The organism is Hungatella effluvii, assembly GCF_003201875.1.
GTDB classification, from domain to species: Bacteria; Bacillota; Clostridia; order Lachnospirales; family Lachnospiraceae; genus Hungatella; species Hungatella effluvii.
The window spans coordinates 1-46,820 of sequence record NZ_QJKD01000030.1; the positions used below are offsets into that span (position 1 = coordinate 1).

A 46,820-nucleotide genomic window follows, 5' to 3' on the forward strand; every position below is an offset into this window, starting at 1 on the left:
GAGCAGGACCCGGAGGAAACCGGAGGGCTGTACGCGTTTACGGCACACGCGGGAAGCCGCTATGTGATGGTGTATAACCGGGCGTACCGGGTATACTTTATCAACAACGTGGCGCTGCCGCTTGAGAACCGTTACCGGTATTACTTCAAGGTTCGCCGCGGCGAGTCTCCGGAGGACGAGTACTATCACAGTGAGTACGGCCAGGTGGCGGAACAGCTGGAATACTTTGTGAATCCGGACGGTGCAGAGTTCCGTTATGAGGGCTGGAGCTACAGCCAGGACCGCTATAAGGAGTTTAACCCGTCGGCGGCGATATACAGAAAGACTTATCTATATGCGTATTATAAAGACAACGTAAAAGAAGTGGACGATGCCAGAAAGAAGCTGGAGGATGCGATTAAAGAAGCGATCCGTGTCAGCGATGATTACTTCCTGAAACAGGAGGAAAGCGGAGAGCTTAAGGAAGCGGTGGAGGAAGCCCTGGAAGTGCTGGACCGTGAGAATCCCAGGGCGACAGCGGGCCAGCTGGAAGAGGCGCTTGAAAAGCTGAAGGAGAAGACTGAGCCGTATGAAGAGATCCTTGATGACCGCTACAACCATTACGACGATATCCAGGATAATGGGAATAAAGGCGGAAACAAAGGCGGCGGCGGAAGCGGAAGCGGGTCAAAGCAGAATCCGTTTAACACAAAGCGTCCGGAAAGCTACACATTAGGAACCAACGGAAACTGGGTGGAGATCAGCGCGCCGGTAGGCGGAGAGCGCCAGATGGCCTTCGTGCTGAACGGCGGAATGAGGCTCAGCGGAATGTGGGCGTGGATCAAGTATCCGGCGGACGGAAACGGAAATATCTCAGACCGCACCGGCTGGTATCACTTTAATGACAAAGGAATCATGGAAACCGGATGGATCCGTGACGAGAGCGGAAACTGGTACTACTGCAATACGGAAAAGGAAGGCCGCTTCGGAAAGATGCAGACCGGATGGCGCCATGACGGAGCGGATGAAAACTGGTACTATCTGATTCCGGAGGGCGGCGCGATGGCTACAGGCTGGAGAAAGATCGGAGAGAAGTGGTACTATTTTGAAACCGCAGGAGCGGGCGTCTATGCCTATGATCCGGTAGAGGAAAGATGGAATTACGGTGGAGGAAGCGGAAAGCCGCTGGGCTCCATGTACAAAAATGAAATGACACCGGACGGATATGCTGTTGATAGTGACGGAGTGTGGATTCCATAAAAACAGGCAAAATACCTGCGGCGGCCGATACTGCGGCCACCGCAGGCGATTGAAGAAAACAGAAGATTATCGAGTATCGATGCGGTGAAAAAAGATGAGTGAGTATGAAACAATTATAGAGGGAATGCATTTGGGCGTCAGTAAGCATTTAATGGATAAGCATTACACCATCCTATGGGCGAATGGAAATGCGTATGAACTGACCGGCTACACGAAAAATGAATTCAGCAGCAGATATCAAAACAAGGTAGATGAATATTATAAAGAAGACAGAGAGACGTTTAACCGGGTAACGAGAGTAATAGAAGAATCCTATTATAAACAGAAAAAAGTTTATAGCTTTGAATGTCCCATGAGGTCAAAGCGCGGGACGGTGACATGGATTCAGATGAATGGTATCTTCTCAAAGGAAACCTATAGAGGCGTTCCGATTATCTGGAATGTATTTTTTGATATTACGGACACCTTTGATGCAAAGAAAGAACTGGAAACGGCAAGAAAAGATTTAGATTACGAACTGCAAAAAATGGATAAAATGAAAGCATGGATGGAAGCATTTCTAATAGAATTAAATTATGATATCTGTTCTCTGTCCAATATCATTACCGGAATGACAGATGTAGCAGAAATATATTTTAGTGATCAAAAGACATGCGAAAGATGTTTAAAAATGATCCGTGAATCCAGCAGAAAGCTGAAAAAAAGAATCCATAAAGCCCGCAGTATTTTTCAAGAGGAGGCTGGGTAAGCTGATGGGATATAACCGTATGGAGGCATCCAAACGAATCAGAGCCAGAAGAAAAGAACTTGGTCTGACAGGCGCGGAGGTCGCAGAAAGAATAGGAAAAGCAGAGCACTATTATGGTGATATTGAAAGGGGAACCTGTGGGATGTCCATTGATACCCTGGTACAACTGGCTGATACCCTGGATATATCAGTTGATTACATTTTATTTGGAAACGAGGAGGGAAATGAATATTCTGTAATTGCACGAACGTCCCGAATCCTAAGACATTACAATATGCGAAAACAGCAGTGTGCATTGGAATTGATGAAGTATTACCTTGGTTTGGATGAAGCATAAAATATAAATAATCAGTATTCATGGAACTGAATACATGATCTTTAAAACCTGTCCATTAGTCTGGTATCAGCAAGCCTTTTTCAGAAAGCTTTCCGATGCCAGACTATTCAGTTTCCAAGATGCGGTATAGGGCTGTCCGTCAGCCCATGTTCTCGGACTGGCTGTTGTGATACCTCCTACATCTCCGCCGACATACTTTCCAGCATGGAATAAACGTCGTAATACACCTGTCCGCGCTCTTCCTCAATCAGTGCAGCCAGTTCTTTCTTAAGATTGCGGGAATTGCTGATAAAATCCACCAGTACATCGGAATAATAGCTGCCCGCGTTAGCCTGTAGTTCAGCAAGAACCTGTTCAAAAGATTTAGCTGTGGTGTAATTGCGCCCCAGGGTATCGGTGGCAGCATCCAGGCTGTCACAGATCGTAATCAAATCAATAAATATTTTAATGGGGCTTTTCGTATTATCAAAATCCATTGGATATCCTGTTTTCCCGTCAAAGCTTCTATGATGGCCGGCCGCGATATCGTGAAATTCCTTCAGCTGGGGGATCATGGACAGAAGAGCCCCTCCTGTACCGGGATGAAATTTGATTGTCTGAAATTCGATGTCAGTGATCTTTCGGTACTGCATATTAATAACTGCGGAACAGAACAGCTTTCCAATATCGTGCAGAAGCGCGGCCAAGTAGGAAAAATGGATAATTGTTTCTTTCTGGTTCCTTACCTCATCCCTGTTTTTGGTCCCCAGCTGACCTGCCAGAAGCTCCGGCTGCTCATCGATTAAATGGGTGGTTATCAGTACCGCACATTTTCCTACCATAAGAGTATGAAATGCCGTCTGCATCTGCCGGAATACGGTCATCCCCAGAAGTGACTGTACGATCTCAGCTCTGTCATCTAAGTATTTTAAATTCGGACAGATTGAATGGTAAACATCGTTGCAGAGGACGTATTCACTGAACGTGCGGTGCGGCACGGTAACAACGCGGCGGATCGCTGATTTTAGCACCTTTTTTAAATCTGTGATCATGAAAGGATTGCGCTCTGCCAGGTGGCGCATAGACAGAATGATCACCTGATCCGCCTCCAGGAGAATGCTGTCACACTGCCGTTCGCCTTCACTTTTCGGTTCAGGAAATAGCTGTTCCAGTTCCATAATCCGGTTTCGGACAGTTTCATCATCTGCCGAGCCAATCATACGCCCGGCCATGAGATACGTTATCTCGTTGACAGCCACACTGCCAATCTCATCGGTCTGTTCTTCCAGCATTTTTTCATACATCGTCTTTGCAGTCTCATATAAAAAGTGCAGAAGTTCGTCTGTAAAAACGTCTGCTGGCAGACGGACGGCCAGGGAGGCCAGGCGGGATTGGAAAAGCATGCGGATGTCCGGCAGGGAACTGTGCAGTTTCTCTGTCAGATCTACGGAGTCGATTACCCTGTCGATCATTTCCATACTCTTATGATAGGTGGGAAGATATTCTGAAACCAGCGCGTTTTTGGTAATATCCCCCTTATTCGCCATCTCTGTGAGCTGATCCGCCTCGAAATCATAGATGGAAATTCCCATACTGCGCTCTTCCTCATTCAGCAGATCAAATTTTTTTTCGTAGAGTGCCGCCGCTTTCCGGCTGTATGCTAAAATCTCCTTCGTCCAGTTAACCGTGTCCAGAGTGGCATAGCCCACCATTTTTACCATATAGCACTTCATAAGCGCAACTTCATCCTGTTTCTCCTCATAATAGGGAATCAGAGAATCCACTGCGCCCATACACATCTCGGAGTCATCTATTTGTATACAATTACGGAAAAGGTAAGAGAGCAGTGAGCCCGCCGTCACTTTATCCCAATGCTCAGGAGACCGGGTAAAATATCTCATGTGCTGATCCAAAAGGGCTTCTATCTGTCCATAAACCTTTCTGATATATTGTGACCGTTTGCGGTATTCCTTTACCCACTGCTCCTTCGGGATATCAAGCTGCGGCGACAGAATATGATCCTGTGATATGCCTGAGATCAGACTCATATACTCATTAAAAAATTCTTCCCACTCCTGCCTTGTACGAAATCCATGTCCCCCCTGACACTTCATCATAACCGCCCTCCTGCTCTCTAATAAAAATCCGGCAGTTGATAGGTGTTACTGCCGGCATACTGTTGTCCTAACAGTATCAGTATATCAAATAAACGCATAAAGCGCAATTAAACTCTTCCTTTCCGTGCCTGCTAAAACCACTTGTAGTCAAAGTAGGAAAGATGTATAATTACAAAAGAGATTCAAAACCATGACCACTCTGGATAGTTATTAACGCACGGAAGCAGAATAAAAAGAAGAAGCTCTCCCTGCCAGGTCACTGAGGAGGAAGAAATATGGAACTATTAAATGAGGCGCTTAAGCGGACAGGCTACGAATATGATACTCTGATGAATCTGCTGCAGGTCAGCGTCAGCAAGCATATATTGGATGAGTATTATACCCTGGTATGGTGCAATGACTACTATTATGAACTGATCGGATATGCCAGGGAAGAGTACGAGGCACTGTTCCACAACAGACCGGCCCATTACTATGTGAATGACGATCTGGACATCCATGATGAAAAACTGTGGCTGCAGCTGAGCGCCAAGGTAATGGAGACACTGGAATCAGGGGAAAAGTCCTATAGCCTGGTTACCCGGATGCGGAGGAAGCATAACGGAAACCATCATGATTATATTTGGGTGCGGCTGAATGCATATCTCACGGATGAATATGTGGATGGCTACCAGGTCAGCTATTCGGTTATGACGGATATTACCGATGTGATGGATATGAGGCTGGAGCAGTCGGTGACCTACGACAACCTGCCGGGGTTTGTCTCCAAATTCAGAGTCAGCCGGAATCTGGATTTTAAGCTGCTGGAGGCAAATGACCGTTTTTTTTCCTTCTTTGGGAAGGACAGCATGGACGGTATGGACAATGCACTTTACCGCGAAAATATGGAACGCAACATGCAGGTGTTTCTGGAACATAAGAGTGCCATTACCAATGGCAATCCGATCCATTTTACGGTACAGATGAAGGACCAGTCGGGCAATGATGCCTGGCTGCAGATTAACGCCTCCTGTATCGGGTATCAGGAAGGCGATCCGGTGTATCTGGCCATTTATATCGATATCACCAATGAAACGGAGCTTCGGCAAATGCAGCAGAAATTAGAGGCGCAGGCGGAGCAGATGCGTTCCGCTCTGAAGGCAGCGGAGGAGGCGAACCGTGCAAAATCGGATTTCCTTTCCAGGATGAGCCATGATATACGCACGCCACTGAATGCGGTGCTCGGTATGAAGGATATTGCGGATGCCCATCTGGACGACCCCGCAAAGGTAAAGGACTGCTTAAGGAAGATTGGCCTGTCAGGGCAGCATCTGCTTGGTCTCATTAACGATGTACTGGATATGTCTAAAATTGAGAGCGGAGAGATGGTTCTCAGGGAAGATTCCATGTCTTTGCCGGAGGTGCTGGAGAATGTGGTGGCCATTATGCAGCCTCAGTTCAGTGAGAAGGCGCAGCATTTTTCCATTCGCCTGCGGTCCGTGGTCCACGAACAGTTTTCCAGTGATGCTCTGCGTATGAGGCAGATTTTCATCAATATTTTATCCAACGCATACAAGTTCACCCCTGTAAATGGAACTGTTTCCATGGAGGTCTGTGAGAAGGAAGCTGTGGAGGGAACAGCCCGCTTTAGTTTTACCATAACTGACACGGGAATTGGTATGAAGCCGGAATACCTGTCCCATATTTTTACAGCGTTCAGCAGGGAAAAGGACAGCCGTGTGGATAAAACGGAAGGAACCGGTCTTGGTATGGCGATTACACAAAAATTCGTGGATATGATGGATGGGACAATCGAGGTCAGCAGCGAACTGGGAAAAGGAACCTGCTTCAAAGTGGAACTTCCCCTGAAGATAGAAGAGAGTCCGTTTGTAAAAGGGGAATTTTCCGGGTTGAGAATCCTTGTCACAGATGATGACGCTGCTATGTGCGAGTATATGGCTGAGATGCTTGGGCAATTGGGGATCCATACGGATTGGGTTGACAGCGGTGTCCAGACTGTGGAAAGGATAAAGACCGCAAAACAGAACGGGGAAATGTATGATGCGGTGCTTCTTGACTGGAAAATGCCGGATCTGGACGGATTTGAAACAACCCGCCGGATTCGGGAACTGTGCGGGAACCGGCTTCCGGTTCTGATTATCTCAGCCTACGACTGGAGCGACGTTGAAAAAGATGCAAAAAAAGCCGGTGTCACAGGCTTTTTGCAGAAACCGATCTTTGTCTCGACCTTGATTCATGGGCTGCAGAGATATGTACTTGGGGGGCAGGAGGCCCGGGAAGCGCAGGGGGCAGATACCAGAGCCGGGTTTGCGGGCAGGCGTTTCCTGCTCATAGAAGACAATACATTCAATCAGGAGATTGCCAGGGAACTCCTGAGCGACATGGGCGCTGTAGTGGATACTGCCGGTGACGGAGCCGAGGGGGTGGAGAAGTTTGGGCAGTCCCCGGACGGTTTCTATGACGTGATTTTAATGGATGTCCAGATGCCGGTGATGAACGGGTATGAGGCCACGAAAGCCATCCGTGCCCTGGACCGTGACGGGGCGAAGACAGTTCCCATCCTTGCTATGACGGCAGATGCATTTGCGGAGGATATCCAGGCCGCGAAAGATGCCGGAATGAACGGCCATATGGCAAAACCCCTGGACAAATCAATCCTGTGGAGGGAAATAGGAAAATACTTAAACAATGACCCTTCTGCAGAGCGGAGGACACCTGAATGGAAATCAACCTGAGTTACAAGCAGCTCAATGCTGAATACAGTATGCTGATGAGTGTTTTAGGCGCAAGCGTCAGCAAGCATCTGGTGGATGAGCATTTTACCTGTATCTGGGCGAATGATTACTACTATGAGTTAATTCGTTATCCGAAGCCCCAGTACGAACATCTGTTTCACAATCACTGCGATGAATATTTTTATAACAATCCCCAGGGCTGGACCAGGCTGACTGACCAGGTCCATTCAGCGCTGGAACAGGGGAAAAGTGGCTATTCCCTTTATCTGCCCATGGTATATCCGGAGGGAGGGACCTTCTGGGTCAGGATGCAGGCGGTGTTTACCGAGGAATTTATCAATGGTTACCGTGTGTCCTATACAACGATGGTCGATGTGACTGATATGATGCAGGCGCGGATGGAACAAAAGGAAACCAGGCAGGATTTTGATAAAATGATGCAGGAACAGGCAATGATTATGAGTGCGCTGAATATAAGCGTCAGTAAACATTTGATTGATGAACATTATACCTGCGTCCTGGCCAATGAGTATTATTATAAACTGATCGGCTATTCAAAAGCGAGATACGAGGAGCTGTTCCACAATCATCCGGATGAGTTTTACGCAAACAACCCGGAGGGCTGGGAACTGCTGACAGGCAAGGTTGAAGCCGTTCTGGAGAATAACGGTGATGGGTATGAAGCAATTGTTCCCATGAAATATGAGGACGGTTCCAGCTACTGGGTCAAGCTGGTGAGCTTTTTCACGGATGAATACATAGATGGATTCCGCATTTCTTATACGGTAATGACAGATGTTACGGAATTAGTGAGAACAAAGAACGAGCAGGAAATGCTTATGAGTGCAATGGCAGTCAGTGTCAGCAGGCATCTGTTGGATGAGCATTTTACCGTTGTCTGGGCCAATGAATTCTACTACCGTCTGATCGGGTACTCGAAAGAAGATTATGAGGCCAGATTCCATAACCACTGCGATGCGTATTTCCGTGACAATGAAACCGGCCTGCGGATTATTAATGAGAAACTCCAGGATATGATCCATTCGAATAAGAAAAGTTATGAGGCTTATCTGCCTTTGAAGATGCCGGGCGGTTCCATACACTGGGCCAAAATAGTAGGATTTCTGACAGATGAATACATGGATGGGAAACAGATTGCCTACACCACAATGATTGATGTCACGGATTTGATGCAGACCCAGAAGGAACGGAGCATAGCTTATGAGAATATTCCGGGATTCATCGTCAGGCACCGTATCCTTCCGCATGGGATTGTGATGCTTGACGCCAGCGAACGGATTAAGGATATTTTCGACGTGAGTATGGAGGATATCACCGCCATTAATCCGCTTGAGGTATTATCCGAGGAGAGCCAGGAGCTGATAAGGAGCCATTTCCCGGGGTTGAGGAGAGGGGAACCCCTTGAGGCCACCGTGCGTATCAAGGATAAAGACAGCCGCGACCGGTGGTTCCATATCAAAAGTACCTGTATAGATACAATTTCAGCCGATCCGGTGTACCTGTCCATATTTATAGATGTTACGGATATTACCGAATTACGGGAACTTCAGCGCAAACTGGAAGAACGTACCCACATGCTTAACAGTGCCTTGGAAGCGGCAAAATATGCGAATGCGGCGAAGTCTGATTTTCTTTCCCGTATGAGCCATGATATCCGTACGCCTATGAACGTTATCACCGGAATGGCTGAAATTGCAGACGCCCATATTGAGAATCAGGATCGTGTGAAAGATTGCCTTGAGAAAATACGCCTGTCCAGCCATCACCTTCTGGGGCTGATTAACGATGTGCTCGATATGTCCAAAATTGAAAACGGTAATTTTTCGATTAGCATGGCCCCCGTGTGCCTGCCGGACGAGGTGCAGGAGATTGTCACGATTGTGCTGCCGGGTATCCGTAAAATGAATCAGAGATTTGAAGTATACCTGGAAGGACAGGGCTTGGAGAACTTCAATAGCGATGCGCTCCGCCTTCGCCAGATTCTTTTAAACCTCCTTTCCAATGCTTCAAAATTTACTCCCGAAGGCGGAAGGATTGTTTTGAAAATAAAGGTACAGGAAACAAAAAATGCCCAAAAAGCCATGGTCTGCTTTCACGTATCTGACAACGGAATTGGTATGAGTCCGGAATATCTGGAGCAGATTTTTGAACCGTTTACCCGTGAAAAGGACAGCCGTATAGACCAAATCGAGGGAAGCGGGCTGGGAATGGCAATTACGAAGCGTCTGACTGACCTGCTGGGAGGAGCCATAACAGTTAAAAGCCAGCTGGGGAAGGGAACCGTGTTCGATGTTATGCTGCCCATGGAGATCCTGGCTGATACCGTGGAGGAACCGAAAGATTTTAGTGGATTAAAGGTCCTGCTGATAGAAGATGACCCCATGCAGCAGGAGTGTGCAGGCAATCTGCTCCATTCAATCGGACTGGAGGCAGAGTGCATGGATTTTGAGGAGGCGGGGAAATACTTCCCGACACGTTGGCGGGCAGAGGATTATGATTTTATCATTCTGGGTTTAAGTCTGGCGGAAGCGGAACTTATGAAAAAGACAGAAGCTGTCTGCCGGGAGATTCAGGGCCGGACAACGCTGATTGTATCTGCCTATGATGTAAGCGGAGTTAAAGAAAAAGCAGCGGCATGGGGCGTATGCGAATTTATGGAGAAACCGTTATGGCGGTCCAGGGTACTTGACTGTATGAGCCGGTGCCGGTTGGGGGAGGAAGTGAAACAGCCGGAAAAGAAAACGGGACAGCGGGAGACGGAACCATTCGATTTCACCGGAAGCCGGGTCCTTCTCGTTGAGGATAATGAGCTTAACCGTGAGATTGCCCTGGAACTGCTCGGTGGTTTAGGCATGAAACTGGAAGCTGCTGTCAACGGAAGGGAAGCACTTAAACGTTTTGAGGAGAGTCAGCCAGGATATTATTCTTTGATTCTTATGGATATTCAGATGCCCGTGATGAACGGATATGAAGCGGCCCGAGCCATCCGTCTGCTTTCAAGAGAGGACGCGAAGACGGTTCCTATCCTGGCGATGACCGCAGACGCTTTTGTCGAGGATATGGAAAACACAAAGGCCGCCGGTATGAACGGACATTTGGCAAAGCCTTTGGATTTTAAACTGCTGATGCGTGAGATGGAGCAGTATCTGCGCGGATAGCAGCTATGCGGGAAGACTTACCTATTATGAAAACGAGTAAAGAGGAGTACGACATGGCTGAATTTATTGAGGAACTGGATGGAATGAATGAGCTCATATATATGTCGGATATAGATACCTATGAGCTTTTGTATATGAATACCTGCGGACTAAAGCAGTTTGGCCTCAAAAGCAGGCAGGAAATCTCGGGCCGGAAATGCTATGAAGTGCTGCAGGGGTTTGATTCCCCTTGCTCTTTCTGTACCAACAGCAGGCTGAACAGAACGGAATTCTATGAATGGCAGACTCAGAACCCGATTACCCGGCATCAGTACCTGCTGAAGGACAAGCTGATTACTTACGAGGGCAGGGACGTGCGAATGGAAATTGCCATGGATATATCAAAGTTTCTGTCGCAGGAGCATCAAATCAAGGTTTTGTTCGAAAATGAACAAATAGCCATGGAATGCGCCCGTGCCTTACAGGATACACGGGATGACAGACATGCAATTGAGCAGGCTCTGGAGATTCTTGGTAAAAAGCTGAGGGGGGACCGTACCTACATTTTTGAAATACATGATATGCTGATGGATAATATTTACGAATGGTGTGCACCGGCAATTAAAGCACAAAAGGAGCAGCTGCAGGGGATTCCGCAGGAAATCTGCCATCACTGGATTGAGGCTTTTAAGCAGAGGAAACCGTATATTATCAGCAACCTGGAAGAGCACGCCGATATAGAATCTGCCGAGTATGAGCGTCTTAAACCTCAAGGCATACATTCTTTGATTACAGTACCGCTGTTTGACCAGGATCAACTGATTGGTTATATGGGGATTGATAACCCACCATATGAAAACGGCAGTAACATCACTGAGATTCTTCAGATACTTGCATATTTTATCCAGGCAGTATTAATCCGTATGCGCAGCAATGAAAAACTTCGCAAAAAAACTTATATGGACGAACTGACGGGGGCTAGAAATCAGAATGCCTATCTGCATGAAGTGGAAAGGCTGAATGCCCAGATTCAACTTGATAAAGAGGTTGAGGAAAACCTTGGGTTGGGAGCTGTGTTTGTGGACGCAAATGGTCTGAAGGAGATAAATGATACGGTCGGCCATGAAGCGGGAGATAAACTGCTTATCTATATTGCACAAAAAATCATACAGGTTTTTCCAGCGAAGTATGTGTACCGCATTGGCGGTGATGAATTTGTTGTTCTGTCCAATCATGTTGAGGAGAATGCGTTCCTTGAGAAGGCGGCTAAGTTACGGGACAGCTTGCGTGAGCACGAGGCTGGGCAGGGCGATAAAGCCGCTGTGGGTGCCTGCTGGTCCCGTGATGCCGTATATGTAGAAGAAATCGTAAACAAGGCTGAATCAGAAATGTATGAGTCAAAAAAGCAGTATTATAAAAAAAGGCGCCGGAAGGTCCGCTCCTTTTCTGGAAGCTCTGATATGCTGGATACCTACACCACCCTGTTGTTTAAAGACTCAGATGTGGTATTGGAAGCGAAAAAGCTACTGCATTTGATTGTTGAGCAGTGGAATGAGGAACAACTCAGACTGATGCTGGATGATGATTTTATCTTGTTTGAGGAAGAATATCAAAAGGTATTCCGAGGCAGGGAGGCAATCACATTTTTAAAGAAACAGCAGGAAGAAAATGATGGACAGAAATTACGTGACATGCAGTTTTTCCGTAAACGTATTGTCAGGGGAGTCAGCATTTTGAGCTGTTACGGACAGTTGGATTGTAAAAATAAAGAAGGGAAAGCCAGCAGTATGCCGGTGGATGCCACTCTGATGCTGGTACAGAAAAATGGGCGTATTAAATGCCTGTATATGCACAGCACAAAGATTGGTCTGCATAAAGCATATGAGGAAGATATCCAGCAAAACGTCAATACGGCGTGTTTAAATATGATGACCAGGTTTGCTGCCGGGACTTATCCGCCAATGAACCCAGACGATGCTTTGATTTCATGCAGCCTCCTGACGAATGCCTTTGAACTGCTGCTGCAAAAATATAGTAATGTATACTTTGTCAACATAAATGCGGATTTTTATATAACACTCAGATCGGAGAATAAGTTCCATACACTGGTTGGTTCGTCAGGCAGCTTCACCTGCATTAATGTAAACTATGCGGAACAGTATATGGACGAAATAAATAAAATCAAATACCATAACTTTACAAGCAGAAAAAATCTCCTGGACAATTTGGAAGAGGGACACAGGTTCATTTCCATGACTTTCTTTGTAGATAAGGATAACGATAAAAAAGGCAGGGAGGTTGAGGTGGATATCTGGCTGGGGGATCTGTCAGGGGAGGCTGCCTGCATTTTCGCTTTTAAAAATCTTACTGAAAACCCAAAGCCTGCTGCGATTATCGAAACGGATAATTTAACCGGTTTAGCAAGCTATGAAAAATTCCGCCGGAGCGGACAGAGTCTGATTGACCTGAATGAAGAAAAATATGCAGTTATTTCCATTGACTTCCAGAATTTTAAGTATATTAATGAGGTTACAGGTTACAAAACAGGTGATAAAATCCTGAAAAATTTTGCTGCTAATTTGATGAATATACAAGGGATGCATACGAGGGTGACAGCAGACCATTTTCTGACAATGCTTGCTTATGACCAGGACTCAAATTACGTGATTGAAAATGTACGCCGAAACATAGCGCAGTTTACGATGTCTCAAAACGCTCAGATTGAGGATATTAAGGTGGTTCTGCGCATGGGTATCTATTTTTTGGAAGACAGCTGCACGAACATTGATACTGCGATTGACTATGCCAACATTACCCGGCAGTCCATAGGACAGACTGTCAGTAATGAGATCGCAGTTTACAATGAGGCGTTTGTCAGACAGAAGAGCCTTCAGAGCAAAATCCTCGCCAGGATGGAACCATCGCTGGAGAGTGGAGATTTTCAAATATGGATGCAGCCTAAGATAGATCTTAAAACGGGAAAACTCTGTGGTGCGGAAGCATTAAGCCGTTGGATGAACAATGGAACTGTTTGTTTCTATCCTGATGAGTTTATTCCTATTTTCGAGAATAACGGTTTCATCACCAGCCTTGATCTCTATGTTCTGGAGACTGTATGTAAGAATATAGCCCTATGGGAAAACATGGGGTGGAATGACATGGTCAGAATCAGTATCAATCTGTCTGTCATGGATATTATGCGGGACGGCGTGGTCGATTCCATAAAAAGAATCGTCAATCGTTATCAGGTGGACTACAGGCTGCTGGAATTTGAATTGACTGAGACGGGGTATTTCCAAAATTTCAATATGGCGGCATATGTAATGAAGGAACTTCAGGATTCTGGATTTTTTACCTCTGTGGACGATTTTGGAAGCGGATACAGTGTAATGAATATGCTGGTTAATCTGTCTGCCAATACGATCAAAATTGACCGGGCATTTATGCTCAATTCTATTAAGACAAAAGCTGGCTGCACGCTCCTTGAACGCATGATTGGTATTGTGCATGAATTAGGGTACAGTGTATTGTGTGAGGGAATTGAGACGCAGGAGCAACTCGAATTGCTGCGGAATATGGGCTGTGACGAAGGACAAGGCTATCTTTTTGCAAAGCCGATGCCAATAAATGAGTATTTCGATACATATAGTAAATAGGGAAGACCTTCTCATACAAATGGCGCTATGCAGCCTGCAAAGGGCATAGCGCCATGAAAGGCTGTATTTATTTATCAGGAAAACAGCAAAGAAGAAAAGTGGGATTAATGGGGTATTTTGAAAATACCCCGCAAACATTTTGATAGACCAACGAAAATGCATTACGAAAAGCATCCGGCAATGCATCACTGCGTTGGTCTTTTAATGCTGCGACAACAGCGTCCATTGCGGGAGCCATATTGCTGAAATCCGGATAAAACGACTTGTCAATTGCCTGCATATAGTGTCCCCATATCAGCAGATCGTCTAACTGCCGAAAAATATTTTTCAGTGAATGGTACGGCAGAAGCTGGATGAAAGCATTTATAAGAAGCTGAAAAGACAATGGGCACATTCTGCTATCCGATGCTGTGCGAAGCCTTTTTTCCATAGAACTTCCCAGGTTATCCGGAATAAAAGTAATCGAAGAGGCACAGCTGTGTGCAGTGAGAGCCACAATTTGAAGGGCATCAAGGAATAATGATAATCGTTCCTGTATTATCGGCTCCATCAGATTAAGTTCACTTTTAAATGCGATATCTCCTTTTAGAGTAATCACACTGCCTTTTTTATCAATTGTTCTGGCAATTCCCAAAGCATTGAGCAGGTTAATTACCCGTCTCGCTGTATTTTTCGTTATCTTATATTCTTCCATCAGCTTTGGAATAGAGGGCAAATAAGGCTCGTTGTCAAATTCTCCGGCAATAATCCTGCGCACGATGGTCATCGCCAGACGGGCATATAGTTCGGAATGAACTTTTGCCCGGAACCAGCGGAATTCCTCTTTCTTCTTTGGAGTACCTTCGGTATATTTGTCCAATGCGTATAAGTAACTGTCTACCCTTTGGCCGGAAGCATAATATAATTCTGACGCGCCGTCACAAAAGTCATCAAACTGCTTTTGCTCTATTTGATATACTGCATTTTTAAACCACGTCTCTGTTCTTACCGCAGTTGTAGCAAAGGGATTATCTACACCGGGAAATGAAAGATAGGGTACATGAAGGTAGTTTTCACTGTCCAGTTCCAAATCGATGATTAACTTGTTCTTTAATGGACGGAGTATCTCTGTAAAAAAGGCATTGGCCAGACGATAGTGCTCCTTCAGTTCCATCTGTTCAGATACGCTGTTCAGAATATGTTCAAAATAACGCAGATCTGATGCGTTACACCGTTTTGCACCTTCACGATAAAGGACTGGCATCAGTAATCCCAATCCCTGATATGCGTCGGCAATTTCGTCCCGGCTCTGGACCAGAAATGCGGCTTGATTTTCCCTGGATATACGATAAGCCACAACCGACGGCTGTCCCTGTGCCGTATGGATAAATCCTTCTTCGGCAAGTATTTTCATCACTTTGCGGACCGTTGTTATTCCCACATTGTATTGCAGGCAGATTTCGTGCTGGGAGGGAAACTCCTGCCCATAAATAAAAGTACCGTTATATATCTGCGAGGTAATTGTCTGATACAAATATTGATATAGCTGCTGATTTTGACTCACCGGTATTATCTCCTTTCATGAATACGTTTTATTTACTGATAGACGGTGAAAAATGCCGGAATTTTCCAATAATATGCTGTAAATGATAAATTAACTTTATTATATCAGTTCTTTCATCTGCCTTCAACTTGATTTCTCTGCATTCATATGGTAAACTCTGCTTATAGCTGAAGGGATAAAGATGCGGTTTGTTTTAAATTTGGCCATACTGATATGATCTATACTGCAAAATATGGGTTCACATACTTAATAGAGAAAATTGACATATTGCTGCAATCTGAGGGGAATTGAAAAATGAACATACGGAAATCCATGTATCGGCTGATCATCGTTATGATAGTTGTTCCTTTTTTGATGTTCAGTTTGCTGCTTACATTTACATATAATACGAAATTAGAAAATGCAGTACAGGAAAGCCTTGAAGCTGTGGCAAATTCACAGCTTGCTGAAATGGGCGATTTTTGCGGTCAGCAGAGAAATAATCTGAATATTCTGGGCAGCATGGATGTATCACAGGCCGCTCTGCGCGGAGAATTGGATCAGGACACGCTCCAATATCTTGATAATATTCTTTATTCCCGCGTACAGGCTACTCAATATTTGAAGAGTATTGTGCTGGTAGACACCAATCATCACATGATTGCCTCCAGCGATGAAAACTCAGCGGCTTATGCTGATCCGGAATTAGACGCTCTGATTGAGCGGATGAAGGGCAACTCTTTTTACATCACGAATACTTTGAGTTACCAGCAGAATGGCCAGAAAGTTCACTCAGTCATAGCAATCGCGGAGATAAGGGATCATGGCAAGGTCTTGGGTCATGCCCTGTCCGAAATTAATTTAGATTTTTACGATAATATACGTAAGCGGGCAAAGCTTTGGAATGAATCCACTTTCTATCTTCTGGATGGAAACCAGAATATCATTAGCGCCGGTACGCAGGAGGATAAGCGTGAAACCTTTGTGACCACCGACGCGGAGCGGAAGGATTATCAGGAAAAATATAACGCCATTGACTTTGCCGCGCACCCACAGGGGAGTTTTACCTATCGGGTGGGAAGAAACAGCTACATCACTTATTATTCCAATGTGGAGTATACGGACTGGCACGTCCTGCTGTCTGTAAACATGGACCGTTTTCTAAGCCGGGGACAGATTTCATTACTTCTGCTGGGGTTTCTTGTGTTGTTATGCACCATACTGACAGTATTGTTGGGACGGTTTGTATCCAGACGTATTGTGCAGCCCATCCATCATATCTCCGATACGCTGAATGAGATCAAGCAGAATCAGGACTACTCCCTTCGTATAGGGACGGTCAGGAAAGACGAGCTGGGCACATTGGCGGAGGAAATCAATGGCCTGCTCTCTTTTATTGAGACAGAAAATGAGTATAAGACCAAACGGGAACGGCTTTTGCAGGAAATGGCGCAGAAGGACGCTCTGACCCAGGTGTATAATGCTGAGAATATTCGCAGGTATCTTTCCGAGGCAATAGCCCGTCACCAATTAGACGGTACGCCCATGGCTGTTCTGTTTGTGGATGTGGACAACTTCAAAGCGTTTAACACAGACTATGGTCACAGCGTGGGAGACCAGGCACTGCTGTTTATTGCGTCCCTGCTTGTGCGTGAAACAGGCGGGATTGTCGGACGGGTGGGCGGCGATGAGTTCCTGGCCATTATAGAGGAGCAGGAGAGGCTGACAGCCTTAGAATCCTGCCTGAGCTGGGTCAATGATTCTGCCCACAGCCGGTTTGTTCTTCGCGGCAGCCGTGAAAGTCTGCTGGTGGCCTGTTCAATCGGTGCAGTTGTAGTGGATTTTGAGGGAGATCATGCAGTAGGCGTAACAGCTGAACAGCTGATGGGGATTGCGGATGAGGCCATGTACGAAGCGAAAAACAACGGTAAAGGCGGGTATGTAATCCGGTACTGTCCATCTTACAATGAATAAAAATATAAAAAGCTCGATAAAGGTTCATGACCAGATTTTAGGCTGGCCTTTCTTGTATTTGCCGGTAAGAAGACCCTGTGCGAGTGGGGAAAAGGAAGTGATGCCGATGCCGTATTTCCGGCAGGTTCCAAGGATCTCATGCTCGATATACCGGTCTACCATATTATACTGCGGCTGGATGACGGTCAGAGGGTATAGCCCCAGATGGTCGATGAGTCGTTCCGCCTCCTCAAGCCGTGCGCTGCCCCATTCCTCGCTGAACGCGAGATTCTGTTAAGCCGTCTGGAATCCCCGCCTTCTCTGCTGGAGTTGTCCCAATTCCCGAATGCCAATGAAATTTACCAGCAAAACGCAGTTAATTACCATTTAAGTGGAAAAACAGCGAAAGTTTAAACATTTGCAAGGGAAACGTAATACCTCATTCTGTCCATATATAGTATACTTAATATACCAAATATTTCAAGAACGAGGAGTGAAATGGTATGGGAAGTAGGAGATGGATCTGGACTGCTGTGGCAGCTGTCCTGCTTGTGGCCTGTAGCAGCAAGGGGGGAGTCGTTTCACAGACCAGGAGTGCAGGGGAAAATACCATTTCCTGTATAAATGACGGCTCCGTGGATTGGACCGGCATAAAAACCGTGTATCTCTATGGCGATGGCTGCGCGGTTCCGCCTACATGCACAATTCGTGACGAGGAAACGATTTCCCAGCTGGTTGAACAGGTACAGCAGACTGGTGAATATCAGGAAGTCTCCAGGTCGGAGTATCTGGAGGGAATGAACGGAATCTGGGTGGAATTTGACAATGGCGTCTGCATCAGTATGTACCGGGAGGAAAATTATGGAACCGTCTCGAAAGAGAAGGAGACGACCGGGAAACCGCCATTTTACCGCTTCCCGCAGGAATTTCGTAAAACAGTTCAGGCGCTGCTGGAGTCACCAGATAAAAAGGTCAGTGTATTTGAGGCTGGACTCAATACGCTGGAGGGAGTGACAATGAAAGCGGTGGATGGCAGTGCCGATTCTGGATCGGTTAAACTCTGTATTCTGAATGAGACGGATTTAGATATCATGTTTGGCGAAAACTATGAATTACAGCATTTCGTGAATGGACAGTGGCAAAGCGTTCCCTATATAATTGACAATTGGACATTTAACGCGGTTGGCTATTCTGCCCGAAAGGATAGTCCGGCGGAGATAACGGTCAATTGGGAGATCTTTCATGGCTCCATGGAGCAGGGGAATTATCGGATTATAAAGACCGTGAACGATTTCAGGGGATCAGGGGATTATACCACATATTACCTCGCAGCAGAATATGAGATTAAGGAGCAGTGAACGGATTCGCAATGAGTGAGTCAGAGAAACGCATTTGGATTCCGAATTAAGTGCCTTCTTAATGAGAAAGTGTATGAATGCAAGAGTGTTTGAATAAGATCAGGCGGAACCATTACGCTTGGTCTTTTTTGATTCAGGTACCAACTTTTTAAAGAGCGGCTGCTGTTTTCTGTCGGAGAAATTCATTTTAAGAAAGATAAAAATAGAATATAAGCAGAAGAAATGATATAATGAAATACACAGACTTTATGCGCAGGGGAAACGATCATCTGAAATAAACGCTGAAAGAATAATGGTTAAATAATAGTTGAAAAGGAGTACACAACATGAATCATAAAGCCGTAATAACAGGAAGCTGCGGAGGAAAAAATTGATATGATGTCCTACGAAGAATTTATTAAAAAGCTGGAGGAAGAGGAAGATTGGGCGCCTGGCTGGGAGGCCATAGATGAGGTGTTTAATGAGCTGTATCCGAATCAGACTCCTGAACATTTTGGAACAAATATGTTAAAACGTGCAATATTCGGTGGAGACCAATATCTTGATGGCTATTCTGTTTATTCATCACCAAATGGATACAAGCATATTGTTACTTACGGTATGACGCAGCTTTATGCTGAAAAGGATAGCTTTGGCGGCGATTGGAGTAAATGGGGCTACGAGATGACGATGAAGCTTTCTGCTGCAAATACAGATGACTGCATGTGGGGCATAGATGTGCTGTCGAATCTAGCACGCTATACCTATACATCTGAACGCTATTTTGAACCTTATCAGCTTATTGGAAATAAAGGAGAACCGATCAAGGGGGGCTCCGATACTGCAATCACGGCACTTCTTACTGTATCAGATACGGAAGCTCATGGAATAGATACTGTTTATGGAAGAACAGACTTTATTCAGCTTGTCGGTATCACACAGCCAGAATATGAAATGCTGAAGAGTGATATTTCCAAGGCGCAGCAATTCGCTGAAAAATTGCGTGAAAAATATCCTAACCTGGAAACGGATACAGACAGAACAGAATCCATATTATTTTGATAAATTTGGATTCAGAGATACTTTGGGCTTTCATACGGAATGGGCTGGTGAGAGCTATGTTCCGCCCAAGGGAATAAATCAGACCTTCGGAATCCGCAACTTTTATGTTGCCGACCCGGAGGGAAATCTGCTTGAAACTGGCAGTACAAGTGAATTGTAGTTTTATGAATTCTTGGTTCTTATACCGAGTTGGCAAATTGGAATAGATGAAGGAGCGTGTAGCATGGAAAAATTAATGTATATGATGATGATTGAGAAGAGCAGGACCTATAATAAGCTGACAAAGAAAGCAGTCACAGAGCATGTTGAGAACGTAAGGAGGCTGGACGATGAGGGAAAGCTGGAAATTTGCGGCGTGTTTAAAGGTTATCCGGGAATGGCAGGTATGTATATTCTGAAAACAGACAGTCGTGAGGAGGCAGAAGATATCTGCAGCAGGGAGCCCTTGGTTATCGGTGGATATGCAACATATAAATTGGTTGAATTGCAGGTCGCGAACCGGGAAAATAATTATCTGCTGTAATTGTGAAAGTCATGTCCTGACACACGCCAGCTCTTCCCGATCTTACTGGCCCGTAGTTTCTTCTCGCGTATGCAGCTTTGAATTGTCTTATAAAAAAATAGATATTTGCAACTTTTTGCCCTCATTTTTTGTCTAAAGAAGAAGCAGGCATTTACAAATGAGAGGGAAAAAATGGTATTCAGCAGTTTAGAATTTATATTTCGGTTTCTTCCGCTATTTTTGATAATCTACTACATAATCCCATACAGCTGGAAGAATTTTTGGCTTTTTGCGGGAAGCCTTGGCTTTTATTTTTATGGGGTCAGGGATACCCCTTTTTATTTTGTTCTCCTGGTTCTTTCTATTCTGGTCAACTACAGAATCGGGATTTTGATAGGACGGCGGAGGCTGGGGAGGCTGCGGAAGAGGTGGCTGGTTTGCGGCATAATCTATAACCTTTCATGGCTGATCCTTTTCAAATATTCTGCATTTATTGTCCAAAATGTAAACCTGCTTCTGGGAAGAGCAGGGATTCCATTGAATTTACCGGTTTTTGCGCCTGTACTCCCGGTGGGAATCAGTTTCTATACCTTTCAGGCTGTCTCATATCTGGCAGATGTGTATCGAAAAACAGTTCCCTATGAGCGGTCTATGGTTGGCTTCGGCATGTATATCAGCATGTTCCCGCAGCTGATCGCAGGTCCGATTGTGACGTATTCCTCTATGCGGGCACAGATTGGCAGAAGAAAGGTTACCTTCCGCGCTATTGAGGATGGGCTGCGGGAGTTCACCATTGGTTTGGGATTTAAGGTGCTCCTGGCAAATCGGGTCGGCGGCTTATGGACTGAAGTGCAGACGATTGGTTATGAGAGCATTTCCACCCCGTTGGCCTGGCTCGGTCTTGCAGCCTTCAGCCTGCAGATTTATTTTGATTTTTGCGGGTATTCACTCATGGCAAAGGGACTGGGCACAATGATGGGGTTTAAGCTTCCGAATAACTTCAGCCATCCATACATGTCCCTGTCCATGACGGAATTCTGGCGAAGGTGGCATATAACTCTTGGCAGCTGGTTCCGGGAGTACGTATACATTCCCCTGGGAGGGAACCGGAGAGGGGCTGTTTTGACCATTCGGAATCTGCTGGCAGTCTGGCTTTTAACCGGATTTTGGCACGGAGCCAGCTGGAACTTTATAATATGGGGCCTTCTGCTGTTCCTGATCATGTCCATCGAGCGCCTTGGACTGCTTCGGGTGCTGGAACGACGGCGGGTAATCGGACATCTCTATATGGTGCTCATGATTCCTTTGACCTGGCTTGTGTTTGCCGTTACTGACGTCAGACAGATGCTGCTGTATTTCCAGAGACTGTTCCCGTTCTTAATGAAACAGAACCTTTTTTATTTCAGTGGGGATTATCTGAAGTATGGAAAACTTTACGCGGTCTCCATTGCGGCTGGGCTTGTGTTTATGACGGATATCCCCTGTCGAATTTATAATCGGCATAAATACTCTCTGGTTACGGCATTTGTGCTTCTGGCCGTTTTCTGGGCATGTGTGTATTGCATACACATTGGTATGGACGACCCTTTTTTGTATTTCAGATTTTAGATGGAAGGCGGAGGACTGGAATGAGAAGATATTGGTACAGTGTTCTGTTGACGGGCAGTATGATTGTCATGGCGGCCGCAAAAATGTCAATGGATATACCGAAAAAGGAACCGATACCTCAGGAGACGGCGGCAGTGCAGGCGGATAACCGTATAGTGGAGGCACAGAGTGAGGAAATGATGGAGGCTATGAACGCAGAAGAGAGTACACCATCATCTCCGGAGACAGGAGAAACGGCTGTAATGGGGAGTGATATTGATAAAGATTTTTCTAATGTGTTATTTATAGGAGATTCACGGACTGTGGGACTTTCAGAGTATGGTGATTTAGGGCGGGCGGATGTATTTGCGAATTCTGGTATGTCGGTTTTCGATCTCTTTGAGGCTCAGGTTTCCGTGAATGGTGACGAGAAAAAGACGCTGGAGGAAGTGTTCTCGTCGGAAAACTATCGGACAATTTATTTCATGCTTGGTATCAATGAGCTGGGATATGATGATAAGGCTATTGTCACTCAATACCGTTCTGTCGTGGAGAGAATCCGCGCTGTGCAGCCTGCAGCAGCCCTGGTACTTGAGGCCAATTTACACGTAACCGGTGAAAAAGCCGCCAAAAGCAATATTTTTAATAACCAGAGAATTGATGCTCTAAATAAGTCTATTAAAAAAATAGCAGAAGATACCGGATGCCGTTATATCGATGTCAACAGCCTCTTTGACGATGAGAACGGGAATTTATCTGCCGCCTATTCCACTGATGGCGCGCATATTCTGGGGAAATATTACTCGGTATGGGTGGAGTGGATCCGCAATGGCGGATGACTCAGAGGAAACAGGAACTCTCCATCTTCGATTAGGTTTTTGTGATTAATCCTCATGCAGTCTGAAGCGCGTGCCTTTGGACACGCGCTTTTAGGGATGGAATGTGGTCTGTTATGCCGTCTAACCGATCCACCGCCGCAGAATTTCCAGAAGAATTTCGATATCGATGGGTTTGGCAATATGGTCGTTCATTCCCGCGCTGTGAGCCTTTCCAATATCGGATGCGAATACATTGGCTGTCAGGGCAAGGATCGGAATGGCTCGGGCATCCTCACGTTCCAGGGCCCGGATCAGTTTCGTTGCCTTGTATCCATCCATCACCGGCATTTGTATATCCATCAGAATACCGGCATACTCTCCGGGGGCAGAGGCTTTGAATTTATTGAATGCAATGGAACCATTTTCTGCTGTATCGATCATGAGACCGTGGGTTTCCAGCAGTTCGACTGCGATTTCACGATTGAGTTCATTGTCCTCTGCCAGAAGGAGTTTCTTACCGTCTAAAACGGCATCGGATCTCTCATGCAGGACACTCCGCGTGTCGGAACGGTCAATTCTGCAAAATTTATGGAAGGTATGTACCATTTTTGATTTAAACAGCGGCTTTGTGATGAAGGCATCCGCGCCCGCCAGACGGAATGTATCCTCGATTTCTGAAAGGTCATAAGCGGATACTATAATAATCGGCATGTTGATGCCAACTTTTTTTCGAATTCGCTTTAATGTCTCCAAACCGTCGATATCAGGCATGATCCAGTCCAGAATCACAGCAAAGAAGTCCTCTGCCGTTTCATGAGCCGCGGCGACACGATCGACGGCTTCCCTTCCGGACAGCACCCAGCTGCACTGCATACCCAGTTCATTCAGGATTTCGGAAACGCTTTCACATATGATCTGATCATCATCCACGACCAAAACCGGCAGCCCGGCCAATTCTGCATCGTCCATCTCTGGCTCTCTGCATAAATCAAAGGTGACGGCAACGATAAACTGGCTGCCTTTCCCCGGAGTACTTTTCACTTCAATGGTGCCGTTCATCATGCGGACAATATTCTGTGTAATTGCCATGCCGAGGCCGGTGCCCTGAATATTATGAATGCTCGTGTCGTCCGCCCGGGAGAAGGGCTCAAAGAGATGCGGGATGAAGTCCTCATGCATTCCGATTCCCGAGTCGGTTACTACGAAAGAATACTGTCCCTTTCCCTTTGCAAAAGAGGGTGTTTCCTGGATTCGCAGCCCGATGGTACCGCCTTCCGGCGTATATTTGATGGCATTGGAAAGCAGATTGACAAGCACCTGCTGCAGACGCCCGCCGTCCGTCACCACCTTTTCATGGCGGACACGATTGGCATTTACCTGAAGCGACTGATGTTTTTCTCCAATCAGGGGGCGGAATACATCCATTACATCTTCAATCAGCTTTGGCAGCGAGACTTCTTCAGATGACAAATCGATCTTCCCGCTTTCAATTTTAGACATATCCAGAACCTCGTTGACCAGATTCAACAGATGGCGGCTGGCTGTGTTGATTTTTGTGAGACAATCCTGTGTCTTTTCCGGAGAGTCTAAATTTGCCTGGGCGATGATGGACATGCCTATGATGGCATTCATCGGTGTGCGGATATCATGGGACATGGATGAAAGGAAGTTGGTCTTGGCCTCGTTGGCAATCTGGGCTGTCTTACAGGCATCCTCCAGCACCTGTCTCTGACGCGCCTGCTCCGTGCGTTCCCTGGTCACATCGAGCCCAACGCTGTAATAGGAGGGAATGCCATCCCAGCTGTCCTCGGCCCTGACAAAGCTGAATGACAGTGCCAGTACCTTAAGAACACCATGAAAGGTGACGATGCGTCCTTCCGCAGCCGTGGGCCTGCCGGTGATCCGTGACTGCTCCATGATATCGGAGATTTCTTCAATATCATCCGGATGCACATAGGTACATTGGGAAAGCAGTTCCTGTTCAAATTCTGTCTTCGTATAGCCGATGAGATCGAGGAAACCGCCGCCATACCAGAGGATTGTCCTACTGTCTCTGGCGTCCACGCGCGCAAACCCGCCGTGAACACTGTTAATCAGCGCGTCCCGCTCCTGATCCTTCTTTGCCAGCTTGTATTCCGCGCTGAAGGTATCATGGGAGAGCTCAAGACGTGCCCGGTGTCCATTCCAGTTAATTTCCAGATTTCTGATCATGAATGTCCGGCCTAAATTGGGATTATAGAATTCCCATTGATAGAATTCTTCCTTACATATTTTGTCGTTGGTGCAGAAGGGGCAGGGAGAGGTTCGGTTCTGGATAATTTCATAACATTTCCGGCCTACCACTTTTGAGGCCGGCATGCCAAGAACCTCGCAGGAGGTCTGGTTCAGGTAAAGAAGTTCATAGGTGTCGATATCACTGACATAAGCATTGCCTTCATAGGCATCCAGCACCGATCGAAAGGAATGCTGCTTCTGTTCACACAACCGGGTCTGTTCCTCTTTTTCGGCAAGCAGAGCACTGATATCGGCCAATTCCATTTGGAGTACCGGTCTCTCTGTGGTCGGATCTGCGGTTACTGTCCCCAGAAGGCGCACCTGGGAAAAACCATCTGTCTGCCGGGGCAGCCGGATGGTCATATCGATATCAGATATTCCGGCTTTCAATGCCTGCACCGCCTCGTGACAGATCGCTGTAAAATCATCAGGAAACTGAATATAGTATTCCTGTAAGCTTGTGAAGCGGCTCAAAAACTCTTCCTTTGTATAACCTGCAAGACGGAAAAAACTGGTGTTCCCCCATAAGAATGTGAAAGGGCCATCCATCAGGCAGCTAATAACTCCGACTTTCATTAAATCCATTCCTGCTGGGCATTTCATTCCTGTTATCTGCGGTAAACAGGAATTGCCTTGTTTGTTTCTTTCGCTGATATCCATATCTTTACACCCGTTCTAAGATTTCAAAACTCTTTGCTCATATATATTTGTCTCGAATTGCAATAAGTATAACAAAAGAATTTGAAAATGGCAACTAAAGAGGAGAGGTTGTTGCCGTATACCATAAAACGGGTTACAGTTCACTCCCCACCAGGGCCACCGCAGTCCGGTTCGGCCGGGCAGGCTCGCTCAGTCTTTCCTGTTCCGGTTTCGGGCATAAGAAGTTCTAAACGTGCAGAATTTTTCTAAAAACCAGATGAAATTCCCAAACTCGCTGCGCTCAGACAAGTGGGAATTTCACCTGAACGAAAAATTTTGCGCGTTAAGAACTTCTAATACCCTGCAAAGTCACAGGAAAGACTGAGCGGGCCTGCTCGGTCGAACCGGACTGCGGTAACCCTGGTGGGGAGTGAACTGTAACTAAAACGGTTCCGGTTTTAGGCCTGGTTATGGTATCCAGGCAAATCAGGATCGCCATAAGACCGTTGACATTTCAATTCCGTAATTATGGAATCAATCCGGGAATGAAAGGACAAAGACATTAATATAATGTTTAAAAAGTGTGGAACTGTATGCAGACGAAACGATACACCATCATTTTTGCAGGCTTAGATCAGGAATTGTTTTCCGAAAACAGATTGTCAGAGATTTGGGAAAGGGAAGCAGATGCTGTTTATCTGGAAAGCGGAATATACATAAGCGCGAGTCTGGACATATCGTATTTCATATGCGGTAAAATACGAAAATGCGATTTAGGCGGATTAAGTGCCAGCTTTGTATCACTTAAGGATCCTCTGGGAGCTGAGACGGAGGAGCAATTCTACAGCGCATTATTAGAGGTGGTACGGAGAGTCAGGAAAAAACTGGATAACCCTTATATGGGGGTATCCGCGGAGATGATAGAGTTTTACTATTTTGTCAGTGTCTAAGCATAAGGACGCCGGTGGATTCTGACCTGATTTGTCTGGCAGCGGAGCAACTCCTGCGTTACAGTTCACTCCCCACCAGGGTTACCGCAGTCCGGTTCGGCCGAGCAGGCCCGCTCAGTCTTTCCTGTGACTTTGCAGGGTATTAGAAGTTCTTAACGCGCAAAATTTTTCGTTCAGGTGAAATTCCCACTTGTCTGAGCGCAGCGAGTTTGGGAATTTCATCTGGTTTTTAGAAAAATTCTGCACGTTTAGAACTTCTTATGCCCGAAACCGGAACAGGAAAGACTGAGCGGGCCTGCTCGGCCGAACCGGACTGCGGTGGCCCTGGTGGGGAGTGAACTGTAACACTCCTGCAAGAACTGTACAGAACATACCGTACATAAAATTGCAATCCCTCAAAAAAGGAGTTATAATAGGACTATACGGAGGTGAGCAAAATGAAGGTAGTATTTGATCTTGATGACAAGTTGATCGTTACGGAAGCCCAGGAATTGATTGGGCAGGAAGGAGAGCTTACCATTATTGACAGCCGCCATACCTATTATATTGAGAACCTGAGTGAAGAGAGGGCGAAGAAGCTGGTCATGGAGGCGTATAACAGTAAATGCATGAATCTGACAGGATTTATTACAAAAGTCAGAGATTAATGGTCCCAACAGCGAATGTCAGGAAATCGATTTACGGATAACCGGTTTCCTGACATTTTTTTGTATAATTTTTAAAATATACTTGACTCCAACCTAAGGTAAGACTTTAGACTGAAAAGCGAGGTGAGAAAATGGCTTATACAGTTCAGGAAGCTGCGAATCTGTCAGGTACCACGGTAAAAACATTATACCATTATCAAAAGGTAGGGCTGCTCCTTCCGAGTACAGTAGGAGAAAACGGCTATCGCTACTATACGGATCAAGAATTGGAAAGACTGCAGCAAATCATGTTTTATCGCGCATTGGACTTTTCCCTGGAGCAAATCAAAATCGCTTTAGAAAATGAGCCAAACAGACTGACTTGTTTAGAACAGCAGAAAGTCTTGCTTAGCGCGCGTAAAGAGAGATTGTCTGCTATTTTGGATACGTTGGAAGAAACAATTTCTCACGCTCGGAAAGGAGTTCCTATGAAGACAGAAAAAATGTTTGCCGGTCTGAATAAAGAAGAGTGGGGAGAGGCCCTTAAGGACCAGAACGAGTATTTACAGAAAGAGTATGGATACTCTATCGACGCGGAGGCGGTTGACGCTGCTGTTATGAATGAAAACGCGGAGGAAGCAACACAATTTATGGCTTTTATGGCTAAATCGCTGAAAGACGGGCTAAGTGCCCAGGATGAAATGGTTCTGTCTGCAATACAGAAGCATATTGCCTGTTTGAGAAGAACTATGGAGATTGATGCAGCAGGGTTCGCCGCTCAGTCCCGTTTTTTTCTTACAGACGATTTTCACCGCAGTATGCTGGAAGGGCAGCAGACCGGTTTGAGCTATTACCTCTGCATTGCCGCCGATCATCTGGCGGAGAGAGACGGAATAAATGAGAACAGCGGGCGGTTTTGATTTTTCAAAGCCGCCCGCTGTTCTTACTTAATCCATACGCAGTTACTATTTTTAACGCTTCTGCGAATTCTCCGTGTGTCACGCCGAGGTGATAGGTAACCGGATTTTATCAGTCGGTGCTTATCGATCAGGAACGCGAAGCACCCGCGCTTATCTATGAAGACGGCATGTACTATATGGTTACATCGGGCTGCACAGTCTGGGATTATAACAGCGCACTCTATGCGAGATCGGAGTTTCTGCTGGGAAAATGGAAATTAATCGACAATCCCTGTGAAGGCGAGAGATATCGTGAAATCTATGGAGGGCAGTGCACCTACATGTTTCGGGTGAAAGAACAGATCTATATTATGTTCGATCACTGGATTCCCGATAATCTCCAAAATTCCGGCTATTCGATTTTGCCGGTTACGATTCGGGATGGGAGTCTGACGATTCGGTGGAAGCGTGCGCCTGGTCTTTTTTGTGATCTCGTCACGGAATTGATTTTATTTATAGGATATATTGAGTGAGCAGTTGCAAGATGCAAAAATAAAAAACAGAAACGAGGTTGGTTTTATGAAATGGATGAAAAAACAGAAATGGATGGGCGCAGCGGCATTATTGGGTATCGTATTTTTCCTGGCTGTGCTGTTGGTAAAGCCGATTGGCGTATCTACACAGTTTTCAGTATTGAGCGGCATCGTTCACAGTACCGTTGACTCTGCGGTTATAACCGGGGATGACGAACGGGATTCGGGCTATGGAAGTACGAATGCTTACTATGACAAAAGCGAGGGCAGGCTGGCGGCAAACATTAAACATCCAATGAACTATGATTTTATATTTGTTTTGGCAATTCCGTTTGGCGCATATGCTGCCCATTTGTTACGTAAAAAGAAGTATGGGACACAGTCCATGGAACGTGCGGAGTCGGAGTCCTGCCCCCTTGCAGGGAAGAGCCGCTGGAGACAGTATTTCGCTCCCTTCATTGGCGGTTTTATTCTGCTGTATGGCGCGAGAATGGCGGATGGCTGCACCAGCGGACACATGATGAGCGGCATAATGCAGGGCAGTATCAGTGGTTACCTGTTTGCAGGAGCTGTGTTTTCCGTAGCGATTCCGACAGCTGTTCTGGTTCATAGAAAACGTTCATAGGAGGACAAAAAATGAATATATTATTTGCAGTTATTCTTGGCGGCCTGTTTGGGTTTGCACTCTATTTTACGGGAGCATCGCATCCAAAAAAACTTGTATCAATGTTAAAGCTGCATGACATTTCTCTGATGAAAATTATTCTCTTTGCCATTGGACTGTCCAGCGTTCTGCTGTCCATCGCAAATGCACTGGGCATTCTTGATCTATCCCATCTGAGCATCAAATCGACAAATCTTGGTGTGCTTATCGGCGGACTTATTTTTGGAGTTGGCTTTGGCTGGATCGGCTCTTGCCCGGGCACCTGCGTGGCGGCTTCCGGCAGCGACGGCATCAAAAAGGCCCTGATCACTGTGCTGGGCGGCCTGGCGGGCGCCTTTGTCTTCAGTGCGACCTATGGCTTCTGGAAATCAATCGGGCTTTTTGGTGTCATGGATCTTGGCAAAATGACATTATTTGGCCTCTCAGAGAAATATCCTTCGCTTTTCGAGATTGGTTTCAGCGGGCTGCTAATTACCGGATTACTCTTTATGGCCCTTGCAGCAGGATTGCCGAACCAGCTCAGAAAAGAAGAGCAATAGTCTCCGTATTCCGGCTTTTATTGCTTTGCCGGCTGTGCTGCGATTGCTTGGAGATACTTTTTATCGAGCACAGTTACACGGCCTCGTGTTAAGGCTACTGCGCCCTCGTCAACAAAGTATTGCAGCATTCGGGTGACCACTTCACGGGCCGAGCCGATATACCGGGCAATCTGCTCATGGGTCAGCTGCAGCGTGTTTTCTCCGGTTTTGGCAGTTTCATCAAGGAGAAAGATCGCCAGCCGCGCATCGAGGTTCAAAAAAAGGATCTGTTCCATCGCCCACATTACTTCTGAAAACTTCTCAGCGGCAAGGCGCAGCGCAAATAGTTCGGCATGGATGTTATCTTCCATAAGTCTGGAGAATACCGCCGAGTTCAGGACCAGAATTTCACTGTCCTGCTCGGCTTCAATGTGAACATCAAAGGTTATGCTCTTGAGTATGCAGGAGGCCGAAAGAACACAAATCTCGCCTGCCCCCAGACGAAAAAGTGTGACCTCCCTGCCTTCCTCAGACAGGATATAGGTTCGGATTTCTCCGTGCTGCAATATTAAGATTCCCACGCACTCATGTTCCGCACTGTATATGGTTTCTCCTTTGGAGTAGGAAGCAGCGGCCGTATTACGAATCAGCAGTTCCCGCTGTTGTACGGTTAGCATATCCCAGAAGGTCAGATACTTTTTTAAGTAAAATAGTTTTTCTTCCAATGTTTTCCCACGATGCATTTCCTTCAAAACGTTCCGTTCCATGAAATGGTACCCCCACATATATGATTTCATTTTTATTAGTATGGTACAATCATACAGATAAAAACACAGGAGACGGATTTAATTTGCATATCGGATTAAGAAAAGTCTTATAGAAGGCGTCTTGTAATAAGTCAGAAGATATAGTACAATTATGGTAATATATGGGATATTTTATCAGTTCTTATAATGCAAATTATACGAATTGCAATGGTAAAATTACTGTATTACATGAGACGTTTTGCAGATCTGGTCATCAGGTCTGCTTTTTTAATCTCTTTTTCTGCCAGGAAAATGATTTTTCTTTCATTATCTGATGTGGTTGGTAAATATAATTTGCATTATAAGATACACGCTGTCATCCAACTGATAAAGGAAAGACGGAATATGAAGCAGAATGACTATTTTATAGAAGAATCGGAGCGTGTAATACAAGAGAGAACGGCAGATGGACAGCTTTATATACTTTATACCGACATCACGGATTTTCATCTGGTTAATTACATTTACGGAAATGAAATCGGGGATTCCCTTTTGCAGGAAATGAATCATTTCCTGGACAGACGGCCCAATATTCTGTTGTGCCGCCGCTTGTTTGCCGACTTTTTTGTAGGACTCTATTTCCTGGAAAATGGACAGGAGATCGGCGAAATAATCAGCAGATTGGACGGAGAACTGCAGGAATTCCTCACGGATCTGCAGTCGAGATATCCTGCATGCCGATTAAAAGCGGCCTGCGGGCTCTGCCTCATTGAGCATGATAATATCGCGCAGGCCATCGACAATGCAAATCTGGCGCGCAAAATATCAAAAAATCAGTATTCCTTCAAAACCGTGGTTTACGATCATTCCATGAAGGATCAGATCACAGCCGTGCATGAAAATGAACTGGAAATCTACAATGCGCTCCATGAAAACCGGTTCTGTTTCTATTTGCAGCCGAAGGTGGATCTGACGAACGGGATGATCATAGGGGCGGAGGCGCTGGCAAGGCGTATCGGCGATGACGGGACTGTAATTCCGCCCGATAAATTTATGGATCTGATGGAATCGAAGGGATCCGTGATTGAATTGGATCAGATCATCTGCCGACAGGTCTGTGAGTTCCTGAAAGACCGGATGGACCGGGGATTGTCGGTTGTTTGCATTTCGGTCAATTTGTCGCGTCTCCATATACGAAATCCCGAATCGGCAGATGTGTTCCACCAGATTGTGGCCGAATATGGGATTCCACCCGAGCTTCTGGAATTTGAACTGACGGAGACCATTCTGCTGGAGGAATTCGCCGGGGCCAAGCATCTGATCGATAAACTGAGAGCTTACGGCCATCACGTCTCCATCGATGATTTTGGTTCCGGATACGCAGGAATTAATGTATGGCAGGAACTGAACTTCGACTGCCTGAAGCTGGACCGCAAGTTTTTGTCCGATGATGAGCTGTTGAAGAAACGCAACCGGGCGCTCGTTCCCAATATTATCAACATCGCCCACCGCCTCCATGTCCAGGTACTGTGTGAGGGCGCGGAAACGGAGGAACAGTGTCTCTATCTGCTCCGGCTGGGCTGCACCGTCGTGCAGGGATTCTACTTCTCAAAACCGCTGCCCCCGGAGGAACTGTGCCAGGTCTGTGAATGTCAGGACGGAAAATATCCGCTTCCCGCGCTGCTGTGCTCCGATAAGTCAGAACACCAGTCCGGGCAGGCGAACGAGGCGGATGCCGGAGGCAAGGCGCAGAGTAAGATTAAAAATTATGTTATTGTCATTCTTTGCTGTGCACTTTTCCTGGGAGTCTGCATCACAGGTGTGATGACCGTGAACCGAAACAGGACGCAGAAGGAATTTACCAGCATGATAATCGAAACTCTGAACGCTTACACTGCGGGACAGCGCGAAAATACCCTGACGGAAATCGATGGTGTTGTGAATACACTGCAGTCGTTTGCCGTGTTGGTTTTGGAAAATGATGAGCCGGGGTTTATCAATACATTTTTGAGTGCGCTGAATAAGGTGAGTCCGAAGATTCAGTATACCTATTATACTTACGAAATGTATCAGGAACTGATTACGAGCGGGGAGGCAAGGCCGGAGGACAGAGAAATTTTAGAACGTCTGAAACTGGGCGAGACAGTGGTGACAGATATCATTTATTCTGAACGGCTGGGAGACATCTACTGTGTCGGAGTCGGGGTTCCTGTGATGAAGGATGGGGTGTTCATTGGCACGGTGCAGGGGATTATCAACGCAGAGGCTCTGATATCTACAGAGCTGTTTGACCCGGGGCTGGGAGAGATATGCAATGTATTTCTTACTGACGGGGACAGCAGGATTCTTCCGATCCGGGAGCCGAATGGAAGAGGCGTTGGTGAGAACCTCCTGGAACTTTTAGATATCTATGGAGTAAAAAAAGAGGTGATAGAGGAGCTTCATGACGCCTATGACGCAGGGGATTCCCAGGCAAGAAGCGTCCGGGCAGGCAGATTTGACGGAAGTCCGTATTACTTATCCATGACCGGGCTGAGATATAACAACTGGTATCTGGTCGTCTGTTTGAAGGCCGATGCTGCAACCATGCATTTGCGCTATATTGTGAACAATATGATGTGGAGTATCGCCGGGCTGATTGCGGCGGTTGCCCTGGTTTCGGCGGCAATGATTCTTTTCTGGGTGAGAGTTCAGAGCAGGATTTCCTTAGAACAGCAGCGATATCTTCTGCTGGAACACTTTTCAGATACGGTACTGTTTGACTATGACTGCAGGCACGATACCATCCGCTTCACCTCCAATGCATCGAAGCTTTTAAAGATCAGGGAGCTGACACAGAACCATTTTCTGAATGGGCTGGACCGGGCGTTTATTTACGCGGGAGATCAGGAGGAGGTTCAGCGTGTACTGAGCGGTCAGACTGGCGGGGAATACGGCGAAATCCGAGTGCGCGTGATACGCCCGGATACCGAAGAATACTTCTGGTGTCTGGTGCAGTATCAGAATCTGTATAAGAGCAGCGTCATAGATTCCATTATTGGAAAGATAACGGATATTGATGAGCGTATGCCGCATGAATAAAAGCAGCTGGCAGAACTAAAAAGTAAATGATACCCTAATCGTAAGTTACAGACTTTCTTCTGAATCCTGCGATCAGGGTATTTTTATTATGCTTTTAAAATAATTGATGAAGAACAAGAAGATGGTTTTGCAGCGGTTTTCCGCAGTTCGGGCAGTTTATTTTCCTGAAAATGGACCGAATCGCCGGATCGTTGTCTTCCGTGCCGCTGTAGTATATCGCCTCGGCCTCGGCCATGGGCATAATGATCGGAGCCTGATACAGATGACCGCATTCTCTGCAGCAATATATAAGCATAGGCAGCAATCTTAAGCATTCGCCACCAAATCAGCCGTTAAATATAGGATTGTTAAAAACAAGCAGACCTGATATGATAAATTCAGTATATCACTGCATGACCATTGATACAGCGTATCATATAACACGTCATATTTTGGAGGGGGAAGTATGCTGTCATTCGTTCGCAGATTCAATATCAGCCTGTTTAAGAAAATAATCACGCTTTTTTTAGTCGTTCTGGCGCCCATCTTTATTCTGGGCATCTATATCCGCAACTGGGGGGCCGATACCGTGCGGGAAGAATTGTCAAAGTCATCAACGGCCCAAATAGAATTTTATTTAAATCAGCTGGAGGATGAAATTGAACGGCTCAAAATACTGCAGTATACGTGCCTGAACGACGAGCATCTTAACCGCCTTGCAGTTCAGTACAGCATTATGAGTCCGTACGATATTGTCAGCAATATGAGACAGCTTCAGGCGCGTCTTATGACTATCGTGTACAGCAGCAGCTATGTGGAAAATGTCAGTGCCCATATCTTTTCCATTGATAAGACCGTATCGTCAAACCGGGGAGTGGATGAAATAGACCCCAAGGTTTATGAACGGATCAAGGCCGCGGCCGGACTTAAGGGGGCACAGATCATCCGGTATGAGGATGGATTATATCTTACGACTGCCTGTCCTTCGGACAATTCGGGCCAGAACAGTAACTATGTGATAGAAGTGAAACTGAATCCGGATGTATTTGAAGAGGATTTAAAGCAGTTTAATATCTATCCGGACAGCGGATCATTTTTAATTGATCTGACGAATTCGAATGAGATTGCCATGGCAAGTACCGGAAAGTCCCTGCAGCCCCACGATATATTAGGAGATTTTGCCATATCTGGTAAAAGCGGTACCGAGCTGGGTAAAATAGATAATTACCGCTACTACTCGGTGTATGCGAAGTCGGATTATTTAAGTCTGCTGCTGCTTCGATATCTGCCGGAGAACCTGGTGTTCACGCCAATGCAGCATTTTACCAGCTGGATATGGATATTCATCCTTGTCTCGATAACGGTAATCGTCGTTTTTACGCTGTTTATGCATCGCTTCATCAATAAACCGATCAAAAACCTGGTAGCAGTTTTCCGTCAGGTAGAAAAGGGGAATCTGCAGATCAGTCTGAATCCGGAGGACGTCAGATCCACGGAATTTGCTTATTTATACACCAGATTCAATAAAATGGTTGAGAGCTTAAATATGCTGATCGATCAGGCATATAAGCAGAAAATTCTGACTCAGCGCGCGGAACTGAAGCAGCTTCAGGCGCAGATCAAACCTCATTTTCTGTATAACAGTTTCTTTATCATCAATACAATGGCACAAATGGGGGATGAAAATCTGGTGGAGTTCACAAATCATTTGGGTGAGTATTACCGCTACCTTACCAGGAATTCCACAGACATTATTCCTCTTTGTGAGGAGGTGGAGCATGCCCGCACTTATACCAGCATTCAAACCATGCGTTTTTCAAAGAATCTCGAAGTGGATTTCAGTCCATGCCCGGAAGAATTCGAACAATACCCGGTCCCGCGGCTTATCATACAGCCGCTGATCGAAAATGCCTTTGAACACGCGGTCGATAAGAGAATGAAGGATCGGATCATATCCATATCCTTTGAGATATGCCAGGACAGGCTGCATATTATTGTCGAAGACAACGGCAAAAGCCTGACGGATGAAACGCTGGCAGAACTGCAAAATCGATTGGCAGTCCAATCGGATGATGTGGAAGTGACTGCATTGCTGAATATTAACAGACGTTTACAGTTACAGTACGATGAAACCAGCGGCGTGCTGCTTAAACGCAGCTCATTGGGAGGTCTGCGGGCAGAACTTGTATTGGGAGTGAGGAGGAGGTAATATGTACCGGCTATTAATTGCGGATGATGAGGAAATTATTGTAAATGGGCTATATGATATTTTCTCTAATCTGGAGAATTTAGAACTGGATGTGTATAAGGCGTATTCGGGTGAGGAGGCAATCCAGTGGCTGGGGCGGACCAGGATCGACATAGCACTGACCGACATCAATATGCCGGAGATCGATGGCCTGCAGCTTCTGGATGAGATCAAGAAACGCTGGTCCTGGTGCCGCGTGATTTTCCTGACGGGACACAGTGAATTCAACTATGCATATAAGGCGATTCAATACAGTAATGTGAGATACATATTAAAGACGGAGGGATATGACAAGATTATAAAGACGGTGGAAAGTGTTGTTCAGGAGTTAAAAGATGAGAATCAAACGAATGAAATGATTCAAAACGCCAAAGATCAGATTAATCTTGCCCAGGATTTGTTTTGCCAGAAATATTTTTATGCATTGCTTAACAGCGATCATTCTTTAAAAATCAATACGGAAGAATTCGAACGGCTCTTTATCCATTTGAAAGCAGACGAACCGGTGATGCTGGTTCTGGGTGAAATACTGACGCTGCCCAGGTCGATTGATTTCTGGGAGAAAAATCAGATCATGTATTCGATCAAACAACTGATTGTCAGATATTTTTCCATGCATGTGGACAGTCTTGCTGTCCCGCTTAAAGATGATAAGATTGCAGTTTTTGTCCAGCCGCGGAAGACACAGCCATTTTCGGATCACGAGGACGGCAGTATGAGCGTTTTCCTGAAGGGTACGCTTGAGATCGTTCAGTCGGCCTGTCGGGAGAAGCTGAATGCCCCGGTAAATTTTGCGTTGGCAGAAAGACCATGCGGGTGGAAGCAAATCGCAGAGAAGTATGTATCTCTGATGGACCTGCTTAGTCACCATATCAGTCATGATGTGGAAACCATTCTTGACGAAAGGGATTTTAGGAAGCAGAGGCAGAACGTCGTTCCGGCTCTGGATGTAAAATCGGACCATGCGGCGGCTGAATTGCAGGGGTTATTATACCGCAAAGATTTAAGTGATCTGTATCACTCCATCGAAACAGGGGAAGAGCAGGACTATTTTGACTCCTTAAAGAAATGGCTGGTGCCGCTCGGCGAAATACAGGATAAAAATGATGGTATTGCATTGGAGGCATACCAGACGATTATCACCTTCTTCTTTTCCTGTATGAACCGTTCTCAGCTGGCATCTCAGTTTTCCGAATTTTACAATATAAATAAACTGCAGGACAGCGAAAGCTATGGTACCTGGAAGGAGGCGGCCAGTCATCTTCTGGAATTATTTCATAAGCTTTTTGATTTACAGAAAGAAGAGCAGTGCAAGCGGACGAATGAAATCATAGCTTTTGTACAGCAGTATATTGAAAGCCATTTGTCGGAAGATTTGTCCCTGACGAGCCTGTCTGAAAAAACATATTTAAATTCCTCCTATCTTTCACGGCTCTATCATCAGACGACCGGCCATAAGCTTTCCAGTTTTATAGAGAATGCGCGGATAAAAAGGGCCAAGGAATTACTTGAGAACCCGTATGAGAAGATTTACGAAATCGCCAGAAAGGTTGGCTATGATACGGCCGCCTCCTTTACACGCCTGTTTAAAAAAGCAGAAGGTATGTCGCCCCAGGAATACCGGGATACGTTTCACTCTGCGAAAAGACATGAGAGTTAATACGCAGATGTAAAAATATGTGAAGACAAGAAAAAAATATAGTAAAGATGTGTTAAGAAAATCAAAAGTTGCTTGTAGAAAACGACTAAAAATACGGGTATAATAAGGGTACAAATTGGTGATAAATCATAAAACAAGGAGGGCTATATGAGAAAACGTATTTTTAGTACCGGTATATCTGCTGTATTGATCGGCAGTATGCTGCTGACTGCCTGCGGGGGAAATAGTTCGGGTGGTTCGTCATCTTCTGCAGGTGCAGCAGGTGAAACGAGTACTGCAGCGACAGGGGACAGTTCCGCTGCTGCGGAGAGCGCGGATCCATTTGGAAAGTATGATCCACCGATCAATATGACATTTGCACGTACGGTGGATAATGATTTGAATGACAATATTCTGCCTAAGACTCCGGGGGAGACCATCGACAGCAACAGGTGGCTGGACCTGTATTCCGATGAGCTGGGGATTGACATCAGCTATGCCTGGACGGTCAGAGGCGGTCTTAACGATGATGCCTATACACAGAAATTGAATGTTACCATTGCCTCTGGTGATTTGCCGGATGTTCTGATCGTAAACCGCACACAGCTGAAGCAGCTGGCAGAATCGGACATGATAGCAGATATGACAGAGTTTTACGACCAGTATGCCAGTGAACTGACGAGGGAGGTTTATAATTCAGAAGGACCTGGTATCCTGCAGTCGGCTACCTTTGACGGCCATTTGATGGCAGTCCCTTATGCAGATGCATCGGTGGAGAGTACACATTATCTCTGGATCCGCCAGGACTGGCTGGATAAGCTTCAATTAGACCCGCCCAAGACGATGCAGGACTTACTGAACATTGCTGATGCGTTTACCACACGTGATCCCGATGGAAATGGAAAAGATGACACGTATGCAATGGCAGTTACAAAGGATTTATACAGCGGAGCCATGGGCACAGAAGGCTTTTTCGCAGGTTACCATTCTTATCCCAATATGTGGGTGAAAACCGACGATGGGACATTGGCATGGGGCAGCGTGCTGCCGGAAACCAAGGACGCGTTAAAGGCTCTTGCCGATATGTATGCGGCTGGAGAGCTCGACCCGGAATTCGGTATTAAGGATGGAGCAAAGGTTGCAGAGACGATAGCGGCAGGAAAAGTGGGAATTGACTTTGGGGAGCAGTGGAACCCGATGTATCCGCTGATCAGCAACTACCAAAATGATCCGGAAGCCGACTGGGTTGGATATCCGATCGTATCGGCCGATGATACGCTTCCGAAGGTTCCGCAGAAATTCCGGACCCAGTGGTATTATGCAGTCCGCAAAGACTATGAGAATCCGGAAGCGGTTGTGAAGTTAATCAATATGCATCTGGAGAAAAACTGGGGCGAGGACAATGACTTTAATCACTATTACATGCCGGTAGAAAACGGAGCAGTAGGCGTATGGAAGTTCTCTCCGGTTGCACCGGCTCCGACAAATAAAAACCTCGAGGCGTTTAATGAAATCGAAAAGGCGCGCAAGCTGGGAGATATGAGCATTTTAGAGGGCGAACCTGCAGTTATTCAGACAAATCTGGAAGCTTACTATAACGGCGATACGACTCAGTGGGGCTGGGATAAGATATATGGAGAGAATGGAGTCTTTCATGCTCTGAATGGTTATATTGAGAACGGTCAGGTGATGAGAGAAGAGTTTGTAGGCGCGCCTACACCGACGATGGTAGATAAACAATCCTCTTTAAAGACGATGGAACTGGAAATGTTTGTCCGCATTATTATGGGTGATGTTTCCATAGATGAATTTGATAAATTCGTTGAAAACTGGAACGCTCTTGGCGGAGCTGATATGACAGCGGAAGTCAACGAATGGTACCAGTCCGTTAAAAACTAGAAAAGAGATTACGAGAGGAGAGGTTTCATAAAAACTTTTCCTCTCGTTTTTTAAACAGGAAAGAGAGGGGTTCTATGAAAAGCAGAAGAAAGCGGGAACTGCCGCTGCATCTGATGATTTTACCAAGTGTGATTATGCTCATTTGTTTCAGCTATCTGCCGATGGCAGGCATTATCATTGCCTTCCAGAAGTTTATACCGGCGAAGGGACTGTTTGGAGATCAGAAATGGATTGGCTTCGATAACTTTATCTATTTGTTCAAACTGCCCAATTTCACCAGCGTGCTGTGGAATACTCTGTTTATCGCAGTCATGAAAATAATTTTCGGACTTTTAATTCCGATTGTAGTCGCCATTCTCATCAATGAGGTGAGACATAATTCCTTGAAAAAAGGTATTCAGACGGCTATCTATCTGCCTCACTTTTTATCATGGGTGGTCTTAGGCGGCATCTTTATCGATATACTCGCTCCGGGAGACGGACTCGTCAATCAGGTTATCAAAGCTCTGGGCGGCCAGCCGATCTTCTTTTTAGGCGATAATAAATGGTTCCCGTTTACACTGATCGTAACGGAGACCTGGAAGTCCTTCGGATATGGAACCATTGTATATCTGGCGGCAATCACAGGCATTGACTTAAGCTTATATGAAGCAGCCCAGGTTGACGGGGCTAACCGATGGAAGCAGATCTGGCATATTACGCTTCCCGGCATGCGCATGGTGATTGTGCTGTTAATGGTGCTGAGCCTTGGCAACGTGCTGAATGCCGGATTCGACCAGGTGTTTAATATGTACAGCCCGCCTGTATATGCCAGCGGTGATATTATTGACACATTCGTTTACCGGATCGGCATGCTGGAGGCACAGTTTGGTGTGGCAACGGCGGTGGGACTGTTTAAATCAGTGATATCTCTGACTTTGATCTCAGTTTCCTACTGGTTTGCCTATAAGTTTGCAGACTATCAGCTGTTTTAGGAAAGGAGCAGTCTATGAAAAGCAAGAAGAAGTTTAAGTGGTTTCCGATATTAAATACGGCATTTCTGCTCGTACTGGCTCTGATCTGCGTGATTCCCCTGATCCATGTGGCGGCAGTTTCCTTCAGCTCCAGCGCGGCGGCTTCGGCCGGAACCGTATCGCTGTGGCCAAAGGAGTTTACATTAAATTCGTATTCCTTCGTTGCAAAGCGTCCCGCCTTTTGGCGCTCCATGAGAGTTTCCGTTATACGAATTATAATGGGCGGGGGCTTAAGCCTGTTACTGACAATTACGGCTGCCTATCCACTGTCTCAGCCGAAGGGAAGCTTTCGGTTCAGAACCGTCTACGCATGGTTTTTCTTTGTCACCATGATATTTAATGCCGGTTTAATTCCATGGTACATGGTAATCAGACAGTTTGGCCTTCTGGACAGTATTTGGGCGTTGATTCTTCCAAGCGCCGTACCTGTCTTCAGTGTGATTCTCCTGCTCAACTTTTTCCGTGAAGTTCCGAGAGAACTGGCGGAGGCGGCATTTATAGACGGAGCAGGGCATTGGCGTACCCTTTGGACGATCTATGTACCGCTGTCCAAACCGGCCCTGGCCACACTCCTGCTGTTTTCTCTGGTAGCAAACTGGAACAGCTGGTTTGACGGACTGATTCTTATGAACAATCCTGACAATTATCCGCTGCAGACTTACATACAAACCATTGCGGTTCAGCGTTCGTTCAGTATGATGACGAGAGAAGAGATCCAGCAGATGGCGACTATATCAGACCGGACTCTGCGTTCCGCACAGATATTTTTAGGATCTCTGCCAATCGTCATGGTATATCCGTTCCTTCAGAAATACTTTGTGAAAGGAATCGTGTTGGGAGGCGTGAAGGGATGAGTATGAAAAAACAGGCGTTTAATCCCTATCTGCCTTCCTGGGAATATATTCCGGACGGTGAACCCCATGTGTTCGGTGACCGCGTTTATGTGTACGGATCCCACGACCGTTTTAATGGATTTGCCTATTGTTTAAATGATTATGTATGCTATTCTGCACCGACGGATGATTTAGGCAATTGGAGATATGAAGGCGTTATTTATGAAAAGACCAGCGATCCGGTAAACCGGGATGGCAGCATGTGCCTGTATGCTCCAGACGTTGTCAGAGGAGCGGATGGAAGATACTATCTGTATTATGTGCTCGATAAGGTCCCGTTTGTATCGGTGGCTGTCAGTGAGACTCCCGCCGGAAAATACCGTTTCTATGGATATGTACACGATTCAGACGGGAGACGTCTGGGGGAACGGGACAACGATCAGCCCCAATTTGATCCGGCAGTCCTGATGGAGGACGGCAGCGTCTATCTCTATACGGGATTTTGCGGCCCCGGCGATCAGTCGCGGAAAGGCGCCATGGCGACCGTGCTTGGACCGGATATGATGACCATAACGGAAGAACCGGTCATCATAGTTCCCGGCAACTGTTACAGTGCCGGAACTGATTTTGAGGGACATGAGTTCTTCGAGGGGCCTTCGATCAGAAAGAATGGAGTTACGTACTATTTTGTCTATTCTTCGAGTAGAATGCATGAATTGTGTTATGCGGTCAGCCGGCATCCAACGAAAGAATATGTGTATGGCGGAGTTATTGTCAGCAATTGCGATAACAACATCACACACCAGAAACCGGCTGGCCTTCGTACGTATGTTCCGGGTAACAATCATGGCGGGATGGAAGAAATAAAGGATCAGTGGTATATCTTTTACCACAGACATACAAACGGAACCAATTTCAGCCGACAGGGCTGCGCTGAGCCGATTGAGATCGGGGAAGATGGTTCCATACAGCAGGTCGAGATGACCTCATGCGGTTTAAATGGAGGCCCACTGGCCGGGAAGGGAGAGTATCCGGCATATATTGCCTGTAATCTATTTTCTAAAACAATGGATAACAATCACTTACTCCACCATGCAGGCTGGATCGACGGAAAATATGCCAGAATCACACAGGATGGGCGGGATGGCGATGAAGAGACCGGATACATCGCCAATATGCAGGATTCCACAATCGCAGGATTCAAGTATTTTGACTGCAGCGGTATTACGAGGATTTCTCTGAAAACAAGAGGCTATGGCAGTGGTTATTTTGAAGTGAAAACCAGATGGGATGGGGAGTGTCTGGGGACGATTCCGGCAGGCTATTCCAACGTATGGGTGGAAAATTCTGCTGAGATTATGATTCCGGCTGGTGTCCATGCGCTGTATTTCGAATTCAAAGGCGAAGGCGGGATCAGTCTGGCTTCCTTCTCTTTAGAGTAGCAGGGGGCAGCCGATGAAAGAAACCAGAGAAATCCGCCTGTGGTGGACGGATATACCCGATCCTGATGTGGTCCGGGCAGGCGATACGTATTACATGACGAGCACGACGATGCATTTTACGCCGGGCTGTCCTGTTATGAGATCGCGGGACCTGATTCATTGGGAAATTGTTAATTACGTGTATGATGTTTTGGAAAACAGCGATGAGATGTCTTTAAGGAATGGAAAACACGACTATGGGAGAGGTTCCTGGGCAAGCTGTATCAGACATGACGGCCATACCTGGTATGTTGTGTTTACGGCGTATAATTCCAATAAAACGTATATTTTTCAGACCCGGAGCATCGAAGACGGGCCATGGGAGAGATACACGCTTCCCGGCATTTACCACGATATGTCTCTGCTTTTTGATGAGGACGGCAGAGTCTATATGGTATACGGCAGCGGGACAATCCGTGTGATGGAATTAACCTCAGATGCGAAGGCGGTTAAAACAGATGGCATGAATCAGGTGATTATTCCGAGTGCCGATGTGGGAGGAACAGGCGGCCTTCCTGCCGAAGGGGCGCATATTTATAAACGGAATGGCATGTATTATATATTTCTGATTGCGTGGCCTCCTGCGGACCGCTCTTCCGGAAGGAGAATGGAGCTGTGCTACCGCTCAGACAGAATTGACGGCGTGTATGAGGGAAGAGTGGTTCTGGACAGCGATATGGGATTTCATAACAGAGGAGTTGCACAGGGGGGAATCTTTGAGACGGAAGATGGTAAATGGTATGCGCTGCTGTTTCAGGATCACGGTTCGGCAGGCAGGATACCGGTGCTTGTTCCGGTATCATGGGAGGACGGCTGGCCGGTCTTTGGAGACTGTGGACGGCTGCCTGATGTAAACACCGTGAATTCTAAGGCTTTTTCCAGGATTGATGTTGTTCAGTCGGATGGTTTTGATGATCAGACAGCGCTGGGACTGTGGTGGCAGTGGAATCATAATTGTGATGACCGCTTCTGGTCGCTGAGTGATAGGACGGGATGGCTTAAATTAATAAACGGTACGATTTGCGATAACCTGTCCAATGCGCACAACACATTGACACAGAGGACCTTTGGGCCTGTCTGTTCCGGCCGCGTGCTGCTTGATACATCGGAGATGAAGGCGGGAGATTTCGCTGGCCTTGGCGCTTTCCAGGATCAATATGGATACGTCGGCGTCATGAAGACGGAGACTTCGGCTAAAGTGATTATGGCGATGGCGGAGCCGGAACCGTTTGAACCTTCCAGGATGCACTATGAGACCGGGAAGCCGGAGGTGATTGTAGAGAGCACAGCGCTGCAGCAGAGCGAAATATATCTCCGCGTTGACTTTGATTTTCGGGATATGGCGGATACCGCAGAGTTTTATTACAGCCTGGACTGCAGCAGATGGAACAGGATCGGCAGCCAGTTAAAGTTGTCATACCGGCTGACCCATTTTGTGGGGTATCGATTTGCGCTGTTTAGCTATGCGACGAAGGTAACCGGCGGTTCCGCTTATTTTGACTGCTTTGAGGTGTCGTGAATTAGAAGGAAGGAGAGAACATGAAGAGAGCACAAATTATCATTGACCGTTATTTTTTAACGGGGGAGGTTGACAAAAGAATATACGGTTCGTTCCTTGAGCAGCTGGGGCGGGCTGTATATGGGGGAATCTATCAGGAAGGAAATGTAAATTCCGATGCGCAAGGCTTTCGTAAGGATACCCTGGAGCTGGTAAAGGAGCTTAGAGTGCCCATTGTGCGTTATCCAGGCGGAAACTTTGTATCAGGGTTTCACTGGGAGGACAGTGTAGGGCCGAAAGCACAGCGGCCGGCAAGGACAGAGCTGGCCTGGAAGGTGATCGAGACGAATGAATTCGGTTTAAATGAGTTTGCAGACTGGTCAAAAAAAGCAGGAAGCGATATGATGATGGCCGTCAATCTTGGCACAAGAGGGCCGGAGGATGCGAAGAATCTGCTGGAATACTGTAATTTTGAAGGCGGTACTTATTACAGCGATCTCCGCAGGGCTCACGGCTATGCAGAGCCGCATAACATCAAGGTATGGTGTCTGGGCAATGAAATGGATGGAAAATGGCAGATGGGTCACAAAACAGCGGGAGAGTATGGAAGGATCGCTTCAGAGACTTCCAGGCTGATGAAATGGCTGGATCCAGGTATCGAGACTATAGCCTGCGGCAGCTCCGGCCTGGCTATGCCTACATTCGGAGACTGGGAATATCAGGTTCTGGATGAGTGCTATGAAGAGGTGGATTATCTTTCTCTGCATCAATATTTTGAAAATCACAGCAATAACACGCCGGATTTCCTTGCCAGTTCGAAGGTTATGGATGAGTTTATCACTGGAGTGGTATCCCTCTGTGACGCGGTGAAGGCAAAAAAACATGCAAAGAAGAGCATTCACTTATCTTTTGACGAATGGAATGTATGGTACCACAGCAATGAACAGGATAAAAAGATCAAACCATGGGACAAAGCGCCTCATCAGCTTGAAGATGTATATAATTTTGAAGATGCCCTCTTAGTGGGAAGCATGCTGATTACCCTTTTGAGGCATGCGGACAGAATCAAAATTGCGTGCATGGCTCAGCTGGTGAATGTCATCGCGCCTATCATGACATCGGACACAGGGGCCTGGAGGCAGACGATCTTTTATCCATATATGCATGCCAGCATTTACGGGAAAGGGACTGTGCTGCTGACTCAGATTAAGGCCCCTTTCTATGAAAGCCGGAACTATGGAGAGGTATCCATCCTGGATAGTGTCTGCATCTGGGATCAGGAGGCGGATGCACTTACAATTTTTGCAGTAAACAAAGATTTAGAGGAAGATGCAGAAATTGAGTGCGATTTACGCCAGTTTGAGGGATACCAGGTAAAAGAACATCTCGTGCTGACTCATGATGATCTGAAGGCGGAGAATACGGAGCTGGCACCTGATACAGTAAAACCGGTGCATTCTGCTGCTTCCAGAGTGGAAAATGGTATATTTACTTCAGTGCTGGGGAGACATAGCTGGAACGTAGTGCGGCTGGAAAAATAAAATAGAATAAATAAAAAATATTGCCGGAGCTGACTGAGCCATATAGAATCGCCCGCTTTCCTGTGCTATAATAATTGAAAATCTATCAAGGAGTGAATTCTATGCCTGATCACATTGAGATACGGGGTGCCCGTGTTCACAATCTAAAAAATATAGACCTGGATATTCCGCTGGGGAAGCTGGTGGGGATCGCCGGTGTGTCTGGATCCGGCAAGTCGTCGCTGGCTTTGGGCGTGTTGTACGCGGAGGGGTCCCGCCGTTATCTGGAGGCGCTGTCCACGTATACCCGGAGGTGGATGACACAGGCGGCGGAGGCCAGGATCGACAGCATCGAGTATGTTCCGGCTGCTCTGGCGCTCCATCAGCGTCCCGCCGTACCGGGGGTACGAAGCACCTTCGGTACCTCTACGGAGCTTTTGAATTCTCTCCGGCTCATGTTTTCCAGGCTGGGAAGCCATCGGTGTCCCAATGGTCATTTGCTTCAGCCGACGGTGAACACAGCCATCGGAAAACCGCTTCGCTGTCCGGAATGCGGGGCGGCATTTGACGGTCCCAGCGCCGAGAGCTTTTATTTCAACAGCCAGGGAGCCTGCAAAAACTGCGGTGGGACAGCCATCGTGAGAACTGTGAATGAGGCCGTGCTGGTTCCGGATGAATCCATTTCCATAGACGATGGGGCCGTCGCGCCCTGGAATTCTTTAATGTGGTCTTTGATGACGGAGGTATGCAGGGCGATGGGTGTCCGCACAGATGTCCCTTTTTCAGAGCTTACAAAACGGGAACGAGAGATCGTCTTCCATGGCCCGGCTGAAAAGAAGCACATTTTATACAAAGCGAAGAAAAGCAATCAGGCCGGGGAACTGGATTTTACCTATTTTAACGCGGTTTACACCGTGGAGAATGCGCTGGCGAAGGCTAGTGTAAAATTTTTCTCGGATGATAGAAATAAATAAAAAGAGGGCACCATTTTGTGATAAAGTATTAAGCACGACCAAAATACACACAAAGG

The 46,820-nt window shown here is 46.4% G+C and carries 32 protein-coding genes and 1 pseudogene; 28 read left to right on the forward strand and 5 right to left on the reverse strand.

Going from position 1 to position 46,820, the window contains the following annotated elements; all coding sequences use genetic code 11:
• From DFR60_RS29105 to DFR60_RS29115, 3 genes are all read left to right on the forward strand, one after another.
• The coding region (locus DFR60_RS29105; protein ID WP_490393328.1) for an ATP synthase subunit B family protein at window positions 1-1,239 on the forward strand (1,239 nt) is incomplete at its 5' end.
• 94 nt (window positions 1,240-1,333) lie between these two features.
• Window positions 1,334-1,987: a PAS domain-containing protein gene (locus DFR60_RS29110; RefSeq protein ID WP_110326660.1), complete on the forward strand. Its 654-nt coding sequence runs from the start codon at window positions 1,334-1,336 to the stop codon at window positions 1,985-1,987.
• A 19-nt stretch (window positions 1,988-2,006) separates the two neighbouring features.
• Window positions 2,007-2,324: a helix-turn-helix domain-containing protein gene (locus DFR60_RS29115; RefSeq protein ID WP_243005215.1), complete on the forward strand. Its 318-nt coding sequence runs from the start codon at window positions 2,007-2,009 to the stop codon at window positions 2,322-2,324.
• A gap of 176 nt (window positions 2,325-2,500) precedes the next feature.
• On the opposite strand, the gene DFR60_RS29120 is transcribed toward DFR60_RS29115, so the two are convergent.
• Entirely contained in the window at window positions 2,501-4,420 is a 1,920-nt protein-coding gene (locus DFR60_RS29120) for an HD-GYP domain-containing protein (protein ID WP_110326664.1), read from the reverse strand.
• Between the two features lie 275 nt (window positions 4,421-4,695).
• Between DFR60_RS29120 and DFR60_RS29125 the strand changes: the two genes are divergently transcribed.
• From DFR60_RS29125 to DFR60_RS29135, 3 genes are read left to right on the forward strand one after another with little or no spacing between them, the layout of a single operon-like run.
• A complete protein-coding gene (locus tag DFR60_RS29125; protein WP_110326666.1) occupies window positions 4,696-7,155 on the forward strand; it encodes a response regulator in 2,460 nt (819 codons plus the stop codon).
• Complete coding sequence (locus DFR60_RS29130; RefSeq protein WP_110326668.1) at window positions 7,140-10,334, forward strand: ATP-binding protein; 3,195 nt, start codon at window positions 7,140-7,142, stop codon at window positions 10,332-10,334. The genes DFR60_RS29125 and DFR60_RS29130 overlap by 16 nt, the downstream gene beginning before the upstream one ends.
• A gap of 26 nt (window positions 10,335-10,360) precedes the next feature.
• Window positions 10,361-13,969 carry an EAL domain-containing protein gene (locus DFR60_RS29135; RefSeq protein WP_167437763.1) on the forward strand — a complete coding sequence of 1,203 codons (3,609 nt, stop codon included), beginning with the start codon at window positions 10,361-10,363 and terminating at the stop codon, window positions 13,967-13,969.
• Window positions 13,970-14,036: 67 nt separating this feature from the next.
• On the opposite strand, the gene DFR60_RS29140 is transcribed toward DFR60_RS29135, so the two are convergent.
• Window positions 14,037-15,512, reverse strand: coding sequence for a GntR family transcriptional regulator (locus tag DFR60_RS29140; protein ID WP_110326672.1), 1,476 nt, complete (start codon window positions 15,510-15,512; stop codon window positions 14,037-14,039).
• Window positions 15,513-15,806: 294 nt separating this feature from the next.
• Here DFR60_RS29140 and DFR60_RS29145 point away from each other — a divergent pair, with 294 nt between their 5' ends.
• Window positions 15,807-17,465, forward strand: coding sequence for a sensor domain-containing diguanylate cyclase (locus DFR60_RS29145; RefSeq protein ID WP_110326674.1), 1,659 nt, complete (start codon window positions 15,807-15,809; stop codon window positions 17,463-17,465).
• A 24-nt stretch (window positions 17,466-17,489) separates the two neighbouring features.
• Here the strand turns inward: DFR60_RS29145 and DFR60_RS29150 are convergent.
• Window positions 17,490-17,696: pseudogene (locus tag DFR60_RS29150) on the reverse strand (aldo/keto reductase); the annotation flags it as partial.
• A 251-nt stretch (window positions 17,697-17,947) separates the two neighbouring features.
• Here DFR60_RS29150 and DFR60_RS29155 point away from each other — a divergent pair.
• From DFR60_RS29155 to DFR60_RS29180, 5 genes are all read left to right on the forward strand, one after another.
• Entirely contained in the window at window positions 17,948-18,802 is an 855-nt protein-coding gene (locus tag DFR60_RS29155; protein ID WP_110326676.1) for an immunoglobulin-like domain-containing protein, read from the forward strand.
• 378 nt (window positions 18,803-19,180) lie between these two features.
• On the forward strand, window positions 19,181-19,843 hold the full coding sequence (locus DFR60_RS29160) for a suppressor of fused domain protein (RefSeq protein ID WP_110326708.1): 663 nt from the start codon (window positions 19,181-19,183) through the stop codon (window positions 19,841-19,843).
• Between the two features lie 223 nt (window positions 19,844-20,066).
• Entirely contained in the window at window positions 20,067-20,366 is a 300-nt protein-coding gene (locus DFR60_RS29170; protein ID WP_110326678.1) for a YciI family protein, read from the forward strand.
• Window positions 20,367-20,537: 171 nt separating this feature from the next.
• A complete protein-coding gene (locus tag DFR60_RS29175; protein WP_110326680.1) occupies window positions 20,538-21,953 on the forward strand; it encodes an MBOAT family O-acyltransferase in 1,416 nt (471 codons plus the stop codon).
• 20 nt (window positions 21,954-21,973) lie between these two features.
• Window positions 21,974-22,771 carry a GDSL-type esterase/lipase family protein gene (locus tag DFR60_RS29180; protein WP_110326682.1) on the forward strand — a complete coding sequence of 266 codons (798 nt, stop codon included), beginning with the start codon at window positions 21,974-21,976 and terminating at the stop codon, window positions 22,769-22,771.
• A gap of 120 nt (window positions 22,772-22,891) precedes the next feature.
• On the opposite strand, the gene DFR60_RS29185 is transcribed toward DFR60_RS29180, so the two are convergent.
• Window positions 22,892-25,684, reverse strand: coding sequence for a response regulator (locus DFR60_RS29185; protein WP_110326684.1), 2,793 nt, complete (start codon window positions 25,682-25,684; stop codon window positions 22,892-22,894).
• A 572-nt stretch (window positions 25,685-26,256) separates the two neighbouring features.
• On the opposite strand from DFR60_RS29185, the gene DFR60_RS29190 reads away from it, so the two are divergent.
• From DFR60_RS29190 to DFR60_RS29215, 6 genes are all read left to right on the forward strand, one after another.
• Window positions 26,257-26,613, forward strand: a complete 357-nt coding sequence (locus DFR60_RS29190; protein ID WP_110326686.1) for a hypothetical protein — start codon at window positions 26,257-26,259, stop codon at window positions 26,611-26,613.
• 437 nt (window positions 26,614-27,050) lie between these two features.
• Complete coding sequence (locus DFR60_RS29195; protein WP_002599872.1) at window positions 27,051-27,260, forward strand: hypothetical protein; 210 nt, start codon at window positions 27,051-27,053, stop codon at window positions 27,258-27,260.
• A gap of 131 nt (window positions 27,261-27,391) precedes the next feature.
• Window positions 27,392-28,159, forward strand: a complete 768-nt coding sequence (locus tag DFR60_RS29200; protein WP_110326688.1) for a MerR family transcriptional regulator — start codon at window positions 27,392-27,394, stop codon at window positions 28,157-28,159.
• A gap of 116 nt (window positions 28,160-28,275) precedes the next feature.
• Window positions 28,276-28,671, forward strand: coding sequence for a glycoside hydrolase family protein (locus tag DFR60_RS29205; protein WP_207659592.1), 396 nt, complete (start codon window positions 28,276-28,278; stop codon window positions 28,669-28,671).
• Between the two features lie 4 nt (window positions 28,672-28,675).
• The gene (locus DFR60_RS29210) at window positions 28,676-29,296 is read left to right on the forward strand and encodes a YeeE/YedE thiosulfate transporter family protein (RefSeq protein WP_207659593.1); all 621 of its coding nucleotides are present in this window, start codon (window positions 28,676-28,678) and stop codon (window positions 29,294-29,296) included.
• Between the two features lie 11 nt (window positions 29,297-29,307).
• Window positions 29,308-29,874 (forward strand): DUF6691 family protein, encoded by a 567-nt coding sequence (locus DFR60_RS29215; RefSeq protein ID WP_110326692.1) that lies wholly within the window; start codon window positions 29,308-29,310, stop codon window positions 29,872-29,874.
• 17 nt (window positions 29,875-29,891) lie between these two features.
• Here the strand turns inward: DFR60_RS29215 and DFR60_RS29220 are convergent, their stop codons facing one another.
• Window positions 29,892-30,596 (reverse strand): Crp/Fnr family transcriptional regulator, encoded by a 705-nt coding sequence (locus DFR60_RS29220; protein ID WP_110326710.1) that lies wholly within the window; start codon window positions 30,594-30,596, stop codon window positions 29,892-29,894.
• A gap of 408 nt (window positions 30,597-31,004) precedes the next feature.
• Between DFR60_RS29220 and DFR60_RS29225 the strand changes: the two genes are divergently transcribed.
• The 10 genes from DFR60_RS29225 (at window position 31,005) to DFR60_RS29275 (ending at window position 46,764) form a co-directional block, all read left to right on the forward strand.
• Window positions 31,005-33,680, forward strand: coding sequence for an EAL domain-containing protein (locus tag DFR60_RS29225; protein ID WP_110326712.1), 2,676 nt, complete (start codon window positions 31,005-31,007; stop codon window positions 33,678-33,680).
• 445 nt (window positions 33,681-34,125) lie between these two features.
• The gene (locus DFR60_RS29235) at window positions 34,126-35,868 is read left to right on the forward strand and encodes a histidine kinase (protein ID WP_110326696.1); all 1,743 of its coding nucleotides are present in this window, start codon (window positions 34,126-34,128) and stop codon (window positions 35,866-35,868) included.
• Between the two features lies 1 nt (window position 35,869).
• Window positions 35,870-37,567, forward strand: coding sequence for a response regulator (locus tag DFR60_RS29240; RefSeq protein WP_110326698.1), 1,698 nt, complete (start codon window positions 35,870-35,872; stop codon window positions 37,565-37,567).
• 147 nt (window positions 37,568-37,714) lie between these two features.
• Window positions 37,715-39,445 carry an extracellular solute-binding protein gene (locus DFR60_RS29245; protein ID WP_110326700.1) on the forward strand — a complete coding sequence of 577 codons (1,731 nt, stop codon included), beginning with the start codon at window positions 37,715-37,717 and terminating at the stop codon, window positions 39,443-39,445.
• Between the two features lie 74 nt (window positions 39,446-39,519).
• A complete protein-coding gene (locus DFR60_RS29250; RefSeq protein ID WP_110326702.1) occupies window positions 39,520-40,419 on the forward strand; it encodes an ABC transporter permease in 900 nt (299 codons plus the stop codon).
• A gap of 14 nt (window positions 40,420-40,433) precedes the next feature.
• On the forward strand, window positions 40,434-41,312 hold the full coding sequence (locus tag DFR60_RS29255) for a carbohydrate ABC transporter permease (RefSeq protein WP_025531905.1): 879 nt from the start codon (window positions 40,434-40,436) through the stop codon (window positions 41,310-41,312).
• Window positions 41,313-41,314: 2 nt separating this feature from the next.
• Window positions 41,315-42,733, forward strand: a complete 1,419-nt coding sequence (locus DFR60_RS29260; RefSeq protein WP_110326714.1) for a family 43 glycosylhydrolase — start codon at window positions 41,315-41,317, stop codon at window positions 42,731-42,733.
• Window positions 42,734-42,746: 13 nt separating this feature from the next.
• Complete coding sequence (locus DFR60_RS29265; RefSeq protein WP_110326704.1) at window positions 42,747-44,291, forward strand: glycoside hydrolase family 43 protein; 1,545 nt, start codon at window positions 42,747-42,749, stop codon at window positions 44,289-44,291.
• Between the two features lie 20 nt (window positions 44,292-44,311).
• Window positions 44,312-45,811, forward strand: a complete 1,500-nt coding sequence (gene arfA, locus DFR60_RS29270; protein ID WP_110326706.1) for an arabinosylfuranosidase ArfA — start codon at window positions 44,312-44,314, stop codon at window positions 45,809-45,811.
• A 101-nt stretch (window positions 45,812-45,912) separates the two neighbouring features.
• The gene (locus DFR60_RS29275; protein ID WP_341458018.1) at window positions 45,913-46,764 is read left to right on the forward strand and encodes an excinuclease ABC subunit UvrA; all 852 of its coding nucleotides are present in this window, start codon (window positions 45,913-45,915) and stop codon (window positions 46,762-46,764) included.
• Window positions 46,765-46,820 lie beyond the last annotated feature (56 nt).

Excerpts from the sequence above, each read along its gene's own strand:
- DFR60_RS29110 (WP_110326660.1), top strand. The coding sequence starts at position 1,334 with ATGAGTGAGTATGAAACAATTATAGAGGGAATGCATTTGGGCGTCAGT.
- DFR60_RS29115 (WP_243005215.1), top strand. The coding sequence starts at position 2,007 with ATGGAGGCATCCAAACGAATCAGAGCCAGAAGAAAAGAACTTGGTCTG.
- DFR60_RS29120 (WP_110326664.1), bottom strand. The coding sequence starts at position 4,420 with ATGATGAAGTGTCAGGGGGGACATGGATTTCGTACAAGGCAGGAGTGG.
- DFR60_RS29125 (WP_110326666.1), top strand. The coding sequence starts at position 4,696 with ATGGAACTATTAAATGAGGCGCTTAAGCGGACAGGCTACGAATATGAT.
- DFR60_RS29130 (WP_110326668.1), top strand. The coding sequence starts at position 7,140 with ATGGAAATCAACCTGAGTTACAAGCAGCTCAATGCTGAATACAGTATG.
- DFR60_RS29135 (WP_167437763.1), top strand. The coding sequence starts at position 10,361 with ATGAAAACGAGTAAAGAGGAGTACGACATGGCTGAATTTATTGAGGAA.
- DFR60_RS29145 (WP_110326674.1), top strand. The coding sequence starts at position 15,807 with ATGAACATACGGAAATCCATGTATCGGCTGATCATCGTTATGATAGTT.
- DFR60_RS29155 (WP_110326676.1), top strand. The coding sequence starts at position 17,948 with ATGGGAAGTAGGAGATGGATCTGGACTGCTGTGGCAGCTGTCCTGCTT.
- DFR60_RS29160 (WP_110326708.1), top strand. The coding sequence starts at position 19,181 with ATGTCCTACGAAGAATTTATTAAAAAGCTGGAGGAAGAGGAAGATTGG.
- DFR60_RS29170 (WP_110326678.1), top strand. The coding sequence starts at position 20,067 with ATGGAAAAATTAATGTATATGATGATGATTGAGAAGAGCAGGACCTAT.
- DFR60_RS29175 (WP_110326680.1), top strand. The coding sequence starts at position 20,538 with ATGGTATTCAGCAGTTTAGAATTTATATTTCGGTTTCTTCCGCTATTT.
- DFR60_RS29180 (WP_110326682.1), top strand. The coding sequence starts at position 21,974 with ATGAGAAGATATTGGTACAGTGTTCTGTTGACGGGCAGTATGATTGTC.
- DFR60_RS29185 (WP_110326684.1), bottom strand. The coding sequence starts at position 25,684 with ATGGATATCAGCGAAAGAAACAAACAAGGCAATTCCTGTTTACCGCAG.
- DFR60_RS29190 (WP_110326686.1), top strand. The coding sequence starts at position 26,257 with ATGCAGACGAAACGATACACCATCATTTTTGCAGGCTTAGATCAGGAA.
- DFR60_RS29195 (WP_002599872.1), top strand. The coding sequence starts at position 27,051 with ATGAAGGTAGTATTTGATCTTGATGACAAGTTGATCGTTACGGAAGCC.
- DFR60_RS29200 (WP_110326688.1), top strand. The coding sequence starts at position 27,392 with ATGGCTTATACAGTTCAGGAAGCTGCGAATCTGTCAGGTACCACGGTA.
- DFR60_RS29215 (WP_110326692.1), top strand. The coding sequence starts at position 29,308 with ATGAATATATTATTTGCAGTTATTCTTGGCGGCCTGTTTGGGTTTGCA.
- DFR60_RS29220 (WP_110326710.1), bottom strand. The coding sequence starts at position 30,596 with ATGCATCGTGGGAAAACATTGGAAGAAAAACTATTTTACTTAAAAAAG.
- DFR60_RS29225 (WP_110326712.1), top strand. The coding sequence starts at position 31,005 with ATGAAGCAGAATGACTATTTTATAGAAGAATCGGAGCGTGTAATACAA.
- DFR60_RS29235 (WP_110326696.1), top strand. The coding sequence starts at position 34,126 with ATGCTGTCATTCGTTCGCAGATTCAATATCAGCCTGTTTAAGAAAATA.
- DFR60_RS29240 (WP_110326698.1), top strand. The coding sequence starts at position 35,870 with ATGTACCGGCTATTAATTGCGGATGATGAGGAAATTATTGTAAATGGG.
- DFR60_RS29245 (WP_110326700.1), top strand. The coding sequence starts at position 37,715 with ATGAGAAAACGTATTTTTAGTACCGGTATATCTGCTGTATTGATCGGC.
- DFR60_RS29250 (WP_110326702.1), top strand. The coding sequence starts at position 39,520 with ATGAAAAGCAGAAGAAAGCGGGAACTGCCGCTGCATCTGATGATTTTA.
- DFR60_RS29255 (WP_025531905.1), top strand. The coding sequence starts at position 40,434 with ATGAAAAGCAAGAAGAAGTTTAAGTGGTTTCCGATATTAAATACGGCA.
- DFR60_RS29260 (WP_110326714.1), top strand. The coding sequence starts at position 41,315 with ATGAAAAAACAGGCGTTTAATCCCTATCTGCCTTCCTGGGAATATATT.
- DFR60_RS29265 (WP_110326704.1), top strand. The coding sequence starts at position 42,747 with ATGAAAGAAACCAGAGAAATCCGCCTGTGGTGGACGGATATACCCGAT.
- arfA (WP_110326706.1), top strand. The coding sequence starts at position 44,312 with ATGAAGAGAGCACAAATTATCATTGACCGTTATTTTTTAACGGGGGAG.
- DFR60_RS29275 (WP_341458018.1), top strand. The coding sequence starts at position 45,913 with ATGCCTGATCACATTGAGATACGGGGTGCCCGTGTTCACAATCTAAAA.